Annotated in this window: 48 protein-coding genes, 2 tRNA genes and 1 riboswitch (1 of these 51 running past the window's edge); of the genes, 22 read left to right on the plus strand and 28 right to left on the minus strand. The window is 68.2% G+C overall.

Annotated features, from left to right (window positions below):
• Positions 1-583: 583 nt before the first annotated feature.
• The 3 genes from metH to O5O54_RS08925 all read left to right on the plus strand — a co-directional run bounded on the left by metH (position 584) and on the right by O5O54_RS08925 (position 8,588).
• Positions 584-4,351 carry a methionine synthase gene (gene metH, locus O5O54_RS08915; protein ID WP_279480809.1) on the plus strand — a complete coding sequence of 1,256 codons (3,768 nt, stop codon included), beginning with the start codon at positions 584-586 and terminating at the stop codon, positions 4,349-4,351.
• 396 nt (positions 4,352-4,747) lie between these two features.
• Positions 4,748-5,998 (plus strand): porin, encoded by a 1,251-nt coding sequence (locus O5O54_RS08920; protein WP_279480812.1) that lies wholly within the window; start codon positions 4,748-4,750, stop codon positions 5,996-5,998.
• Positions 5,999-6,308: 310 nt separating this feature from the next.
• Positions 6,309-8,588, plus strand: coding sequence for an NADP-dependent malic enzyme (locus O5O54_RS08925; protein ID WP_279480813.1), 2,280 nt, complete (start codon positions 6,309-6,311; stop codon positions 8,586-8,588).
• A 218-nt stretch (positions 8,589-8,806) separates the two neighbouring features.
• Here O5O54_RS08925 and yjfF read toward each other — a convergent pair whose 3' ends face one another.
• The 6 genes from yjfF to O5O54_RS08955 all read right to left on the minus strand — a co-directional run bounded on the left by yjfF (position 8,807) and on the right by O5O54_RS08955 (position 16,057).
• Entirely contained in the window at positions 8,807-9,769 is a 963-nt protein-coding gene (yjfF, locus tag O5O54_RS08930) for a galactofuranose ABC transporter, permease protein YjfF (RefSeq protein WP_279480816.1), read from the minus strand.
• 5 nt (positions 9,770-9,774) lie between these two features.
• Positions 9,775-10,809, minus strand: a complete 1,035-nt coding sequence (locus O5O54_RS08935; protein ID WP_279480817.1) for an ABC transporter permease — start codon at positions 10,807-10,809, stop codon at positions 9,775-9,777.
• Positions 10,806-12,320, minus strand: a complete 1,515-nt coding sequence (locus tag O5O54_RS08940; RefSeq protein ID WP_279480819.1) for a sugar ABC transporter ATP-binding protein — start codon at positions 12,318-12,320, stop codon at positions 10,806-10,808. The genes O5O54_RS08935 and O5O54_RS08940 overlap by 4 nt, the downstream gene beginning before the upstream one ends.
• A gap of 162 nt (positions 12,321-12,482) precedes the next feature.
• Positions 12,483-13,451 (minus strand): galactofuranose ABC transporter, galactofuranose-binding protein YtfQ, encoded by a 969-nt coding sequence (ytfQ, locus tag O5O54_RS08945; protein ID WP_279480821.1) that lies wholly within the window; start codon positions 13,449-13,451, stop codon positions 12,483-12,485.
• Positions 13,452-14,021: 570 nt separating this feature from the next.
• Positions 14,022-15,494, minus strand: a complete 1,473-nt coding sequence (locus O5O54_RS08950) for a mannitol dehydrogenase family protein (RefSeq protein ID WP_279480823.1) — start codon at positions 15,492-15,494, stop codon at positions 14,022-14,024.
• Between the two features lie 122 nt (positions 15,495-15,616).
• The gene (locus O5O54_RS08955; RefSeq protein WP_279480825.1) at positions 15,617-16,057 is read right to left on the minus strand and encodes a MarR family transcriptional regulator; all 441 of its coding nucleotides are present in this window, start codon (positions 16,055-16,057) and stop codon (positions 15,617-15,619) included.
• Positions 16,058-16,312: 255 nt separating this feature from the next.
• Between O5O54_RS08955 and O5O54_RS08960 the strand changes: the two genes are divergently transcribed.
• Positions 16,313-17,896, plus strand: coding sequence for an aldehyde dehydrogenase (NADP(+)) (locus O5O54_RS08960; protein WP_279480826.1), 1,584 nt, complete (start codon positions 16,313-16,315; stop codon positions 17,894-17,896).
• Between the two features lie 37 nt (positions 17,897-17,933).
• On the opposite strand, the gene O5O54_RS08965 is transcribed toward O5O54_RS08960, so the two are convergent.
• On the minus strand, positions 17,934-18,845 hold the full coding sequence (locus tag O5O54_RS08965; protein ID WP_279480828.1) for a LysR family transcriptional regulator: 912 nt from the start codon (positions 18,843-18,845) through the stop codon (positions 17,934-17,936).
• A gap of 258 nt (positions 18,846-19,103) precedes the next feature.
• Between O5O54_RS08965 and O5O54_RS08970 the strand changes: the two genes are divergently transcribed.
• Genes O5O54_RS08970 through O5O54_RS08995 form a run of 6 tightly spaced genes read left to right on the plus strand, consistent with a single transcriptional unit; the run spans position 19,104 to position 25,318 of the window.
• Positions 19,104-20,312 carry an ABC transporter substrate-binding protein gene (locus O5O54_RS08970; protein WP_279480829.1) on the plus strand — a complete coding sequence of 403 codons (1,209 nt, stop codon included), beginning with the start codon at positions 19,104-19,106 and terminating at the stop codon, positions 20,310-20,312.
• A 15-nt stretch (positions 20,313-20,327) separates the two neighbouring features.
• Entirely contained in the window at positions 20,328-21,149 is an 822-nt protein-coding gene (locus O5O54_RS08975; protein WP_279480831.1) for an ABC transporter ATP-binding protein, read from the plus strand.
• Positions 21,142-21,846 carry an ABC transporter ATP-binding protein gene (locus O5O54_RS08980; RefSeq protein WP_279480832.1) on the plus strand — a complete coding sequence of 235 codons (705 nt, stop codon included), beginning with the start codon at positions 21,142-21,144 and terminating at the stop codon, positions 21,844-21,846. Before O5O54_RS08975 ends, O5O54_RS08980 begins: the two co-directional genes overlap by 8 nt.
• A 4-nt stretch (positions 21,847-21,850) precedes the next feature.
• Positions 21,851-22,738, plus strand: coding sequence for a branched-chain amino acid ABC transporter permease (locus tag O5O54_RS08985; protein ID WP_279480834.1), 888 nt, complete (start codon positions 21,851-21,853; stop codon positions 22,736-22,738).
• Position 22,739: 1 nt separating this feature from the next.
• A complete protein-coding gene (locus tag O5O54_RS08990; RefSeq protein WP_279480836.1) occupies positions 22,740-23,705 on the plus strand; it encodes a branched-chain amino acid ABC transporter permease in 966 nt (321 codons plus the stop codon).
• Positions 23,706-23,710: 5 nt separating this feature from the next.
• Positions 23,711-25,318 carry a GMC family oxidoreductase gene (locus O5O54_RS08995; protein ID WP_279481353.1) on the plus strand — a complete coding sequence of 536 codons (1,608 nt, stop codon included), beginning with the start codon at positions 23,711-23,713 and terminating at the stop codon, positions 25,316-25,318.
• 6 nt (positions 25,319-25,324) lie between these two features.
• Here O5O54_RS08995 and O5O54_RS22365 read toward each other — a convergent pair whose 3' ends face one another.
• Positions 25,325-27,334 carry a diguanylate cyclase domain-containing protein gene (locus O5O54_RS22365; protein WP_347814878.1) on the minus strand — a complete coding sequence of 670 codons (2,010 nt, stop codon included), beginning with the start codon at positions 27,332-27,334 and terminating at the stop codon, positions 25,325-25,327.
• Positions 27,335-27,616: 282 nt separating this feature from the next.
• Between O5O54_RS22365 and O5O54_RS09005 the strand changes: the two genes are divergently transcribed.
• On the plus strand, positions 27,617-30,283 hold the full coding sequence (locus O5O54_RS09005; protein WP_279480839.1) for a bifunctional acetate--CoA ligase family protein/GNAT family N-acetyltransferase: 2,667 nt from the start codon (positions 27,617-27,619) through the stop codon (positions 30,281-30,283).
• A 41-nt stretch (positions 30,284-30,324) separates the two neighbouring features.
• Here O5O54_RS09005 and O5O54_RS09010 read toward each other — a convergent pair whose 3' ends face one another.
• Positions 30,325-30,510, minus strand: coding sequence for a hypothetical protein (locus O5O54_RS09010; RefSeq protein ID WP_279480841.1), 186 nt, complete (start codon positions 30,508-30,510; stop codon positions 30,325-30,327).
• A 171-nt stretch (positions 30,511-30,681) separates the two neighbouring features.
• On the opposite strand from O5O54_RS09010, the gene O5O54_RS09015 reads away from it, so the two are divergent.
• A complete protein-coding gene (locus tag O5O54_RS09015) occupies positions 30,682-31,182 on the plus strand; it encodes a DUF4126 domain-containing protein (RefSeq protein WP_279480846.1) in 501 nt (166 codons plus the stop codon).
• Between the two features lie 34 nt (positions 31,183-31,216).
• On the opposite strand, the gene O5O54_RS09020 is transcribed toward O5O54_RS09015, so the two are convergent.
• From O5O54_RS09020 to O5O54_RS09035, 4 genes are all read right to left on the minus strand, one after another.
• Positions 31,217-32,278, minus strand: coding sequence for an HlyD family secretion protein (locus O5O54_RS09020; protein WP_279480848.1), 1,062 nt, complete (start codon positions 32,276-32,278; stop codon positions 31,217-31,219).
• A complete protein-coding gene (locus O5O54_RS09025; RefSeq protein WP_407061686.1) occupies positions 32,275-33,900 on the minus strand; it encodes an MFS transporter in 1,626 nt (541 codons plus the stop codon). The genes O5O54_RS09020 and O5O54_RS09025 overlap by 4 nt, the downstream gene beginning before the upstream one ends.
• Before the next feature lie 113 nt (positions 33,901-34,013).
• Complete coding sequence (locus O5O54_RS09030) at positions 34,014-34,472, minus strand: MarR family winged helix-turn-helix transcriptional regulator (RefSeq protein ID WP_279480852.1); 459 nt, start codon at positions 34,470-34,472, stop codon at positions 34,014-34,016.
• An 82-nt stretch (positions 34,473-34,554) separates the two neighbouring features.
• Positions 34,555-35,586, minus strand: a complete 1,032-nt coding sequence (locus O5O54_RS09035) for a bifunctional 2-polyprenyl-6-hydroxyphenol methylase/3-demethylubiquinol 3-O-methyltransferase UbiG (protein ID WP_279480855.1) — start codon at positions 35,584-35,586, stop codon at positions 34,555-34,557.
• Between the two features lie 176 nt (positions 35,587-35,762).
• On the opposite strand from O5O54_RS09035, the gene O5O54_RS09040 reads away from it, so the two are divergent.
• Positions 35,763-37,118 carry a matrixin family metalloprotease gene (locus O5O54_RS09040; RefSeq protein ID WP_279480857.1) on the plus strand — a complete coding sequence of 452 codons (1,356 nt, stop codon included), beginning with the start codon at positions 35,763-35,765 and terminating at the stop codon, positions 37,116-37,118.
• A 310-nt stretch (positions 37,119-37,428) separates the two neighbouring features.
• Positions 37,429-37,719, plus strand: coding sequence for a hypothetical protein (locus O5O54_RS09045; protein ID WP_279480859.1), 291 nt, complete (start codon positions 37,429-37,431; stop codon positions 37,717-37,719).
• A gap of 90 nt (positions 37,720-37,809) precedes the next feature.
• On the opposite strand, the gene O5O54_RS09050 is transcribed toward O5O54_RS09045, so the two are convergent.
• Both O5O54_RS09050 and O5O54_RS09055 read right to left on the minus strand, forming a co-directional pair.
• On the minus strand, positions 37,810-39,762 hold the full coding sequence (locus tag O5O54_RS09050) for a methyl-accepting chemotaxis protein (protein ID WP_279480862.1): 1,953 nt from the start codon (positions 39,760-39,762) through the stop codon (positions 37,810-37,812).
• A 336-nt stretch (positions 39,763-40,098) separates the two neighbouring features.
• Positions 40,099-40,173, minus strand: a tRNA-Thr gene (locus tag O5O54_RS09055).
• 164 nt (positions 40,174-40,337) lie between these two features.
• Between O5O54_RS09055 and O5O54_RS09060 the strand changes: the two genes are divergently transcribed.
• Positions 40,338-40,413 (plus strand) — tRNA-Phe (locus O5O54_RS09060).
• An 81-nt stretch (positions 40,414-40,494) separates the two neighbouring features.
• Here O5O54_RS09060 and tenA read toward each other — a convergent pair.
• From tenA to O5O54_RS09095, 7 genes are all read right to left on the minus strand, one after another.
• Entirely contained in the window at positions 40,495-41,148 is a 654-nt protein-coding gene (gene tenA, locus O5O54_RS09065) for a thiaminase II (RefSeq protein WP_279480864.1), read from the minus strand.
• 3 nt (positions 41,149-41,151) lie between these two features.
• Positions 41,152-41,793: a TenA family protein gene (locus O5O54_RS09070; RefSeq protein ID WP_279480865.1), complete on the minus strand. Its 642-nt coding sequence runs from the start codon at positions 41,791-41,793 to the stop codon at positions 41,152-41,154.
• Positions 41,790-42,611 (minus strand): bifunctional hydroxymethylpyrimidine kinase/phosphomethylpyrimidine kinase, encoded by an 822-nt coding sequence (thiD, locus tag O5O54_RS09075; protein WP_279480867.1) that lies wholly within the window; start codon positions 42,609-42,611, stop codon positions 41,790-41,792. The genes O5O54_RS09070 and thiD overlap by 4 nt, the downstream gene beginning before the upstream one ends.
• The gene (locus O5O54_RS09080; RefSeq protein ID WP_279480870.1) at positions 42,608-43,558 is read right to left on the minus strand and encodes an ABC transporter substrate-binding protein; all 951 of its coding nucleotides are present in this window, start codon (positions 43,556-43,558) and stop codon (positions 42,608-42,610) included. The genes thiD and O5O54_RS09080 overlap by 4 nt, the downstream gene beginning before the upstream one ends.
• Complete coding sequence (locus tag O5O54_RS09085) at positions 43,558-44,349, minus strand: ABC transporter permease (protein WP_279480871.1); 792 nt, start codon at positions 44,347-44,349, stop codon at positions 43,558-43,560. Before O5O54_RS09085 ends, O5O54_RS09080 begins: the two co-directional genes overlap by 1 nt.
• 135 nt (positions 44,350-44,484) lie before the next feature.
• Positions 44,485-44,589, minus strand: a riboswitch (TPP riboswitch).
• A 100-nt stretch (positions 44,590-44,689) separates the two neighbouring features.
• A complete protein-coding gene (locus O5O54_RS09090) occupies positions 44,690-44,941 on the minus strand; it encodes a DUF2171 domain-containing protein (RefSeq protein ID WP_279480874.1) in 252 nt (83 codons plus the stop codon).
• A gap of 29 nt (positions 44,942-44,970) precedes the next feature.
• Entirely contained in the window at positions 44,971-45,147 is a 177-nt protein-coding gene (locus tag O5O54_RS09095) for a DUF2934 domain-containing protein (RefSeq protein WP_279480876.1), read from the minus strand.
• Positions 45,148-45,517: 370 nt separating this feature from the next.
• On the opposite strand from O5O54_RS09095, the gene O5O54_RS09100 reads away from it, so the two are divergent.
• On the plus strand, positions 45,518-47,428 hold the full coding sequence (locus O5O54_RS09100; RefSeq protein ID WP_279480879.1) for a potassium transporter Kup: 1,911 nt from the start codon (positions 45,518-45,520) through the stop codon (positions 47,426-47,428).
• Positions 47,429-47,569: 141 nt separating this feature from the next.
• Positions 47,570-47,821, plus strand: a complete 252-nt coding sequence (locus O5O54_RS09105) for a hypothetical protein (RefSeq protein WP_279480880.1) — start codon at positions 47,570-47,572, stop codon at positions 47,819-47,821.
• A 93-nt stretch (positions 47,822-47,914) separates the two neighbouring features.
• Here O5O54_RS09105 and O5O54_RS09110 read toward each other — a convergent pair whose 3' ends face one another.
• Complete coding sequence (locus O5O54_RS09110; protein WP_279480882.1) at positions 47,915-48,973, minus strand: glycosyltransferase family 1 protein; 1,059 nt, start codon at positions 48,971-48,973, stop codon at positions 47,915-47,917.
• A 119-nt stretch (positions 48,974-49,092) separates the two neighbouring features.
• Here O5O54_RS09110 and O5O54_RS09115 point away from each other — a divergent pair, with 119 nt between their 5' ends.
• Positions 49,093-50,271, plus strand: a complete 1,179-nt coding sequence (locus O5O54_RS09115) for an NAD-dependent epimerase/dehydratase family protein (RefSeq protein WP_279480884.1) — start codon at positions 49,093-49,095, stop codon at positions 50,269-50,271.
• 10 nt (positions 50,272-50,281) lie between these two features.
• Here the strand turns inward: O5O54_RS09115 and O5O54_RS09120 are convergent, their stop codons facing one another.
• Complete coding sequence (locus tag O5O54_RS09120; protein ID WP_279480886.1) at positions 50,282-50,611, minus strand: antibiotic biosynthesis monooxygenase; 330 nt, start codon at positions 50,609-50,611, stop codon at positions 50,282-50,284.
• Between the two features lie 289 nt (positions 50,612-50,900).
• Here O5O54_RS09120 and O5O54_RS09125 point away from each other — a divergent pair, with 289 nt between their 5' ends.
• From O5O54_RS09125 to O5O54_RS09135, 3 genes are read left to right on the plus strand one after another with little or no spacing between them, the layout of a single operon-like run.
• A complete protein-coding gene (locus O5O54_RS09125) occupies positions 50,901-51,716 on the plus strand; it encodes a lytic murein transglycosylase (protein ID WP_279480888.1) in 816 nt (271 codons plus the stop codon).
• A 9-nt stretch (positions 51,717-51,725) separates the two neighbouring features.
• The gene (locus O5O54_RS09130) at positions 51,726-51,905 is read left to right on the plus strand and encodes a hypothetical protein (RefSeq protein ID WP_279480889.1); all 180 of its coding nucleotides are present in this window, start codon (positions 51,726-51,728) and stop codon (positions 51,903-51,905) included.
• Positions 51,906-51,914: 9 nt separating this feature from the next.
• On the plus strand, positions 51,915-52,172 hold the full coding sequence (locus O5O54_RS09135) for a GNAT family N-acetyltransferase (RefSeq protein WP_279481357.1): 258 nt from the start codon (positions 51,915-51,917) through the stop codon (positions 52,170-52,172).
• Here the strand turns inward: O5O54_RS09135 and O5O54_RS09140 are convergent.
• The 4 genes from O5O54_RS09140 to O5O54_RS09155 form a co-directional block, all read right to left on the minus strand.
• A complete protein-coding gene (locus O5O54_RS09140) occupies positions 52,169-52,900 on the minus strand; it encodes a glutathione S-transferase (RefSeq protein WP_279480891.1) in 732 nt (243 codons plus the stop codon). The genes O5O54_RS09135 and O5O54_RS09140 overlap by 4 nt on opposite strands.
• Positions 52,901-53,030: 130 nt before the next feature.
• Positions 53,031-53,822: an ATP-binding cassette domain-containing protein gene (locus O5O54_RS09145; RefSeq protein WP_279480892.1), complete on the minus strand. Its 792-nt coding sequence runs from the start codon at positions 53,820-53,822 to the stop codon at positions 53,031-53,033.
• A complete protein-coding gene (locus tag O5O54_RS09150) occupies positions 53,822-54,898 on the minus strand; it encodes an ABC transporter permease (RefSeq protein ID WP_279480895.1) in 1,077 nt (358 codons plus the stop codon). The genes O5O54_RS09145 and O5O54_RS09150 overlap by 1 nt, the downstream gene beginning before the upstream one ends.
• A 163-nt stretch (positions 54,899-55,061) precedes the next feature.
• Entirely contained in the window at positions 55,062-56,087 is a 1,026-nt protein-coding gene (locus tag O5O54_RS09155) for a sugar ABC transporter substrate-binding protein (protein ID WP_407061687.1), read from the minus strand.
• 208 nt (positions 56,088-56,295) lie between these two features.
• Between O5O54_RS09155 and O5O54_RS09160 the strand changes: the two genes are divergently transcribed.
• Positions 56,296-56,327, plus strand: the start of a protein-coding gene (locus tag O5O54_RS09160) for an ROK family transcriptional regulator (protein WP_279480896.1). 1,207 nt of this gene lie beyond the right edge of the window; 32 of the gene's 1,239 nt are visible here — the first part of the coding sequence; the start codon lies at positions 56,296-56,298; its stop codon lies off the right edge, out of view.

Consider the following 56,327-nt stretch of genomic DNA (forward strand, 5'->3'; position numbering starts at 1 on the left):
CTACTGATAGAGTGACTATCAACTCATAGACAGGCTCGCTGTCGTCTCCTCCTACGCTCCTTCTTCAAGAACATACTCGATCGCAATGGTCCAGTCGGTGAATGGCATCGGCATGCCTCTTGGGTTCGCCCTATTCCGCCGCTGGTAATGATCGATAGGCTACCCCGGTCAACCGAGAACGCCCCAACGCATCGATCGATTCCATCGTCGACGTATCCATGTGAAGTGAACAGCATGGAACGACAGGACGCGAATGGGTTTGCTGAAGCGATCAGCGCGATACGCAGATGCACGCATCAATTGCGCAACACACCGCCCAGCATACGCATCATATGCGCAATACAAGATTGATAATTGCGCAACAACCACTCGTAAGCTATTGTTTTGTCATATGCGAACCTCGCGCTAATTGCGCAACGGCACACTCGATCGGCGGCGATGTGTTGGGATCGGGGCGGGCGCCGAGAGCGGCACCGCCATCGACGACCGGCGGTCGCGCGCAGAGCGCCTCGCCAGGGCCTGTCAAATCATATAAAGACATCCTTATATGTGATTTGCCGCGCTCCGGCCTTGAGGTGCCTTCATGAGCTCCACCCTCGATACGCTCTTCGCTTCCCGCTCCGCCACGTCGGCGCGCGACGACGTCTGGACGGCGCTGCGCAAGGCGGCGGCTGAGCGTATCCTGATCCTCGACGGGGCGATGGGCACGCAGATCCAGGGTCTCGGACTGCAGGAGGAGCACTTCCGGGGCGACCGGTTTGGCGACTGCTCCTGCCACCTCCAGGGCAACAACGACCTTCTCGTCCTGACGCAGCCCAAGGCCATTGAGGACATCCACTTCGCCTATCTCATGGCCGGGGCGGACATCGTCGAGACCAACACGTTCTCGGGCACCACCATCGCGCAGGCCGACTACGAGATGGAAGCGGTGGTCTACGAGCTGAACCGCGAGGGCGCGGCCGTGGCCCGCCGCGCGGCGCTGCGCGCCGAGGCCGCCGACGGGCGACGCCGGTTCGTGGCGGGCGCCATCGGCCCGACCAACCGCACGGCCTCCATCTCGCCGGACGTCAACAATCCCGGCTTCCGCGCCGTCACCTTCGACGATCTGCGCATCGCCTATGCCCAGCAGGTGCGCGGTCTTCTCGACGGCGGATCCGACATCATCCTGATCGAGACGATCTTCGACACGTTGAACGCCAAGGCGGCGATCTTCGCGGCCGAGGAGGTCTTCGCGGAAGCCGGCGTCGCGCTGCCCGTGATGATCTCTGGCACGATCACCGACCTGTCGGGGCGCACGCTGTCGGGCCAGACGCCGACCGCCTTCTGGCATTCGGTGCGCCATGCCAAGCCCTTCACCATCGGCCTCAACTGCGCGCTCGGCGCCGAGGCCATGCGCCCGCATCTCGCCGAAATCTCCGGCGTCGCCGACACCTATGTCTGCGCCTATCCCAATGCCGGCCTTCCCAACGAGTTCGGCCAGTACGACGAGACCCCCGACGCCATGGCGCGGCAGGTGAGGGGCTTTGCCGAGGAAGGGCTGATCAACGTCGTCGGCGGCTGCTGCGGCTCGACGCCCGAGCACATCCGCGCCATCGCCGACGCCGTGGCGGGGCTCAAGCCGCGTGCCGTCCCGAAGCAGGCGCCGCTGATGCGCCTGTCCGGCCTCGAGCCCTTTACGCTGACGAAGGACATTCCCTTCGTGAACGTCGGCGAGCGCACCAATGTGACGGGTTCGGCGAAGTTCCGAAAGCTGATCACCGCCGGCGACTATGCCGCGGCGCTGGACGTCGCGCGCGACCAGGTGGCCAACGGCGCCCAGGTCATCGACGTCAACATGGACGAGGGCCTGATCGACTCCAAGCGCGCGATGGTCGAGTTCCTGAACCTCGTGGCTTCGGAGCCCGACATCGCCCGCGTGCCGGTGATGATCGACAGCTCCAAGTGGGAGGTGATCGAGGCGGGCCTGCAATGCGTGCAGGGCAAGCCGATCGTCAACTCGATCTCCATGAAGGAAGGCGAGGAGGCGTTTCTCCACCACGCGCGCCTCTGCCGCCTCTACGGGGCGGCGGTGGTCGTCATGGCCTTCGACGAGGAGGGGCAGGCGGATACGTTCGAGCGCAAGGTCGAGATCTGCAGCCGGGCCTACAGGCTGCTGACCGAGAACGGCTTCCCGCCGGAGGACATCGTCTTCGACCCCAACGTCTTCGCGGTCGCCACCGGCATCGAGGAGCACGACGGCTACGGCGTGGCCTTCATCGAGGCGACGCGCACGATCCGGGAGACGCTGCCGCACGCCCATATCTCGGGCGGCGTGTCGAACCTCTCCTTCTCCTTTCGCGGCAACGAGCCGGTGCGCGAGGCGATGCACGCCGTGTTCCTGTACCACGCCATCCAGGCGGGCATGGACATGGGCATCGTCAATGCCGGCCAGCTCGCGGTCTACGATTCGATCGACCCCGAGCTTCGCGAAGCCTGCGAGGACGTGGTGCTGGACCGTCCGGGGCGGGAGGGCAAGAGCCCGACCGAGCGGCTTCTGGAGATCGCCGAGCGCTATCGCGGCACGGCCGGCAAGGAGGCCAAGGCCAAGGACCTTTCCTGGCGCGAGGGCACGGTGGAGGAACGCCTCGCCCATGCGCTCGTCAACGGCATCACCGAATTCATCGACGCCGACACGGAAGAGGCGCGTCTGAAGGCGGCCCGCCCGCTCCACGTCATCGAGGGGCCGCTGATGGCGGGCATGAACACGGTCGGCGACCTCTTCGGGGCCGGCAAGATGTTCCTGCCGCAGGTGGTGAAGTCCGCCCGCGTGATGAAGCAGGCCGTCGCCCATCTCCTTCCCTACATGGAGGAGGAGAAGCGGCTGAACGGCGGCGAGGAGCGCAAGAACGCCGGCAAGATCCTGATGGCGACCGTGAAGGGCGACGTCCACGACATCGGCAAGAACATCGTCGGCGTCGTCCTTGCCTGCAACAACTACGAGGTGATCGACCTCGGCGTGATGGTGCCGGCCGCCAAGATTCTGGAGACCGCCAAGGCCGAGAAGGTGGACGTGATCGGCCTGTCGGGCCTCATCACCCCCTCGCTCGACGAGATGGTGCATGTCGCGGCCGAGATGGAGCGCGAGGGGTTCGACGTACCACTCCTGATCGGCGGGGCGACGACCAGCCGCGTCCATACGGCGGTGAAGATCGACCCGCGCTACCGCAAGGGGCAGACGGTCTACGTGACGGACGCCAGCCGCGCCGTCGGCGTCGTCTCCAACCTCCTGTCGCCCGAGGGGCGCGAGTCCTACGCATCCGGCATCCGCGCCGAATACGAGCGGGTGGCCGAGAAGCACGCGCAGGCCGAGGCCGAGAAGCAGCGCCTGCCGCTGGAACGGGCGCGCGCCAACCGCCAGCCGGTGGACTGGTCCACCTTCCGCCCGGTGAAGCCCTCGTTCCTCGGCACGCGCGCCTTCGACACCTGGGACCTCGCCGAGCTCGCGCGATACATCGACTGGACGCCCTTCTTCCAGACCTGGGAGCTGAAGGGCCGCTATCCCGCGATTCTGGAGGACGAGGCGCAAGGAGCGGCCGCCCGTCAGCTCTTCGAGGATGCGCAGGCGATGCTCGCCCAGATCGTGGAGGAAGGCTGGTTCCGCCCGCGCGCCGTGGTCGGCTTCTGGCCGGCCAACGCGGTGGGCGACGACGTGCGCCTCTATACCGACGAGGCGCGCAACGCAGAGCTCGCGACGTTCTTCACCCTGCGCCAGCAGCTCTCCAAGCGCGGCGACCGACCCAACGTGGCGCTGGCCGATTTCGTGGCGCCGAAGGACACCGGCATCGCCGACTATCTCGGCGGCTTCGTCGTGACGGCTGGGATCGAGGAAGAGGCGATCGCCGACCGATTCGCCAAGGCGAACGACGACTATGCCGCCATCATGGTGAAGGCGCTGGCCGACCGCTTCGCCGAGGCCTTCGCCGAGCGCATGCACGAATATGTGCGCCGCGAGCTCTGGGCCTATGCGCCGGACGAGCGATTCTCGCCCGGCGAGCTGATCGGCGAGCCCTATGCCGGCATTCGTCCGGCGCCCGGCTATCCCGCGCAGCCCGACCACACGGAAAAGGTGACCCTTTTCCGGCTTCTCGACGCGGAAGCCCAAACTGGCGTGAAGCTTACCGAAAGTTATGCGATGTGGCCGGGCTCCTCCGTGTCGGGTCTCTACTTCGCGCATCCCGACAGCTACTATTTCGGGGTCGCCAAGGTCGAGCGCGATCAAGTGGAGGACTATGCGCAACGCAAGGGCATGGCCCTTGCCGAGGTGGAGCGCTGGCTCGGCCCCATCCTGAACTACGTGCCGGCCGGCACCTGACAAAGCCCCCACGGCGCCCCCTCGGGCGCCGTTTTCGCATCCGGGCCTGCCTCAAGGCCGCACGTCCGGCCCGCGCGAGGACCGGGACGGTGAGAAAGGGGAGATCTATCCCCTTGTCGTTGCTGCCGAATTTTTCCTGTCTTCCATCCTTTGGAGGATGCCGTCCTTTTCCTGCGGCAGGATTGCGGCGACATATAGGAAACAAAACTTACAATCAGTAGAGATGGTTTTACAGCAAGTCCAAATGTGGCCAAAACGGCACAACGCTGTGTCAGATAGCTAGTGGGAGAAGGGGAGCGGCCGTTTTTAAATTGTGCCCAAGCATCTTCAATGGCATTTGTCGGATGTAGCCGCCGCAAGGGCTGCCTAGCTATCAACCAGGAATTGTCCGGGACAATGAAAAACGTTTTCCACCAAGTACTGCTTGGCTCCGCTGCGGCTCTCGTCGCTGTTTCCGGCGCTCGCGCCGCTGATGCCATCGTCGCCGTCGAGCCCGAGCCGGTCGACTACGTCCGCGTTTGCGACGTCTACGGCAAGGGCTTCTACTACATCCCCGGCACCGAGACCTGCCTCTCGGTCGGCGGTTACGTCCGCTTCCAGGTGAACGTCGCCGGTGACCCGGCCGTCAACCTCGAAGGCGACGACTACCAGGTCGCCACCCGCGTCCGCGCCCGTCTGAACTTCGACGCTCGCGAAGAGACCGAGCTCGGCACCCTGCGCGCCTTCGCCCGTCTCCAGGCCACCAATACCTCGGGTGCCAACAACGGCGTTGCGATCGACCAGGCCTACATCCAGCTCGGCGGCCTGCTCATGGGCTACCGTGACACCCTCTGGTCGTCGGGCATCGGCGGCATCGAGGACGGCCTGCTGACCGACACCGACCTCGTGGTCGGCGACTTCAACACCAACCAGGTGTCCTACACCTTCGCCGCGGGCGGATTCTCGGCCACGATCGGCCTCGAAGACGACGGCACCGGCGACGTGGTTCCGGACATCCACGGCAAGCTCGTCTACTCGGGCGCCTGGGGCGGTGCGTACCTGTCGGCCGTCTACGACGAGACCTTCAACCGCGAAGACCTGCAGACGATCTTCGGCTCGAACTTCAACTTCCTGACGCTCACGGGCTTCTTCCCGACGCGTCTCGAGGACGGCAACAGCGACGCCTTCGCTCTGAAGGGCGGCGTGCTGCTGAAGGACCTGATCGCGCCTGAGTCGCGCCTGAAGATCGAGGGTCACTACGCCTTCGACCCGACGGTCTACGCCACGATCACGGGCCTGGCCACGGTCAACACCTTCGCCGCCAACAACCCGAACATCCTGAACCCGACTCCGGGCTCGGTTCCGATCGTTCTCGAGTGGGCTGCCGGTGCTGGCTACGCCCAGGCGTTCGGCAAGCTCGGCGTCGCGGTCTCCGGCCAGTACGGCGAGACCTTCGACACGCGCTTCCTGGCCCTCGCGCCGAACGGCCGTGTCGTTCCGGTCGATCTGTCGGGCGAGTACTACGCCCTGGTCGGCAACGTCGGCTACCAGATCACCAACAACTTCGCGACCCTCGCGGAAGTCTCCTACCGGAACGTCGACTTCGGCGGCCCGATCGGCGACACCGATCAGGTCTCGGGTTTCCTCCGCTTCCAGCGGAACTTCTAAATCCATCGCAAGATCGGAGGGGCGCGAGCCCCTCCGTCACATGCCTCCAGTTTCAGGGGGAGTCCCGTCGTCCCGGGGCTCCCCCGTTTTGCGTTGTGCGCCCGCACGGGTGATGGATCGCGCATCCGTTGCGACCATCGGATGCCGCCACCCTTGCCACCCAAGCCCTTCCATCGTGACCCGTCGGCGAACCGTCTACGGCGCTCCGTTTCGCTGCGCTGCCGCATGCTGATTGGTTGACGCCGGCCCCTCGCCGGGAAACAAGGGCATTCCGGCCTGACGGTGGTCGGAGGCGAGGCGAGGGGGAATCATGGCCGAGACGACGCGACGCAGCGGCATCCGCACCACCGACGCGGAGGCGCTGGCCTTCCATGCCGAGGGCCGCCCGGGCAAGCTGGAGATCGCGCCGACCAAGCCCATGGCGACGCAGCGCGACCTCAGCCTTGCCTATTCGCCGGGCGTCGCCGTGCCGGTCAAGGCCATCGCCGAAGACCCGGCCCGCGCCTTCGACTACACGACGCGCGGCAACATGGTGGCCGTGATCTCCAACGGTACGGCCATTCTCGGACTCGGCAACCTGGGGCCGCTTGCATCCAAGCCCGTGATGGAGGGCAAGGCCGTCCTCTTCAAGCGCTTCGCCGACGTCGATTCCATCGATCTCGAAGTCGACACGGAAGATCCGGACACGTTCATCAACGCCGTGCGCTACCTCGGCCCCTCCTTCGGGGGGATCAATCTCGAGGACATCAAGGCGCCGGAATGCTTCATCATCGAGCAGCGCCTGCGCGAGCTGATGGACATTCCCGTCTTCCACGACGACCAGCACGGCACGGCCATCATCGCGGCTGCCGGCATCATCAACGCCCTGCACCTGACGGGACGCGAGATGAAGGACATCCGGCTCGTCTGCAACGGCGCTGGCGCGGCGGGCATCGCCTGCGTCGAACTCGTCAAGGCGATGGGCGTGCCGCACGACAGCGTCATCCTGTGCGACACCAAGGGCGTGATCTACCAGGGCCGCACCGACGGGATGAACCAGTGGAAGTCGGCCCACGCCGCCCACACGGACGCGCGCACGCTGGAAGACGCGATGCGCGGCGCCGACGTGTTCTTCGGCGTGTCGGCCAAGGGCGCGCTGACGCCCGAGATGGTTCGCTCCATGGCTGCCAACCCGATCATCTTCGCCATGGCCAATCCCGATCCGGAGATCACGCCGGAGGAGGCCCACGCGATCCGCGACGACGCGATCGTGGCGACCGGCCGCTCGGACTATCCCAACCAGGTCAACAACGTCCTCGGCTTCCCCTACATCTTCCGCGGCGCGCTCGACGTGCGCGCGACGCAGATCAACGACGCGATGAAGATCGCCGCCGCCGAGGCGTTGGCGAGCCTGGCACGCGAGGACGTGCCGGATGCGGTCGCCTCCGCCTACAAGGGGTCGGGCCGGCCGAAGTTCGGCCGCGACTACATCATCCCAGCGCCCTTCGACCCCCGCCTGATCACGCAGGTGCCCGAAGCCGTTGCGCGCGCCGCGATCGAAAGCGGGGTCGCACGCCGCGAAATCCCGGATTGGCACGCCTACCGCAACCAGCTCGCCTCGCGCCGCGACCCGACCGCCGGCACGTTCCAGAACATCTTCGCCAGCCTCCGCCAGAACCCGCGCAAGGTCGTCTTCGCCGAAGGCGAGGAGGAGCAGGTGATCCGCGCCGCCACGGCCTATGTCACTCAGGGGCTCGGGCAGGCGGTGCTGGTCGGACGCGAGGACCGGATTCGCGAGACCGCGCGCTTCGCCGGCGTCGAGCTGAAGGACGGCATCACCATCAGCAACGCCAAGCTCTCGGACCGGACCAACGCCTATTCCGAGCATCTCTACGCGCGGCTCCAGCGCCACGGCTACCTGCAGCGCGACTGCCACCGCCTGATCAACACCGACCGCAACCATTTCGCCGCCGCCATGGTCGCGCTGGGCGACGCGGACGCGATGGTCTCCGGCCTCACGCGCAACTACTCCGTCGTGCTCGACGACGTCAGGCGCGTGATCGACCCGAAGCCCAACCGCGCCGTGATCGGCATCTCGATCGTGATCGCCAAAGGCCGCACCACCTTCGTCGCCGATACCGCCGTCCACGACATGCCGACGGCCCCGCAGCTCGCGCGCATCGCGACGGAGGCGGCACGCTTCGCCCGCAAGCTCGGCCACACGCCGCGCGTCGCCTTCCTCGCTCACTCGACCTTCGGCCATCCGCCGTCCGAGCGCTCCGAGCGCGTGCGGGAGGCCGTGGCGCTGCTGGCGCAGAACAGCGTCGACTTCGAGTTCGACGGCGAGATGGGCGCCGACGTCGCCCTCAACCCCGAGCTGATGGCCCTCTATCCGTTCTGTCGGCTCACCGGGCCGGCCAACGTCCTCGTCATGCCGGCCTTCCACTCCGCGTCGATCTCGACGCGCATGGTGCAGGAACTCGGCGAGGCGACCGTGCTCGGCCCGATCCTCGTCGGCCTCGAAAAGCCGGTCCAGATCGTCAAGCTCGGCGCGACCGACATAGACCTCGTCAACATGGCCGCCTTCGCGGCGTTCTCGGCGGAGGGGTGAGAGCAGGGGCGCTGCCCCTGCACCCCGCCAGGGACATGATGTCCCTGGACCCTCCACATTCGAAGAGTGTCCAAACAGGAAGGGGGCCGGTGGCCCCCTTCCTGTTTGGAAGGATATTTAAATGAAAAGAAGGGATCGGGAATTCCTTCCCGAGCGGGGGGCCGAAGGACGGGCGAGACCCGTGGCTCGCCCCGAAAGGCGGCAGCCCCGCCACACCTTCAGGCCGCGGCCGCGAGGCTGGTGCGCTTCGTCAGGCCGCGCTGGAGGGTGATGAAGGCGAAAAGCAGGATGCCGATGGCGATCTTGGTCCACCAGGAGGACAGCGTGCCGTCGAAGACGATGTAGGTCTGGATCAGGCCGGAGATCAGGATGCCGACGAAGGTGCCGGCGACGAAGCCGACACCGCCGGTGAGCAGCGTTCCCCCGATCACGACGGCGGCGATCGCGTCAAGCTCGACGCCGACGGTGGCGAGCGAGTAGCCGGACGACGTGTAGAGCGCGAAGACGACGCCCGCGACGCCGGCGAGAAGGCTGGAGAGGGCATAGATGCCGATCGTGACGCGCGCGACGGGCACGCCCATGAGTTCGGACGAGGTGCGGTCGCCGCCCAGCGCGTAGACATAGGTGCCGAAGCGCGTCTTGTGCGCGATGACGATGCCGATGGCGAAGACGGCGAGCATGACCATGGCGACGAAGGTGAGTCGCCCGCCGGAGGGGATGCGCCAGGCGATGCTCTTTAGGGCGTCGAAGGCGGGGTGGGCGATCGGCACGGATTCGGTGGTCAGGAGGTAGCAGCCGCCGCGTGCCAGGAACATGCCGGCCAGTGTCACGATGAAGGGCGGCGTTTCGAGATAGTGGATCATGGCGCCCATCACCGCCCCGAACAGGGCGGCGATCACGAGGATCGCCAGGATCATCGGATAGGGATGGTAACCGTCGCGGATGGTGACGGCGAGGAAGACGCCGGTGAAGGCGATCACCGAGCCGACCGAGAGATCGATCCCGCCGGACAGGATGACGAAGGTCATGCCGACGGCGACGATGCCGAGGAAGGCGTTGTCCGTCAGGAGGTTGGCGACGACGCGGGTGGACAGCATCGCCGGGAACTGGACCGCCGAGAGCGCGAAGGCGACGGCGAAGACGGCGACCGTGACGAGAAGGGGCAGGAAGCGCGCGTTCATCGACGTCAGACCTTGCGGGGATGGGGGGCGGCGGTCGCGCCGCCGTCCGCCGCGAGCGTGCGGCGGGGGCCGATCAGGGCGGTGGCGCGCGCCATGGCCGGCGACTGGAGCACCAGGATCAGCGCGATCAGGACGGCCTTCAGGATCAGGTTCATCTCCGGCGGGAAGCCGGACAGCAGGATGCCCGTGTTCATCGCCTGGATGATCAGCGCGCCGACGAGGGCGAGCGGGATGGAGAAGCGCCCGCCCATCAGCGAGGTTCCGCCGATGACGACGGCCAGGATCGCGTCGAGCTCCAGCCAGAGACCGGCATTGTTGGCGTCGGCGCCGCGGATGTCGGCGGCGGCGATCAGGCCGGCAACGGAGGCGCAGAGGCCCGAAGTCATGTAGGCGGCGATCAGGACGGCCTTGGCGTCGACGCCGGCCAGCGCCGAGGCGCGGCGGTTGATGCCGGTCGCCTCGATCAGGAGGCCGAGCGCGGTGCGCCGCACGAGGAGGATGACCAGCACCGCCATGCAGAGCGCGATCACGACCGGCATCGGCAGGAAGAGGAACGAGCCCGAGCCGATGAAGAACAGGGTCGGATCGTTGAAGGTGACGATGAAGCCGGAGGTGACGAGCTGGGCGATGCCGCGGCCGGCGACCATCAGGATCAAGGTGGCGATGATCGGCTGGATGTCGAGCACGGCGACGAGGATGCCGTTCCAGAGCCCGCACAGGAGGCCGACGCCGAGCGAGGCGAGGATCACGAACGGGATCGGCACGCCGGCGACGGTCAGCGTCGCCGCCACGGCGCCGGAGATCGCCATGGTCGCGCCGACGGACAGGTCGACGCCCTTGGTGGCGATCACGAGCGTCATGCCGATGGCGAGCAGCATGACCGGCGCGCCGCGGTTGAGAACGTCGATCAAGGGGCCGTAGAGCCGGTCGTTGCGGACCGTGAGATCGAAGAAGGACGGAAACACCAGCGCGTTGACACCGAGCACCAGGGCCAGGGCGAGAAGCTGGGGTAGCGCCGAGCGCAGGCGGGACAGGCTCATGGACGCGATCCCTGGTTCGGCGTTCCGGCGATGGTGCGCATGATGGCGGCGGGCGAGACGTCCACGCCTGTGAGGTCGCCGAGATGGCGGCGGTCGCGCAGGACGCGCACGCGCGCAGCGTAGGTGGTGATCTCGTCGAGCTCCGAAGAGATGACCAGCATGGCCATCCCATCCGCGCAGAGCTCCTCGATCAGGCGCACGATCTCTGCATGGGCGCCGACATCGATGCCGCGCGTCGGCTCGTCGAGGATCAGGAAGCTCGGCTCGGTCGCGAGCCAGCGGGCGAGGATCGCCTTCTGCTGGTTACCTCCGGACAGGAGGCGGATCGGCTTCTCGATGTCGGTGGTTCGGATGTCGAGCGCCTTGACGAAGCGGTCGGATATGCGGACCTGTTCGCGCATCGACAGGGGCTTCGCCCAGCCGCGCCGGGCCTGGAGGGCGAGGATGATGTTCTCGCGCACCGAGAGGTCGCCGACGATGCCCTCGACCTTGCGCTCTTCCGGGCAGTAGCCGAAGCCGGCGCGGATCGCAGCGCGCGGATTGACGAGGCGCACGGGCTTGCCGTCCACGAAGGCCTCGCCCGTGTCGGCCCGGTCGGCGCCGAAGACGAGGCGGGCGGTCTCGGTGCGGCCGGAGCCGAGAAGGCCGGCGACGCCCACGGCCTCACCGGGGCGAATCTCGAGGTCGAAGGGTTCGACACTGCGGCGGCGACCGTAGTTGCGGAACGATACGCGCGGTTCGCCCGCGGCCGCCCGCGTGGGTGGCGCATGATGAACCGCCTCGCCAAGTTCGCGACCCAGCATCATCGTCACGATATCCATGCGCGACGTGTCGGCAATGGCGCGCTCGCCGACGAGGCGTCCGTTGCGCAGCACGGTCGCGCGGTCGCACACAGCGAAGACCTGGTCCAGGAAATGCGTGACGAAGACGATGGCCATGCCCCGGTCGCGCAAGGCACGCATGGCGCCGAACAAAATCTCGACCTCAGCGGCGTCGAGGCTGGCGGTCGGCTCGTCGAGGATCAGCACCTTGCCCGAAACGTCCACCGCTCGGATGATGGCGACAAGCTGCTGGACGGCGACGGAGAGCTGGCCGAGCGTCGCCGACGGATCGATGTCGAGGCCGTAGGACTTCAGGAGCTCGCGCGTCCGGCGGCGCATGGCCCGGCCGTCGGTGAAGCCGAAGCGTGTCGGCTGGCGCCCGAGGAACAGGTTCTCGGCGACGGACAGGTTCGGCAGGAGGTTGACCTCCTGGTAGACGGTGCCGATTCCCAGCGCTTGCGCCTGCCGGCTGTCGGTCGGGTGGATTTCGGCGCCGTCGAGGAGAATGCGGCCGCCGTCGCGGCGGTAGACACCCGTCAGCGTCTTGATCAGGGTCGACTTGCCCGCGCCGTTCTCGCCGAGCAGCGCGTGGATCTCGCCAGCGCGGAGCGTCAGGTCGACCCCGTCGAGCGCCGTCATTCCGGCAAAGGTCTTGGTCAGGCCGCGAAGGGCCAGGAGATCGTGAGGCATAGGATCGCTCGGGTCCGATGAGCCGGGGCGGGCCGTCGCGGCCGGCGCTGCGTGCCATCGCGCGGTGACGTGGCCGCGAAGGGCCGTGCCGCCGGCCGTTAGAAGGGGCCGGCGGCGCGGGGAAGGCGAGGCGGACGGGCGAGGCCCGTCAGCCGACTGGGCTCAGTAGCCGAGGCCCTTCTTGGACTCCATCACAGCCTTCGGATCGTCGGCCTGGGTGTAGAGCTTGGACTCCGTCTGGATCCACTTCTTCGGCTCGGTACCGTCCTTCTTGTAGGCTTCCAGCGCGTCGAAGGCGGGGCCGGCCATGTTCGGCGTCAGTTCGACGGTGGCGTTGGCCTCGCCGGCCGCCATGGCGGCGAAGATGTCGGGCACGGCATCGATCGAGACGACCATCACGTCGGAGCCCGGCTTCAGGCCGGCTTCCTTGATGGCCTGGATGGCGCCGACCGCCATGTCGTCGTTGTGGGCGTAGACGGCGCAGATGTCCTTGCCGCCGTTCTCGGCCTTGATGAAGCTCTCCATGACTTCCTTACCCTTGGTGCGGGTGAAGTCGCCGGTCTGCGAGCGGGTGATCTTGATGTTGTCGTGACCGGCGATCGCCTCCTCGAAGCCCTTCTTGCGGGCGATGGCGGGCGAGGAGCCCGTGGTGCCCTGAAGTTCCACGACGTTGCAGGGCTTCGACCCGACTTCCTTGACGAGGTAGTCGCCGGCGACCTTGCCCTCGTGGACCTGGTCGGAGGTCACGGCGGTGAGGTAGAGCGAGTCGTCGGACGTCTCGATGTTTCGGTCGAGCAGGATCACCGGGATCTCGGCTTCCTTCGCCTCTTCCAGGACGTCGTCCCAGCCGGTGGCGACGACGGGGGCCAGGAGGATCGCGTCGACGCCCTGCGCCACGAAGGAGCGGATCGCCTTGATCTGGTTTTCCTGCTTCTGCTGCGCGTCGGCGAACTTCAGGTCGATGCCGCGCTTCTCGGCTTCCTGCCGGGTGACGGCCGTTTCGGCGGCGCGCCAGCCCGACTCGGATCCGACCTGCGAGAAGCCGACCACCATACCGCTCTGCGCGAAGGCCGGAGCGGCCATCATGGTCGCCAGCGCCAGGCCTGCGGCCAGCTTGCCCAACTTGCTCATGTTCTTCCTCCCTGATGCCGGGCGCTGTGCCGGCAGAACTCCTCGACCGGCCTCCCGAGCCGGGGGCGGCGCCCCGACCTCTGCGGGGAGCTGCCATTGCGATCATCGGATCCGCAATAACTCATACAAGTTCTAAAACTGGCCGCCTGTCAACACGAATTCTCACGTGTTCGCGATGGGCACACGGGAGCTGTCGTCCGCGAAATGGAATGGAAACCATGTCGAGCATTCCGTTTGCCGCGCGGAAGACGGCGCTGTGGATTTCGCACGGGCGCATCAAATCGGCGCTTCAGCGAAACCAGGCGGAAACATGACCGTTGTAGAGGTGAAGTTGCCGACTACGAGGGAGAATATCCGGTGCGCATCGAGACTATGGTGTCCGTCTTCGTGAACGTGACTGCGTTGGCCATGCTGAGCGCAGGCACGATGCTGGCCGTCGCCATCCTGTTCCCCTGACCGGCCGGCGCCGCCCGCCTGTGCGGAGGTGGGCGGCGACCGGAGACGACGAAGGGCCGGACTCCTCCCGGAGGTCCGGCCCTTCCGATTCGAGGCCTTTCGCAGGCTCGACGTTCAGCCGTTCCGGCGGGCGAGGTGGGCTTCCAGGACGGCGCGCACGCCGTCGCGCCAGAGAGCCTGAAGGTGTCGGGCGAAGGCCTCGGCATAGACTGGGTTCTCGCCGAGGTCCCCGAAGATGTCGCGCTGCTCCAGGAAGCGGCGGGGCTCGTCCTTCGCGGCGCGTGCGGCGGCCCGGAGCGTATCCCAGTTGGGGTCGTTCGGTTCGATCTCGGTGCCGTCTTCCAGCGTGCCGGCGCAGTAGCGGCACCAGAGGGCGCCGACGAGCGCAAGGCCCGAAATGTCCTCTCCCCGGGCCAGCCGCTCGCGAACGGACGGCAGGATGAACTTCGGCTGGCGGTTGGAGCCGTCCAGCGCGAGCCGCCGCAGCGTGTCGGCGATCGCCGGATTGGCGAAGCGGGATGTGACGGTGGCGAGGTAGTCCTCGCGGCTGACGCCCTCGATGCTCGGCGCGGTCGGCAGGAGTTCGTTCTCCTCCACGTCGCGGAAGAAGCGCAGGACGAGGTCGTCGCGCATGGCGTCGTGAGCGTAGGTCAGGCCGAGAAGCGCAGCGGGATAGGCGATCGTGGCATGGCCCGCGTTCAGGATGCGCAGCTTCATCAGCTCGTAGGGCGTCACGTCGTCCACGAATGTGACGCCCACGCTCTCCAGCGCCGGCCGCCCGTTGCCGAAGTTTTCCTCCACCACCCACTGGATGAAGGGCTCGCAGAAGACGGGACGCTTGTCCTCGATCCCGGTCTCGGCGCGCAGCGATTCGGCCTGGGCCGGCGTCGTGGCGGGCGTGATGCGGTCTACCATGGAGTTGGGGAAGGCGACCGCGGCCTCGATATGGTCGGCGAGTGCCGGGTCCGCCTTGCGGGCGAGGCCCGTCACGAGCTTGCGCGTCAGGACGCCGTTGTGCGGGAGGTTGTCGCAGCACAGGACGGTGAAGGGCGCCGTGCCCGCGGCCCGCCGCTCGGCGAGCGCTGCGGCGATGAGACCGAAGACCGTCCGGGCGGCGGACAGGTCGCCGGCGTCGGCAACGAGGTCGGGATGGTCGAGATTGGGCGTGTCGCCGGACAGGTAGTAGCCGCCTTCGGTGATCGTCAGCGTCACGATGCGGATCGCCGGGTCGGTGAGGACCGCCATCGTGGCCGCCCGGTCTCCGGGTTCCACGAGCCGCAGGACGGAGCCGATCACGCGCGTCCGGCGCACGCCCTCGTCCACCTCGGTCACCGTGAACAGGCCGTCCTGCGCCGCGAGGTCGGCGAAGCCCGCCTTCTCCTCCGGCCGCACGCCGAGGCCGACCACGGCCCAGTCGTGCCCGGCGCCGGTGGCGAACAGGTCGTCGAGATAGACGCACTGATGGGCGCGATGGAAGTTGCCCATGCCGAAATGCGCGATGCCGGGCGTCAGCGCCGCCCGGTCATAGGCCGGCGCATCGGCCGTCTTCGAGATTTCGGCCAGATTTCCGTTGCCGAGCGCCACCATCGTCGATCCTCCCTTGCGCGGCGCCCGCCGGGGCGCCCGCGTTCGGGCGATCTCTTAGCCCATTGCGCGGGGCCGCGCACGCCTCACAGACGCGCGCCGTGCAAATGACGACCGCCGCCGCCTCAGGTCGGATCGGCGGTGTTCAGGGCGTCGCGGATCGCAATGAGTTGCTGGCGCAGATCCGAGAGTTCGGCCGTGGTGGCGCCGCTGGCCGCTTTGGCCACCGCGGGGATCGGGCAGGCGTCGTCGCGCAGGGCGCGGCCGACCGGCGTCAGCGTCACCTCCACCACGCGCTCGTCGCGAGAGGAGCGGTTGCGGCTGACATAACCCGCCGTCTCCAGACGCTTGAGCAGCGGGGTCAGGGTGCTGGAGTCCAGGAGGAGGCGGTCGCCGATGCTGCCGACCGTCTGCGGCTCCTCCTCCCAGAGCACCATCATGACGAGATACTGCGGGTAGGTGAGGCCCAGTCGGTCGAGCCTCGGCTTGTAGAAGCGGTTGAAGGCATGCGTGGCGGAATAGATCGCGAAGCAAAGCTGCTCGTCGAGGAGAAGGTCCTTGCTCATGGACATCGCGCCGCCGTTCCAGTCAAATTCGGGTCATCTTCCCATGCCGCAACGCGCATGGCTGTGCAACCGCTAGGTTCAGGCCGAAAGGGCTCGAATGCCGGGCCGGCGCGTTGCTGACGCGAAAAAACTGCGGATTTGTCCGAGGAATTATCGCTCTCTGGCTCCCGGTGCGGTTCCATCCGTCGCCGCGACCTTGTAATCGGGGCGCGAGGCGCCGGTGCCCGCGCCGGCCGCGACACGACGGAGGATCCCATGACCATCCAAGGCGAGCAGATCATCGGCCAGGCCATTTCCAAGGGCGGGCAGGGCGCGGTCTACGGCATCGAGGCCGCGACGGGCGAGAAGCTCGAGCCGGCTTTCGGCGGGGCCAGCCAGGCGGATCTCGACCGCGCCTGCGCGCTGGCGGAAGGCGCCTTCGACGCCTATCGCGAAACCAGCCTCGAGGATCGCGCGCGCTTCCTCGAGACCATCGCGGACGAGATCCTGGCGCTGGGCGACGAGCTGGTCGAACGCTGCATGGCCGAGAGCGGCCTGCCGCGCCCGCGCATCGAGGGCGAGCGCGGCCGCACCATGGGGCAGCTCCGACTCTTCGCTGGTGTCCTGCGCGACGGCGGCTATCTCGACGCGCGAATCGACCCGGCCATGCCCGACCGCCAGCCGCTGCCCCGGCCGGACCTTCGGCTGCGCAACGTTCCGGTCGGCCCGGTCGCCGTGTTCGGAGCGTCCAACTTCCCGCTTGCCTTCTCGGTGGCCGGTGGCGACACGGCCTCGGCGCTCGCCGCCGGCTGCCCGGTCGTCGTGAAGGCGCATTCGGCCCATCCCGGCACGTCGGAGCTCGTCGGGCGCGCGGTGCATGCGGCGGTGGCCAAGTGCGGCATGCCGGAAGGCACCTTCTCGCTGCTGTTCGCGGCCGACCGCGCCATCGGCGAAGGTCTGGTGGCCGACCATCGCATCAAGGCCGTGGGCTTCACCGGCTCGCGCGGCGGCGGCACGGCGCTGATGAAGATCGCGGCGGGCCGCCCCGAGCCGATCCCGGTCTATGCCGAGATGAGCTCGATCAACCCGGTGCTGCTCTTCCCCGGTGCGCTCAAGGAGCGCGGCGCCGCGATCGGCAAGGCCTTCGTCGGCTCGCTGACGCTCGGCGCCGGCCAGTTCTGCACCAATCCGGGTCTCGTCGTCGCCATCGAGGGTGAAGGGCTCGACGCCTTCCTGAAGGCGGCCGAAGAGGCACTGGTCGCCGCGCCCGCCGCCGTGATGCTGACCCCGGGCATCTGCTCGGCCTATGCCAAGGGCGTGGCCTCGGTCGAGGGCCATGCCTCGGTGTCGGTGGTGGCCAAGGGGCAGGCCGGCGAGACGCTGCGCGGCCAGGCCGCCCTGTTCCGCGTTTCGGCCGCCGACTTCGTCGCCTCGGCCGAATTGCAGGAAGAGATGTTCGGCTCGGCCTCGATCGTGGTCGTCTGCCGGGACGCCGCTGAGATGAAGTCGGTCGTCTCGGCCCTGGAGGGCCAGCTCACGGCCGCGATCCACATCGTGGAGGCCGACCACGAGGCCGCGCGCGCCGTGCTGCCTCTCCTGGAGCGCAAGGCCGGCCGCATCCTCGTCAACGGGTTCGGCACGGGCGTGGAAGTCGCCCATGCCATGGTGCATGGCGGCCCCTATCCGTCGACGGCGGACGGGCGCTCGACCTCGGTCGGCTCCAAGGCGATCGAGCGGTTCCTGCGCCCGGTCTGCTACCAGGACCTGCCGGAGGGCCTCCTGCCGGACGCCCTCAAGGACGCCAACCCGCTCGGCCTCTGGCGCCGGATGGACGGCAAGATGACGGCCCCCAAGGCCTGAACGCATCCGGAAAGGGCCGCCCGCGAGGCGGCCTTTTTCATGGAAGGAGCGGGGCGCCGGCGAAGATGTCGACGGCGGCGCGCGCCGTGTCGCGGATGAAGTCGGACAGAAGGCGGATGCGCGGCGTGCCCACGAGGTCGTCGTGGCAGATCAGCCAGTAGTCGCGCTGGATATGCGCCTCGCGCGGCAGGACGGGCACGAGGTCGTCGTAGCGGCGGGCGATGAAATAGGGCAGGACGCCGAGACCGAAGCCCTGGCGCGTGGCGGCGAGCTGGGCGTGGATGCTGGAGCTCTGATAGGCCGCCCGCGTACCCGGCAGGATCTCGCGGAGATAGTCGAGCCCCGGCGTGAAGATCATGTCGTCGATATAGCCGATCACCGGATGAGCCGCGAGCGCGGCTGGCCTCTCGATCGGACCGGCCGCGGCGAGATAGCTGCGCGAGGCCCAGACGAAGAGCCGGTAGGGGACGATGCGCTCGCGCCGGTAGGGGCCGCTCGAGGGCGAATGGAGGGCCACCGACAGGTCGGCCTCGCGTCGCGACAGGGAGACGATCTGCTGGATCGGCACCAGCTCGATCGACAGGGCAGGGTGGCTGCGCGCCAGCGCCGGCAGCCGGTCGGCCAGGAAGAAGTTGCCGAAGCCCTCCGGCGTCGCCAGCCGCACGACGCCGCGCGGGCTGGTCGGCCCTTCGGTCGCCGCTTCGGCGAAGACGGCGGCGTCGCGCTCCATGGCGCCCGCGCGCTCCACCAGCCGCTCGCCCAGCGCCGTCAGCATGTAGCCACGGGGCGAACGCTCGAAGAGACGCACACCGAGGTCCTTTTCCAGCCGGTCGAGGCGCCGGGACACGGTAACGTGATTGGTCCGCAGGAGGCGCGCAGCGGCCGACAACTGGCCGGTTCGCGCCACGGCCAGGAAGAATTGCAGATCGTCCCAGGAAAATTCGCTCAAGACCATCTCCTGTCTGAACGGTTTTGTACAGGTCATCTGCGGAAATGAACATTCATATGGCTGTCGGGCAATGCTAGCCTTTCCCGATCGGCAGCATGGCGGGACGGGAGGTCCCGGTGCTGCGGGCGAACGGTCCGAACCCGCGCGGCATCCAAGACGCGGGACGGTGCATGGGAGGTAAGCGCAGCGGAGCTCGTCTCTCCGACCGTCCGCGCGTCTCGTCTCCCGTCGTTCGCTGCAACCTTGGGAGGACACCTGATGACCCGACTCGCCGCGCTTTCGACGCTTCTCCTCGCCGCCACCGTCCTGCCGGCCGCCGCCCAGGTGTCCGACGGCAAGGTGAAGATCGGCATCCTCAACGACCAGTCCGGCGTCTATGCCGACTTCGGCGGGCGCTGGAGCTTCGAGGCGGCCAAGATGGCCGTCGAGGACTTCGGCGGAACGGTTCTCGACGCCCCGATCGAGGTCGTCACCGCCGACCACCAGAACAAGCCGGACGTCGCCTCCAACATCGCCCGCCAGTGGTACGACACCGAGCAGGTCGATTCGATCATGGAGCTGACGACTTCCTCCGTGGCGCTGGCCGTGCAGGGCCTGTCGAAGGAGAAGAAGAAGGTCACGATCACCACGGGCGCGGCGACGGTGGAACTCACCGGCAAGCAATGCAGCCCTTACGGCTTCCACTGGGCCTACGACACACACGCGCTTGCGGTCGGCACCGGCGGCGCGCTGGTGAAGCAGGGCGGCGACACGTGGTTCTTCCTCACCGCCGACTACGCCTTCGGCTATTCGCTGGAGGAGCAGACCTCCAACTTCGTGAAGGCCAATGGCGGCCAGGTGCTAGGATCGGTGCGCCATCCGCTGTCGACCACCGACTATTCCTCGTTCCTGCTCCAGGCGCAGTCGTCCGGCGCCAAGGTGATCGGCATGGCGAACGCCGGCCTCGACACCGCCAACGCGGTGAAGCAGGCGGCCGAGTTCGGCATCGTGCAGAGCGGCCAGCGCCTCGCGGCGCTCCTCTTCACGCTGTCCGAGGTCCACGGCCTCGGGCTGGAGGCGGCGCAGGGCCTGTCGCTGACCGAGGGCTTCTATTGGGACCGCGACGACGAATCGCGTGCCTTCTCGCAGAAGTTCTTCGACCGCACCCAGCGCATGCCCAACATGATTCAAGCCGGCACCTACTCGGCCGTGACCCAGTATCTCAAGGCCATCCAGAAGGCCGGCACCGACGAGACGGAGGCCGTCTCCAAGGCGCTGCACGAGATGCCGGTCGAGGATGTCTTCGCGCGGGGCGGCAAGGTCGGCGCCAACGGGCGCATGATCTACGACATGTACCTCATGGAGGTGAAGACGCCGGCCGAGAGCACCAAGCCCTGGGACTACTACAAGGTTCTGGCCACGGTGCCGGGCGCGGAGGCCTATATCGATCCGGCCAAGAGCGGCTGCTCGCTGGTTCCGGCGCAGTAAAGGGGCGGAGCCCACATGGCGGGCGCGGCAGCGCGCATCGATCGGCCGGGTGTCAGCCCGGCCGGCCCCCTCCCGACGACGGCGAAGGGCGAGGTCGTCCTCGCCTGTCGCGGCCTGCGGCGGGACTTCGGCGGCTTCACTGCGGTCAAGGACGTCGATCTCGACGTCCGCCATGCCGAGGTCCACGCGCTGATCGGGCCGAATGGAGCGGGCAAGACCACGGTCTTCAACCTCCTGACGAAGTTCCTTCCATCCACGGCCGGCACCATTACCCTGATGGGCGAGGACATCACGAAGACCTCGCCGTCGAAGGTCGCGCGGATGGGGCTCGTGCGCTCGTTCCAGATCTCGGCGACCTTTCCGCACATGACGGTGCTGGAGAACGTGCGCGTGGCGCTCCAGCGCCCGGCGGGCCTTGCCGTGCAGTTCTGGCGCAGCCTTTCGGCGCTCGACCGGCTCGACGGGCGGGCGATGGAGCTCCTGCGGGAGGTCGGGCTGGAGGACGCGCTGCACCTCCAGGCGGCCGACCTCTCCTACGGCCGAAAGCGCGTCCTCGAACTCGCGACCACGTTGGCGCTCGATCCCAAGGTCCTGCTCCTCGACGAGCCGATGGCGGGCATGGGCCACGAGGACGTCGGCACCGTCGCCGCCATCATCAAGAAGGTCTCCGAAACGCGTGCCGTCCTGATGGTGGAGCACAACCTGAAAGTGGTCGCCGATCTCTGCGACCGGGTCACCGTGCTTCAGCGCGGCGAGATTCTGGCGGCGGGCGACTATGCCACCGTCTCCACCGACGAGCGTGTTCGCACCGCCTATATGGGGACCGACCATGGCTGAGCCGCTTCTGCGCGTTCGCGGCCTCAATGCTTGGTACGGCGAAAGCCACGCGCTGCACGGCGTCGATCTCGACATCTCGGCCGGCGAGACGGTGACGCTGGTAGGGCGCAACGGCGTCGGCAAGACGACGACGCTGCGCGCCATCATGGGCATCATCCCCAAGCGCACCGGCGAGATCCGCTTCGACGGCCGCGACATGATCCGCGTGCCGCTGCACCGCACGGCCCATCACGGCATCGGCTTCGTGCCGGAGGAGCGGGCGATCTTCGCGAGCCTGACCGTGGAGGAGAACCTCCTCCTGCCCCCGGTCGTGGCGCCGGGCGGCATGGAGATCGGCGAGATCTACCGCCTGTTCCCCAATCTGGAGGAGCGTCGCGCCTCGCCCGGCACCAAGCTCTCGGGCGGCGAGCAGCAGATGCTGGCGATCGCGCGCATCCTGCGGTCGGGCGTCAAGCTCATGCTGCTCGACGAGCCGACGGAGGGCCTCGCTCCCGTCATCGTCCAGCGCATCGGCGAGATCCTGACGACACTCAAAAGCCGCGGCATGACGGTGCTCCTGGTGGAGCAGAACTTCCGTTTCGCCGCCAAGGTCGCCGACCGCTTCTACCTGATGGATCACGGGCAGGTGCTGGACGGCTTCCCCGTGCGCGAACTGCCGGCGCGCATGAACCAGCTCACCGAAACCCTCGGAGTCTGACGCGATGACCATGGTCTTCGGCATTCCGATCCAGGCACTACTCGGCCAGCTCCTGGTCGGGCTCATCAACGGCTCGTTCTACGCGATGCTCTCGCTCGGGCTCGCGATCATCTTCGGCCTCCTGCGCATCATCAACTTCGCCCACGGCGCGCAGTACATGCTGGGCGCCTTCGTGGGCTACCTGCTCCTCACGAACCTGGGCATCGGCTTCTGGTTCTCACTGCTCCTGGCGCCGCTGATCGTCGGCGTCATCGGCGCCATCATCGAGCGGCTGGCGCTCTCGCGCCTCTACGACCTCGACCATCTCTACGGCCTCCTCTTCACCTTCGGCCTCGCGCTCGTGATCGAGGGGCTGTTCCGCTACTACTACGGCGCCTCCGGCCAGCCCTACGCGCCACCGGCACAGCTCGCCGGCGGCACCAATCTCGGCTTCATGTTCCTGCCGAACTACCGCGCCTTCATCGTGGTGGCCTCGCTCGCGGTCTGCATCGGCACCTGGGCGCTGATCGAGAAGACGCGGCTCGGCGCGACCTTGCGCGCGGCGACCGAAAACCCCGTCATGGTGCGCGCCTTCGGCATCAACGTGCCGCTGCTCCTCACCTTCACCTACGGGCTCGGCTCGGCGCTGGCGGGGCTCGCCGGCATCATGGCGGCGCCCGTCTACCAGGTGTCGCCCCTGATGGGCTCCAACATCATCATCGTGGTCTTCGCCGTGGTCGTCGTCGGCGGCATGGGCTCGATCGGGGGGGCGATCCTGACCGGCTACATGCTCGGTCTCTTCGAGGGCCTGACCAAGGTCTTCTACCCGGAAGCCTCCTCCATCGTGATCTTCGTGATCATGGCCATCGTGCTCCTCGTGCGCCCGGCCGGACTGTTCGGAAGGGCGGCGTGAGATGAGCGAGACCACCATGACCCTGCCGCGCGAGCGGTCCGCCGCCAGGCTGACGGGCTTCGTGCTCTTTGCGATCGTCCTTGCCGGGCTCGTTGTCGCGCCCTTCCTGGTCTACCCGATCTTCCTGATGAAGGTCCTGTGCTTCGCGCTGTTCGCCGCGAGCTTCAACCTGCTCCTCGGCTACACCGGGCTCCTGTCCTTCGGCCACGCCGCCTTCTTCGGCGGCGCGTCCTATGTCACCGCCCATGCGGTCAAGGTCTGGGGCCTGCCGCCCGAACTGGGGCTCCTCGCGGGCGTCGCGGCCGGCGCGCTACTCGGTCTCGTGATCGGGTTCCTGGCCATCCGCCGGCAGGGCATCTACTTCTCGATGATCACGCTGGCGCTTTCGCAGATGTTCTTCTTCTTCTGCCTTCAGGCGCCCTTCACCGGCGGCGAGGACGGGTTGCAGGGCGTGCCGCGCGGGCTGGGCCTCGGGATCTTCGACCTCAACCAGCCGCTCGCGATCTACTTCTACGTGCTGGCCGTGGTGTTGATCGGGCTCTTCGCCATCTGGCGCATCGTCCATTCGCCCTTCGGCATGATCCTGAAGTCGATCCGCGAGAACGAGACGCGCGCGACCTCGCTCGGCCTGTCCGTCGGCTCCTACAAGCTGGCCGCCTTCGTCATGTCGGCGGGGCTGGCGGGGCTCGCCGGCGGGCTCAAGGCGCTGGTGTTCCAGTTCGCAACGCTGACCGACGTGTCCTGGCAGATGTCGGGCGAAGTCATTCTGATGACGCTGCTCGGCGGCATCGGCACCATGGCGGGGCCGTTGGTCGGCGCGGCGCTGGTCGTCTCGCTCCAGAACTATCTCGCGACCTCGGCCTTTCCCGTGACGGTGATCACGGGCCTGACCTTCATGGTCTGCGTTCTCCTGTTCCGGCGTGGCATCGTGGGCGAGATCGCCCATCGCCTCCGGCGGCGAGGGTGAGCGGAGTGGACGGCGAGTACGACTACATCGTGGTCGGCGGCGGCACCGCCGGCTGCGTCCTTGCCAACCGCCTGTCGGCCGATCCGGCAAGCCGCGTTCTGCTTCTCGAGGCGGGCGGACGGGACAACTACGCCTGGATCCACATCCCCGTCGGCTACCTCTACTGCATCGGCAATCCGCGTACCGACTGGTGCTTCCTCACCGACCCCGAGGAAGGGCTGAACGGGCGGGCACTCGCCTATCCCCGGGGCAAGGTCCTGGGCGGCTGCTCCTCCATCAACGGCATGATCTACATGCGCGGCCAGGCTCGCGACTACGACGGCTGGCGGCAGATGGGCTGCGAGGGCTGGGGTTGGGACGACGTCCTGCCCGTCTTCCGCCGCTCGGAGGACTGGTTCGCCGGCGCCGACGAGATGCACGGGGCGGGCGGCGAATGGCGCGTGGAGACCGCGCGGCTCCACTGGGACATCCTCGACGCCTTCCGCGCCGCCGCGGAACAGGCTGGCATCCCCCGCATCGAGGACTTCAACCGCGGCGACAACGAGGGCTCGTCCTATTTCAAGGTCAACCAGCGGCGGGGCGTGCGCTGGAACGCGGTGAAGGCCTTCCTGAAACCCGCCATGGGACGGCCGAACCTTCGCGTGGAGACGCATGCGCAGGTCCGCCGGCTGGTGGTGGAGGAAGGTCGCGTCGCGGGCGTCGAATACGCGCAAGGCAAGGACGTGCGCCTTGCACGCTGCCGGGGCGAGGTCGTGCTCAGCGCCGGCGCCATCGGCTCGCCGCACATCCTGGAGCTTTCCGGCATCGGGCGGGGGGAGGTTCTGGGCGATGCCGGCATTCCCGTCGTCCACGAGCTGCGCGACGTCGGCGAGAATCTGCAGGACCATCTCCAGCTCCGCTGCGCCTACAAGGTGTCGGGCATCCCGACGCTGAACGAGAAGGCGTCCACCCTTTGGGGCAAGGCGTCGATTGCGCTGGAATACGCGCTGCGCCGGTCGGGGCCGATGTCCATGGCGCCGAGCCAGCTCGGCATCTTCACCAAGTCCGACCCCGCCTTCGAGACGGCGAACCTCCAGTACCACGTCCAGCCGTTGAGCCTGGAGAAGTTCGGCGAGGCGGTGCATCCGTTTCCGGCCTTCACCGCGAGCGTGTGCAACCTGCGTCCCGAGAGTCGCGGCAGCGTCCATGCCCGCGCGCCCGACCACCGGCTCCAGCCGTCGATCCGGCCGAACTACCTCTCGACCGAAGGCGATCGGCAGGTGGCGTCGGACGCGATCCGACTGACCCGGCGCATCGCCGGCCAGCCCGCGCTCGCCGCCTATCGGCCGGAGGAGTTCAAGCCTGGGCCGGCCTACCAGTCCGAGGAGGAACTGCGCGAGGCGGCGGGTGCGGTCGGCACCACGATCTTCCATCCCGTCGGCACGTGCCGCATGGGCGCGGATCCCCATTCGGTGGTGGATCCGGGGCTGCGCGTGCGCGGCCTCGCCGGCCTGCGCGTCGCCGACGCTTCGGTCATGCCGGCGATCGTCTCCGGCAACACGAACTCGCCGACCGTGATGATCGCCGAGAAGGCGGCGGAGATGATGCTTCGGGACCGCCGCGCGGGGGCCTGACGGCGTTTACGCCGCGCGCGAGCGGACCTGATTGCGCCCGCCTGCCTTGGCCGCGTAGAGCGCCTCGTCGGCCCGCTGGACGATCTCCTGCGGGCTTGCGGCGCTCGCCTTGAGATCGGAGAAGGATGCGACCCCGATGCTGACGGTGAGGAAGCCCTCGTCGGCGCTCTCATGGACGATGCCGAGCGCCGCGACGGCTCTGCGCAGGCTTTCAGCCCTTCGCAGCGCTTCCAGAGGGCCGGCGCCGGGCAGGATCAGCGCCAGTTCCTCGCCACCATAGCGGGCACCGAGTTCATCATCCTGACGGACGCAGGATGCCAGCGCTTCCGACACCGCCTTGAGGCAGCGATCCCCCGCCGGATGGCCGTAGCGGTCGTTGAAGGCTTTGAAGTGGTCGACGTCGAGGAGGAGCAGGCTGAAGTCGCTTCCGTCGCTGGCCTGTGCGAACGTTTCCTCCAGCCGGCGGTTGAAGGTTCGGCGGTTGGCGAGACGCGTCAGCTCGTCCACGGAGGCCAGTTCTTCCAACTGACGGTTGGCTTCCGCGAGCGCTTCCTCCGTTCGCTGGCGCTGGTCGACGTCGCGCATCGACACAACGCAGCCGCCCACCTCGTCCATGGGCCGGCCCGACAGCTCCACCCATATCACCGCGCCGTCCTTGCGCTGAACGCGGTAGCGCACGCCGCCCACCTCTCCGCCGTCCCGCAGCGTATCGAGCAGCGAGCGGACGATGGGGTGATCCTCTGGGATCGCGATTTCCAACGGGCTTCGGCCCATGAGTTCTGCGGGATCGTAGCCGAGAATCCGTCGGCTCGCACCCGTGACCAATGTGCGGTGTCCCGATGCGTCGATGCAGGAGATCATGTCCACCGTGTTGTCGGCCACGAGCTGGAAGCGTCGGCGTCCGGCCGCCATGGCTTCCTCGGCCGCCTTGGCCTGGGCGAGGGTCCTGGCGGCCGTGTCGACGAGTTCGCCGAGCCGCCGGAACTCCGGCGCCTGCCACCGCTCGATGCCGGTTCGAACCGAAAAATCGCCGGCGCCGATCCGCTTGGCCGAATGCGACAGGAGGGCGAGGGGGCGCAACTGCATCCAATAGGCGATCAGAGCCGTGCCGCCGAGTGCGAGAGCCAGGGCGCCCAAGCCCGCAGTGAGCGTCCAGCGCAGCCGATATTGCGCGGTGGCGAAGACTTCTTCGGGAGAGACCCCCACGATCATCCAGAGGTCGGCGGTGCCCGCGTTCTGGATCGGTTCGAAGCCGTAGATCGTCTCGTTGCCGTCGATGTCAGGAGCGGCCGCCGTCTTTCCTTCGCGCGAGGCGCGGATGAGCGAGAACAGGCCGAAATCCGGGGTCACAGCACCGAAGTCGGTGGCGTGCGGCCAGCTGACGAGGAACCGGTCGGAGCGCGGCTGCACCATCGCCCAGGCGTGGCCTGTGGCGCGGGACAGGATCTTCATATCGCGCTCGATCATCGGCAGGTTCAGCGAGGCGAAGACGACTCCGCCCGCCGCCTGGCCTGCGGTCGGCGGCAGTCGCATGGCAACCGACATGGTCGGCTTGCCGGTGATGGGGCTGATCATGAAGTCGCCGACGAAGAAGCGGTTTCCCCGTGCGTTGATGGCCTGCTCGAAAACTTTGCCGTCGGAGAAGATCGAACCCGTCACACCCCTGCTGTGGCAGACGATCGTGCGCGAGGCCGAGATGACGCCGATGCTGAGAAACTGCGGTCGCTCGGCCCTCAGGCCGGCCAGAAGACGATTGCAGGCCGGCTGCTCCAGGTTGAGAACCTGCGGCATGTGACGAAGCGTCGCCAGAAACTCGCGAGCATCGTCGAACACACGCGAGACGCGGGCTGCTCCCAAACGGGTCTCGTTGGCGATGCTGCGATGGGCTTCGAGTTCGGCATCGCGGAACGAAACCACAAGGCCCGTCGCAACAAGACCGATCAGCGGCAGCATGGCTGCCGCGATCAGCAACAAGAAGCGCGCGCGCACTCCCATGTTGCGTAGGGCGTTCATCATGGGCTCTCGGACGTCCCGGTTTTTCGACGCTTTCTCTATCGGGATCTGTTGTAGGACGCGGGCGCTTAACAAATCGGATGGCGGGTTGGTCCAATCCGCTGCAATGCTGCGCTTCGAACGAAAGCCGAGGTTTGGCAGGGGGCATCGGTTCTCTGGACGCGAGCCGGGACAGAGCGTTAAGACACGACGGGAACCCGGCCGGGGTAAGCGGCCTTCGCCCTGACATCGCGCGCTGCCGGTTTGCCCGATGGCGACGCTCGCAACGGATTCCGGAAAGAGCCGATGTCGATCCGCAACCTGGATGCCCTGTTCGAGCCGCGCTCCATCGCCCTGATCGGTGCAAGCAACCGACAAGGCTCGGTTGGAGCGGTGCTGGCGCGCAACCTGTTCGGGTCCGGCTTCGACGGCCCGGTCATGCCGGTCAACCCCCGAGAGACCTCGATCCGCTCCGTCGTCTGCTACCCTTCGCTCGATGCCCTGCCCATGGTGCCGGATCTCGCGTTGATCGCGACGCCTGCGGCCGGCGTGCCGGCACTGGTCGCCGATCTCGGCCGGCGCGGCTGCCGGGCGGCGGTGGTCATCTCGTCGGGCTTCGACGCGGCCGGGCGGCAGGCGCTGCTGGAGGCGGCGCGCCCGCATCTCCTGCGCGTGGTCGGGCCGAACTGCCTCGGAGTCCTGTCGCCGCCCGTCTCGCTCAATGCCAGCTTCGCGCACCTCACCCCGCGAAAGGGCGACCTCGCCTTCGTCAGCCAGTCGGCCGCGATGGCGACCACCGTGCTCGACTGGGCCGACGTGCGCGAAATCGGCTTCTCGCACGTGGTGGCGACGGGCGACATGAGCGACGTCGACATCGGCGACCTTCTCGATCATCTCGCGCTCGACGCGCGGGCGCGCGCCATCCTCCTCTACATCGAGACCGTGACCGACGCGCGCAAGTTCATGACCGCCGCCCGCATCGCCGCGCGCACCAAGCCGGTCGTGGTCATCAAGGCCGGTCGGCAGGCCGGCTTCCACGAGGGGCTACGGCCTGAGATCGCGGGCGCGCGCGGCGCCGACGACGTCTACGACGCCGCGTTCCGCCGCGCCGGGATGCTGCGGGTCGACACGCTGCGCGAACTGTTCGAGGCGGTGGCGACGCTCGCCACGGGTCTTCGTCCGAGCGGCGACCGGCTGGCGGTCGTCACCAACAGCGACGCGGCGGGAACCCTCGCCCTCGACGCGCTCGTCGCCTTCGGCGGGCGCCCGGCGCGGCTCGGCACCGGAACGTGGGAGCGCCTGCGGCCGATCCTGCCGGGCGCGCCGGCGCCGGGCGGGCCGGTCAAGCTCGCGCCGGACGCGTCGGCCGAAGCTTATTCCGAGGCGATCGGGGCGATCCTGGAGGCCGGCGACCAGGACGCGGTGCTGGTCATGAACTGCCCGCAGGCCATTGCCGACGGCACGCAGGCCGCCCACGCCACGGTGGAGCAGGCGAGGCGGGCTCGGCGCACGCCCATCCTGACCTGCTGGCTCGGCGAGCGCGCCGCCCGCACCGCGCGTCGCGTCTTCGCGGGCGCCAACGTGCCGACCTACCAGACGCCGGACGAGACGGTGCGCGCCTTCATGCAGCTCGTCACCTATCGGCGGAACCAGGAACTCCTGATGCAGACCCCGGCCGTGGTCGCGCCCTTCGGCGTCGATCGCGCCGCCGTGGACCGGCTGGTCGGCGATGCGCTGCGCGAAGGGCGGACGGTCCTGAGTGAGCCGGAGTCCAAGGCGCTTCTCGCCGCCTACGGCATCGCCTCCGTGCGCACGGAGATCGCGGCAGGCCCCGCCGAGGCCGCCGCTCTCGCCGCGCGCATCGGCTTTCCCGTGGCGCTGAAAATCCTGTCGCCCGATATCGCCCTGAAGAGCGACGTCGGCGGGGTGCGCCTCCAGCTCGACGACGCGGACATGGTGCGCGAGGCGGCCGAGCACATGATGCGCACGGTGGCCGAGCGCCAGCCGGGCGCGCGCATCTCGGGCTTCACCGTCCAGGCCATGGTGCGCCGTGCCCATGCGAGCGAGCTGCGGCTCGGCATCTCGCACGATCCGGTGTTCGGGCCGGTGGTGCTGTTCGGCCAGGGCGGCACGGCGGCCGATATCCTGGACGACCGCGCGATCGGCCTGCCGCCGCTCAACGCCGTCCTCGCCCGCGACATGATCGGCCGCACGGAGGTCTGGCGCCTGCTCCAGGGCTATCGCGACCGTCCGCCGGCAGACCTTGAGGCCATCACGGCGACGCTCGTCACCCTGTCGCGCATGGCTGCGGAGATCGACGCGATCGCCGAACTCGACATCAACCCACTGCTGGCCGACAGCGAAGGCGTCCTGGCGCTCGATGCGCGTGTGGTACTGCGCTCGGGGGCGCCGGGCGGCAAGGCGCGCCTGGCCATCCTGCCCTACCCGGAAGAACTCGAGACCGAGATCGCTTCGCGAAAGGGCCGTTTCCGCCTGCGACCCATCAGGCCCGAGGACGAGCCGGCCCTGGTGCGCATGGTGGAGGCCAGCGATCCGGAGGACGTGCGCCTGCGCTTTTTCGCGCCCTTGCGCCGGATCGGCCATGCCTTCGCCGCCCGGCTCACCCAGATCGACTATGCCCGTGAGATGGCCTTCGTGGCCGAGCCGGCCGAAGCGGCCGGGCAGGGCAGCATCCTCGGCGTCGTGCGCCTGATCGCCGATCCCGACGGCGAGCGGGCCGAGTTCGGCATCATGGTCCGGTCGGACCAGAAGGGGCGAGGGCTCGGCCGGCTGCTGATGGAGGCCATCCTGGACTATGCCCGGCGGCAGGGCGTCGGCACGGTCCATGGAGAGGTGCTCGCAGAGAACACGGCCATGCTGGCGATGGCGCGGCGGCTCGGCTTCCGCCAGAAGGTGCACGCGGAGGACCAGGGACTTCGCGTCCTGGAATTCGACGTCGCGCAGGCGCGCTGACGAAGAAGGGGCGCCCGAAGCGCCCCCTTTTTTGCGTCGCTTTACTGTCCGTCGCGCAGGCCGCGGCGCACGAAGCCGGCCGAGACCTCGGTCTGGAGGCGGTGCTCCATCTCGTGCTGGCGGCGGGCGAGGTTGCGGATGGCGGCGAGAAGGTCGCCGCCCGCCTGGGCCACGGCCTCGTCCACGGCGGCGTCGAGTTCGTCGTGTCGCGCGGCGGCATGCATCATGGGGACTGCTCCGATTCTGGTGGGCGGAGCTTGGTGGCCCGGACGAGGCGTTGGAAGCTGGCGCGGAACGCTTTCCACCGATTCGGTGCGCTTGTCCCCGTTTCCGGCGCGATGGATACGATGGGCGTCTACCGGAGTTGACGGCACAGACTCCAAGTCCGGGAAACCGCCATGCTCGCATCTCTCCTCATCGGTCTCGTCGCCGGCCAGCGCGCCATGACACCGCTCGGCATGCTCGCCGCCGCCGCCCACCGGGGCGCCCTGCCGAAGGGAACGCCGGGCCGGCGCTGGCTCGCCCGGCCGTGGACGCAAGCGGGATTCCTCGTCCTCGCAGCCGCCGAGATGGCCGGCGACAAGATGCCCTCGGCGCCCGACAGGACCATCGCGCCGGGACTTTTGGGGCGCATGCTGACCGCCGCCTTCGCCGGCGGCGTGCTGGCACCGCGGGGCCGGCGGAAAGCCGGCGCCGCCTTGGCGGCCGCTGTCGCCCTCGGCTCGTCCTTTGCCGGCCTCGCGCTGCGCCGGCGCCTGATGGCAGGGCTTGGCCGTGGGCCGAGCGGGCTTGCGGAGGACGCCGCCGTGACGGCGTTGGGTCTTCTGGCCGTCGATCTGGCCGGGCGCACAGGGTTCGAACACGCGGCAACCCGCCGCTTCGGCCGCGCCGACCGCTGACCAAGGAGCCACGTCGGCGCTGCCGGCTCGCGCGTCAGTTGCCGCCGGCCGGCGCCACGGCGTCGGCCGCCGTATCCAGCCGCACCACCACTGACATGCCGGGCACGAGATCGGCGGCGGCCGGCTGGCCGGGGTCGATCGCGATGCGCACGGGCAGGCGCTGCGCGACCTTGGTGAAGTTGCCGGTCGCGTTGTCCGGCCGCAGCACCGCGAACTCCGAGCCTGTCGCAGGCGCGAAACGCTCCACCCGCCCGGACAGGCGCGTGCCTTGGAGCGCGTCGACCGTGAAGTGCACGGGCTGGCCGACCGTCATGCCGGGAAGCTGGGTCTCCTTGAAGTTGGCGACCACCCAGACCGCCGAGGGCACGAGGCTTGTGAGCTGCGTGCCGGCCTGGACGAACTGGCCGAGCTTGACGCCGATCTCGCCGAGGCGCCCGGCCTTGGGTGCCAGGATCCGGGTGTTGGCGAGGTCGATCTCGGCAAGGCGTACCGCCGCTTCGGCCCCTTCCACCGCCGCTTCCAGCGACTGGCGCGCGACGATCACCGTCTGGAGATCCTGGCGCGAGACTTCAAGCGACGCCTTGGCCTGGTCGAGCGCGGCCGCCGCCTGGTCGCGGGTGCGCGTGGCGACATCGAGGTCGCTGCCCGGGACATAACCCTGGCTGGCGAGCGGCGCGATGCGAGCGAAGTTCGCCTCCGCCGTGTCGAAGGCCGACTGGGCGCTCGCCACGGCCGCCTCGCTGGCGGCGACCTTGGCCTCGCCGGACCGCCGCCCTTGCTGCGAGTTGGCGAGCTGGGCCTTCTGCCCGGCGAGCGTCGCCCGCGCCTGCGCCAGACGCTGCGCGAAGATGCGGTCGTCGATGCGCGCGATCAGCTGTCCCTCGGCGACGCTCTCGTAGTCCTGCACCGGCACCTCGACCACGGTACCAGCAAGCTGTGGCGCGATCACGGTCACCTGGCCGCGCACATAGGCGTCCTCCGTGATCTCGACGCTGGTGGCGAAGGGCGGAAGGCGGAAGGCGTAGAGAACCAGCGCGACGCCTGCGATGCCGACGGCAAGGGCGAAGAGGGTGGACAGGGAGCGGAACAGCTTCATCGGACGAACTTCGGAACGGAGAGGATCAGGCGGCGGGGGGCGACATCGGGGGCGGCGCGCCAGGCACGCCAGTGGATCACGGCGAGATGCACGAGGAGTGCGACGAGCCCGACTGAGGCGAGTGCGGCGGTGGCGAGGAACGCGTCGTTGTAGGCCAGGATGTTGGCTTGGCGCGTCGCCTGGGTGCCGAGAATCGCAAGCCCCTCGGCCTGGCGCAGCGCGGCGTCCGGCAAAACCCGCGCATAGGCCGCGCCGGTCTGCGCGATGCGGGCGGCCACTATCGGGTCGGTCAGCACGATGTTCTCGGCGAGCTGGCTCGAATGGAACTTCTCGCGGATCGTGACGAAGGTCCTGAACAAGGAGGAGCCGAGCGCGCCGCCGAGCGACTGCGTCGTCAGGAACACGATCAGGAAGGACAGGATGTAGTTCATCCCCCGCTTCATGGCGGAGGCGAAGCCGACGGCCAGCGCCGGCGGCAGGAACAGGACCCCCGCCGCCGAGATCAGCCCCTGGCTGAGATACATCTGCTCTGGACCCGTCAGCGCCGTCGCGCGCGAGTCCATGAGCGAGCCGGCGATCAGGCAGGAGAGCGCCGCGATGTGGATGTAGGGCGCCCGGCCGGGGCGCACGATCAGGGTGCAGAGGAGGCCGGCGGCCACCGCCGAGCCGATCATGACGAGGTAGAGGACCGTCATCTGCTCGTTCTTGAGGCCGAGCACCTGGAAGAAGCCCGTCGCCCCGCTCGCCTGTTCCGACAGGAGGAGGCGGAAGAGCAGGAGCGTGCCGGCGAAGTGCAGGATCTCCTTGGAAGTGATCCAGCGGATGTCGATCAACGGATTGGCGCGGTTGAGCTCCACCACCACGGCGACCGTCAGGCTGGCGATGCCGAGCGCCAGGAGGCCCCCGATCCAGGGCGCCTCGAACCACCAGTAGAAGGGGCCGACCGTCGCCACGACGGCCAGCGAGCCGAGACCGACGGCGATGAACAGGTAGTTCACGACGTCCATCGTCTCGATCACGGGCGTCTTGGGCGGTGAGTTGAGCGGCAGGAGGCGGATGAAGGCGAAGCTCACGAGGGCGAGCGCGGTTTCCAGGAGGAACAGCCCGTTCCAGCCGCCGAGGTCGAGAAGCGGCGGGGAGACGACGCGCGCGAGCGGCGCGGCCACCGCGAGGTTGGTCATGGCGAGACTCACGCCCACCGTCATCTTCCGCTCCGGCGGAAAGGACTCCAGCATGTAGAGAAAGGCGAGCGAGGACATGGGCGAGGCGGCGATGCCCGCGAAGAAGCGCACCACGATCGCCGACTGGATGTCGTCCACCACGAGATGCAGGGAGGCGACCGCGACGAAGGCGACGATCGCCCATGTCGCAAAAGCGCGCAGCCCGAACTGGGCGCGCATCTTGGTCAGAAGCAGCGTCAGGCTGACATTGGGCGCGAGATAGGCGGCCGACAGCCAGACGGTCTCGTTCAGCGAGGCGCCGAGCGGCCCCTGGATCTGGTAGAGATTGGCGGTGACGAGGTTGAGCCCCAACCCTTGCGTCATCGCGATCAGGGTCGAGGCCAGGATATAGAGCGCGGCGACCGAGGCGGGCTTGGGCACGAAGGGCGCGGGCGGCGGCATCGGCTGCGCGCGGCGGCGCGCGGGCGCGGCGGCGGGCGAGCCGTCCGGCATCACGTCGGCCGGGGCGGGGCCGCCGACCTGCGCCGTGGCGCGGGAAGCCGGGCTCTCCTCACTCATGCGCCGTCCCCTTCCATCGGCCGGTCGAGCACGTCGGCGATCGCCCGCAGCAGATCGAGCGCGACGGCCACTTCGGCCTCGTCGCGACCTTCCAGGATCGTGTCGCGCAGCTTGGCCGAGATCGCGGCCACGGTTTCGGCCTGCTCCGCGCCGTGCTCGGTCAGTTCCACATGCTTGGCCCGCCGGTCGCCCGCCACCGCCCGGCGGGCGATCAGGCCGAGCGCCTCCATCCCGTCGAGCAGACGCACCACCGTCGGCCCTTCAAGTCCGAGATCGGCGGCAAGTTCCGTCTGGCGCAGCGGCTGGCGCTCCGACAGGACCGCCAGCACGCGGGCGCGAGGGTAGGTGAGGCCGTGGCGCACGACCTCGGCATTGAAGCGCGTGCGCAGCTTGCGTGCGGTTTTCACCAGGGTTTCGGCGAAGGCGGCCTTGAGACGGGGATCGACCGGAGACATCGGGCCTACATAGATAGCGCACTATCCATATGCAAGGCGTAGCTTTTGCTTCGAGCGGACTTGAAAGGCAAACTGCCTACGATCAGTTGCCGATCAGACCGCGAACCGCTCGCAGCGGACTTGTGACCTTCCACGAGGTGGACGAGCGGAGCGCGTCGATTTCCTCCCGCGCGGCCCGGAGTTCCGCGTCGATCCGCTCGGTCTGCGCCTGCGCGTCCGCCAGCAGGGCGGCCAGGTGGTCGCGCTCGCGCTCGATCGCCGGATGCGCCCTCTCGGCCGCCAACTGCTCGGCGAGCGGCGCCACGTGCTCGTAGGCGTGCTCTTCCAGGGCGGCGGCCAGAAGCTCCGTGCGCGAGCGCGCCGAGCCGCGGCCCGAGCGCGAGAGGACCGCCAGCATCTCGTCGGAGGACTGGAGAGTGTCGAGCCGCAGGCCGATAGCCCCGATCGCATGAAGATCGTGCAGGATCAGCTCGAAGGAGGAGGGCACGAAGCGCCAGACATGGACATCGGTATAGCGCCCGGTTTCCTCGCTCTGCCGCGCGACGAACCCTGCCTGCTCGACCGAATGGACGAGCTGCCGGTCGCCGGTGGAGCCTTTGGGCCAGCCCGGCGCGCCGTCCTGTTTGGCGCCGTAGGCGACGGCGTCGAAGATGGAGCCGAAGCTCGGCCGGGTGCGGCCGAGGCGGTGCGCGTCCAGCACCTCGCCCGTGCTGGTGAGGCGCTGAAACACGTCGAAGCAGCAGCGCTTGTCCGGCACGGCGAGAACCAGGACGCCGTCCGGCTTCAGGAGGCTCTCGCAATCCCTTAGGAAGCCGATCATGTCGGGCGTGTGCTCGATCACGTGGCTGGCGAGGATGAAGTCGTAACGCCCTTCCTCGCCGATGACTTGGCGCATCGGGCGCCCGTCCGACACGTAGTCCACCGGCTCGATCCGGGAGGCGTCCACCGTCGGGTTGGCGGCATATTTGCGCTGCAGCTCGGCCTGATCGGCATAGTCGATCGTTTCGACGCGGAAGCCTTCCGATTTCGGCAGCAGCGGATTGTAGCTCGGCCCGACCTCGAGGCCGAAACCGGAAGCGTCGAACAGCGCCAGAATGCCGTCTCGTCGGGACATGCCGTCTCCCCTCAGCCGTCGACGACCCCATCCTGACAGCGCGCGCCCCGGTTGCAAGGGCGACGAACTCGCGTATCCCCAGCGACCACCGTCCGCACGAGCGCCACAAACACCTGTTTGGAGAGATATCGTTCATAGGACAGCCTTAAGCTGTCAGCGAGGCTGTGGAGACGACGATGGCGGACAACCCGTATACCGGAACCAAGTGGGGGCCTTCGGCCACGTTCGGCACCGCCGGCGGCACCGTGACCTGGAGCTTCAACGTCTCTGGCGCCGCACTGGTCGGGTTCGACGGTTACATCTTCGACCAGAGCTACCAGGACGCGATCCGCAAGGCCTTCGCCTTCTGGGAAAGCGTCGCCAACATCCAGTTCCGCGAAGTCGCGACGCCCTCGGCGCAGATCCAGCTCGGCTGGGACGCCATGGACGGGCGCGGCGGCACGCTGGCCGTGGCGCGCTGGCAGTATCAGGGGGCAACCACGCTCGACAGCGACATCGCCTTCGACACGGCGGAAAGCTGGAGCGCGATCCCCGGCCAGAGCACCTCGATCTATCTCGTCGCGGTGCATGAGATCGGGCACGCGATCGGCCTCAGCCATACCGACGATCCCACGTCGATCATGTATCCCTATCTCGGCCCGCAGGCGCAGGCCAACGCGGCAGACATCGCGGCCATCCGGGGTCTCTACGGCGCGGCCGGCGCCAGCGTTCCGACCGCCGACGTACTCACCGGCACGAGCGGCAACGACACCCTGGTCTGGTCGCAGACCGTCGCCCGCATCGCCGGCGGCGGCGGAGCGGACACGATCACCGCCGCCATCTCGGGCGGTTCGATCGTCACCATCTTCGGCGGGCGCGAGGCGACCGACCCGAACGACGGCAACGATTCGATCACGGTGTCCGGCCAGGGCGCCGCCTTCGTCTACGGCAACGGCGGCGACGATCTCATCGTCTACAGCGCGACGGGAGCAGGCACCGTCTACGGCGGCGCCGGAGACGACGTCGTCCGCGTCGACAACGGCGCGGCCAACCGGATCTTCGGCGGGTCCGGCTCCGACACGATCACCATCACCGGCAATGGCAACAACACGGTCTTCGGCGCGCAGGCCGTCAGCGACCCGGTCGATGCGGCCGACACGATCCTGATCACCGGCAACGGCAGCAATCTCGTCTATGCCAATGGCGGCAACGACCGGGTGACGATCGTCGGCACCGGCAGCAACACGGTCTATGGCGGCGTCGGCAACGACACGCTGGTGGGCGGCAGCGGCTCCGACTGGCTGGTCGGCGGCCCCGGTGACAACGTCTATACCGGCGGCGCGGGCGCCGACCGCTTCGTGCGGGCTGCGGGCGCGCGCGATATCGTCACCGACTTCAACCTCGCACAGGGCGACCGGCTCGACCTCGGCGGGCAGACCTATCGTGTCGCGACGGCCGGAGACGGCTCGGCGGCGCTGGTCTTCGACGACGGCGGCGTGATCATCCTCCAAGGAGTGACGCCGAACGCCTTCAACGCAGCTTTCTTGGCCTGACGACACGTCGTTCGGGGGAGGGCGGACCGAGCCACCTTCTTGTTTCAGGAATTAGGCAGCCACCCTCGGGTGGCTGTTTTCGTTCGAGTTGCCGAAAGGCGCTCTGCAAAGGCGCGAACAGTTTCAACAAAGCGGATATGCAACCGCGACGGGCTAGGGTGGGCGTCGGGTTTCCCCGTGGTCCTGTCTATCGAAGACAGGTCCGTATCCGCTTGCGGAGATGTTTTTGTTCCTATTTCGTTCCCGACATGGGAATCGGGTCGGCCGAATAGGAGCGCATGGATGTCTGAGATACCTGGCAAGTCGTGCCGTGTCGCGGCCGGCTGACGTCGTGGTCCAGCCGATCCGCAGCTTTGACGAGGGCTGCCGCCGCCGTCTCGGGATCGCGATCGAATGTCGATCCTGCGGGAAGCGCGTTACCTATCGATGCCAGGACTTCGTCGGCTACATCGATCCGACTGCGGACATCGAGGTTCTGCGCTGGCGCTGCGCGTGGTGCCGAACGCCTGCCGAAAGCGCCCGCTACGTCATGATCGAGAAGATGGACCGGCAGGATCTCGCGCAATGGAGGGCGCCGCCATGGATGGCGCCCCGCACCTGAAAAAGGAAGGCCGCGCGCGGCCTCCCTGTGCTTGACGGCTTTTCAGGTGTGGTCGTGCAGCCCGAGCGAGTCTGAAAACGCGCTCGGGTTTCAGAACTCCTCCCAGCTGTCCTCGGCCTGGGCGGCCTTGGGCGCCGCGCCGCCGCGACCGGTGGACCGCATCTGCGATACGGGGCGCGCGGGGGCGTGCGCCGCGGCGGCCGGGCGCGCCGGCGCCGTCCGGGCCTTTGCGGGCGAGCGACCGGCGCCCGCCGCCGACCCGCCGGTGGCAAAGCCCGAGACGAGCCCCGCCAGCGCCTCCGTCTCGCCCGAGAGCCCTTGTGCGGCGGCCGTCGTTTCCTCGACCATGGCCGCGTTCTGCTGCGTGACCTTGTCCATCTGATCGGCGGCCGTCGACACTTCCTTCAACGACACCGCCTGTTCGCGCGCCGCGTCCGCCATCTCGGCGATCGCCTGCGCCACTCCGCCGACCTGGGTCACGATCGCCTCGAGGCTCCGGCCGGACGCCGTCACCAGCTCCACCCCCGACGACACCTGGTCGCCGGACGCCTGGATCAACGCCTTGATCTCCTTGGCAGCCTCCGCCGAGCGCTGGGCAAGCCCGCGCACCTCCTGCGCCACCACCGCAAAGCCCCGGCCGGCTTCCCCGGCCCGCGCGGCCTCGACGCCCGCGTTCAGCGCGAGCAGATTGGTCTGGAAGGCGATCTCGTCGATGACGCCGATGATGTTGCCGATGCGCTGGGAGGAGGCCTCGATCTCGCTCATGGCCGAGACGGCACGCGCCACGACCTCGCCGCCGCGCTCGGCCTCGCGGCAGGCGGTGGCGGCGGACTGGCGGGCGGCGTCGGCGCGCGCGGCCGTGTCGCCGACGCCGCGCGTCACCTCGCCGAGCGCCGCGACGGTCTCTTCGAGGCTTGCCGCCTGCTGCTCGGTGCGCTGGGAGAGGTCGCCGGCGGCCACCGTGATCTCGGAGAGGCCCGATCGCATGGCGCCGACGGCCGAGACGACCTGTCCGATCGTGTCCTCGAGCTGGGCGACGGACTGGTTGAACTGGGCGCGGATGGGCTCGAACTCGGGCGCGACGGCGCGGTCCATGCGGGCCGTCAGGTCGCCGGCGGCGAGCCGGGCGAAGCCGGCCTCGACGGCATGGACGAAGGCGCGCAGGTCCTCCGCCTTCGCGCTGTCGATCGCCGACTGGCGGTCGCGCTGCTCGCTCTGCGCGCGGCGCGCGGCGTCGGCTTCGGCCGCGAGGCGCGCTTGTTCGATGGCGGCTCGCTTGAACACCTCGACGGCACCGGCCATGGCGCCGACTTCGTCGCCCCGGCCGAGAGCGGGAATCTCGAGGTTCCTATCGCCGCGCGCGAGCCGTTCCATGGCGTTGCGCAGGCCGGCGATTGGGCCGGCGATGCCGCGAGACAGCGCGATCCAGGCCGCGATCGCCATGAGGGTCAGCGCCGCGATGCCGATGCCGAGCGTCGCGATGCTGCTGGCGTAGGCCCTCTGCTGATTGCTGCCATTGAGGTCGGACTGCGCCTGTTGGAGCGCGATCAATCCGTCGACCGCCGCCTCGACCGGATCGATCAGCGCCGATGCGGCGTCCGACGTGGGAAGCGACCGGGCCGCATCGAGCGTCGCCGGATCGGCCGCGAGCCGAACCGCCGCATCGACGACGCCGGACCGCCACTTCGCGATGCCGCCGACGGCTTGGTCGGCGAGTGCCGCAGCCTCCGGGCTGGCACCCGCGATCTCGCGGATCTTCGCAAGTCTCGCGTCGAAGGACGCGCTGTGGGTCTCGATCTTCTTGATGTAGACCGGATCGAGCGAGAGGAGGTAGCCCCGCAGCGAGTTCTCGGTCCGCGTGATCGCGGCCCGCGCGGCGATCGCCTCGCGCCAGGCCGTATCGACCGCCCTGTTGTCGATCCGAACCGTCTCCATATGGCTCAGCGTACCGTAGACCACGCCGCCCATGGTTGCGACGCCGAGCACCAGGACAGCAAACGAGAGACCGATCTTTCTCGAGATCCTGATATCCGAGACGCGCATGGTTGTATCCTCCTCCGAACACGTCGGCTGCCGTCGGCAGGCCGGACGTTCGCAGATTGTCCGATCGAGGATTCAACAATCGGTTATGCTGCCGAACCTCGACGCGTGCTAAGACTGTAGCCGGGCATGCGGTCCGCCAGTCGGCGGTGACGCATCGCGCCGAACGCGTCGAGCAGCGGTACCGGGAGCATCCGGTCGAGGTCGCAATGGCGGAGGAGAAACGGGTGTCTGCCGCCAGTTCGACGAATCCCTGATGCAAGGATCGCTACCGGTTCGTCTTTCTCGGGAAAACTGTCGGGCTCCAGAAGGCGGGATTCGCCAAGCCCTTGAGGCGACTGGTGCTGCGAGAGAGGATTGAACTCTCGACCTCTCCATTACCAATGGAGTGCTCTACCACTGAGCTACCGCAGCTTGCCGACGGCGGTCCTATTGCCATAGGCCGGCGGGGAGCGCAAGGCGTCTTGTGCGACGGTTTTTTTGCGCGCTGCCGCAGCCGGGGGTGGACAGGGAAACGGCGCCTGACTATAAGGCGCGAACCGAACGGAACGACCCTTCTGGGCCGCATCCCGAACGGCGCCCAAGTAGCTCAGTTGGTAGAGCATGCGACTGAAAATCGCAGTGTCGGTGGTTCGATTCCGCCCTTGGGCACCATTCCCTTCGGTTTCTCTCTGACAATTCGGTTCCGTCGCTTCCGCCTGGCGGATCGGCTTAGGCGGCGTTGCTCGAATCGGTTTAACCCGCGTCGAGCCCCATCTGCCAGAAGTCCGCTTCCAGCCGGCAGGCGGTGGCGAAGGTCCGGGCGAGCGCGTCGAATCGCTTGGGGGCGAGATGTGTTTCGGCCAGATGGTCGAGATGCGCGCGGGCGCGGGCGGCGACGGACTGATAGGCCTCGCCGGCATAGTCGGCGATCCATTCGCGATAGGGATGGGCGTCGCCCAACGCCGGCGCCAGGGCGCGGGCGATCTCGGCATAGCCGATCACGCAGGGCGCGAGCGCGACATGCAGGTCGAGCAGATCGCCCGCCTGGCCACAGTCCAGCACGAAACGCGTATAGGCGACCGTCGCGGGATGTTCGTCCGCGCCTTCCAGGTCGCAGGGCGACAAGCCCCAGCGGCCGCACAGGCGCACATGCAGATCCATCTCCACGTCGAGGATCGCGCCCAGCGCGCCCTGCGCCGCGCGCATGTCCCGAAGCGTCTGGCTCTTGTAGACGGCGAGCGCGTTGGCGCGGGCGAACTGGATCAGGAAAAGGTAGTCCTGCTCGAGATAGCGGCGGAAGGCCGCCTCGGGCAGCGTGCCGGCGCCCATCGCGCGCACGAAGGGGTGGTCGACATAGGCGCTCCATTCGGTCGTCGCGGCGTGGCGGAGGCGATGGAAGAGATCCATGCGTCAGTCCTCGTAGGCAGCGTCGAAGAAGGCGCGCTCCAGGCGCACCGCGCGCCAGAAGAGGTCGGTGACGCGTGCCTCCTCGGCGCGGCCGGTCCGGTCGAGTTCGGCGCGCAGGAACGCGACGAAGGCCCGGAACTCCGGATTGTCGTGCAGCGTGATCCATTCCGCATGGACGAAATGGGACGGGTAGGGCTGCGGGCAGCGCATGGCCCATTCGAGATAGAGCCATTCGGCGACGGTGAGGACGGCCAGCGCGCAGGGGTAGGAGCGCGTCTCCGCCGCCTCGCGCATCAGCGCCTGGAAGCCGCGCGTCGGCGCCTTGTCGGGTTCCGCCATCCTGCGTTCCACCGCGACGCCGAGCGCCTCGAAGGCCCGCAGGAAGTAGGTGTTCTCCTCACCCGCGATCGTGCCGGCGAACCGCGCGAGGCGCAGGCGTGCCTCGAACGTATCGGCCGAGGCGATGGCCGCGCCGAGAAGCGCGAGGAAGCTGTCGACGAAGCGATGGTCCTGGACGAGGTAGGTCGCCATGACGTTCGGCGCGACGGTTCCGGCGGCCAGCTCCGCCACGAAGCGGTGCTCGACGCTGGCGGTCCAGTCCGGCTCGCTCGCCGCGCGCAACCGGTCGGTGAAGCGCTCGCTCATGCCCTGTCTCCCTTCGGGCCCGCAGGCCACCATGCGTGGAAGTGGTGGACGGGGCCGCGTCCGTGGCCGACCGTCAAGGACGAGGCCTCGCGCAGCGCCGCGGTGAGATAGGCCTTCGCCGCTCCGACCGCTTCGCCGAGCGCCAGGCCCCTTGCCAGATGGGCTGCGATGGCCGCCGCCAGGGTGCACCCGGTACCGTGATCGTTGCGCGTCGCGAGGCGCGGCGCTGTCAGGCGCTGCGTCCCGTCCGGTCCGACCAGAAGGTCGACGCTGTGTTCCCCGGTTCCGTGGCCGCCTTTCACCAGGACCGCGCGCGCGCCCATGGCGAGGATCGCGCGGCCCTGGCGCTCCATTTCGCCCTCGTCACCCGCCTGATCGCGCCCGGTGAGGAGTGCCGCCTCGTGGAGGTTGGGCGTCGCCACGAGGGCGAGCGGTAGAAGCTCGGCGGAAAGGGCCGCGATCGCCTCCTCGCGCAGGAGCCGGTCGCCGGAGGTCGCGACCATGACGGGATCCACCACGGCGAGGTGGCCGTGGGCGCGCAGGCGCTCGGCGATGGCGCGGATCGTTTCGGTGCGCGAGACCATGCCGACCTTGATCGCGCCGACCGGGAGGTCGGACAGGACGGCGTCGATCTGGGCGGCGACGATGCCGGGCGAGAGGTCCTCGATCGCGAAGACGCCGCGCGTGTTCTGCGCGGTAACGGCGGTGAGCACGCTGGCGCCGTAGACGCCGAGCGCCGAGAAGGTCTTGAGGTCGGCCTGGATGCCGGCGCCGCCGCCCGAATCGGAGCCGGCGATGGTGAGCGCGATCGCCGTCACGGCTTCAACTCCACGGCATAGGTCGCCAATTCGGGCGCCTGTTCCAGCACTCCGTGGTCCTTCATGAAGGCGGCGAAGCGCTCGTAGCGCCCGGCGTCGAGCGCGGCGGGGCGCTTGGCGAAGCGCGGCAGCGTGTCGGCGAAGGCTTGGGCGTTCAGCTCGTCGTCGAGGTCGGGATAGGCCTTGAGGAAGACCGCCAGCGCCTCGTCGGGATGGTTGGTGGAGAAGATCGCGGCCTCCTCCACGGCAGCGAGGAAGCGGGGGAGCCTCGGATCGTCCGCCTTGTCGGCGCCGGTGACGAAGATCAGCTCGTCATAGGCCGGCACGCCGTTCTCCTCGGGAAAGAAGGCGCGGCCCTCGTGACCTTCGAGGCGCATCTGCGTCAGCTCGAAGTTGCGATAGGCGCCGATCGTGGCATCCACATTGCCCGACAGGAGCGAGGCGCTGAGGGCGAAGTTGACGTTGACGAGTTCGACATCCGACAGGCCCAGCCCCGCCGTGCCGAGCATGGCCGACAGCACCGCCTCCTCGATGCCGGCGACGGAATAGCCGATCTTGCGGCCCTTGAGGTCGGCCAGCGTCTTCACCGGGCCGTCCGCGCGAACCATGACGGTGGTGAGCGGCGTTTCCACCAAAGTCCCAAAGCGCACGAGCGGCAGGCCGGCCTTCACGTCGAGCATGAGGTTGGGCTGGTAGTGGACGGCGACGTCGGCCTGTCCCGCGGCCACGAGGCGCGGCGGCGCGGACGGGTCGGCCGGCGGGATCAACTCGACGTCGAGCCCGCGTGCGGCGAAGAAGCCTTTCTCGCGTGCCACGACGAGAGGCACGTGATCGGGGTTCACGAACCATTCCAGAAGGACGCTCAGGCGTTCGGCGGCCGGCGCGGGCAGGGGGGCGAGCGCGGCGAGGGCAAAGCTCGCGGCGGCCAGGAGGGAACGGAACGGCATCAGGCTTGCGTCCTTCGCGGTGTCGGTCGTTTGAAAAGGGGCGGGGGCATGTCCTCCGCCGCCCAGGGGGCGAGGCGGGGAGCGAACTGGTCGACCAGCGCGCGCAGCACGAGGGTCAGGGCCGCGAGAATGACGAGCGCGGCGAACAGGAGGTCGGTATGCATCCGCGCACTGGCCTGGATCATCAGGAAGCCGAGCCCGCCGGACGCGCCGACCCATTCGCCGATCACCGCGCCGAGGGGCGCGAGCGGCGCGGCGACGCGAAGGCCCGTGACGAGCGCCGGCAGCGCGAGCGGCACGCGCACGTGCCAGAGCGCTTGGAAAGGGCTCGCCTCCGTCATGGCCGTAGCGTCGAGGAGGTCGGGATCGGTGCGGCGGAGGCCGTCGGCGAAGGCCGATGCGATGGGAAAGAAGATGATCAGCGCCGCCATCACCACCTTGGAGGCGAGGCCGAAGCCGAACCAGAGGACGAGGAGCGGGGCGAGCGCGAAAACCGGCATGGCCTGGAGGATCAGGACCTGCGGCCAGAAGAACGCGCCGAAGCGGGGCCAGGCGACGGTCGCGAGGCCGGCGGCGATGCCGGCAGCAGTGCCGAGCGCGAGGCCGAGCGCGATCTCGACGAGCGTCACCCAGCCTTCGCGGGCAAGCCGGCCGGATTGGGCGACGAGCGCGCGAGCGACGTCGAGGGGCGGTGGCAGCATGTAGCGCGGCGGCTCGAGCAGAAGCACGATCGCCTGCCAGGCGAGGATCCCTGCGAGAAGCCCGAGCGCAGCGGCCCGAAGCGCGCGCATCGGCGCTCAGGACCGGATCGGGCGAAGCCGTAGGGCCGGTCGGTCAGGTCGGAGGCGGATGAACAGGCGCATGCGATCTCCCCGGCCGGAGCGGCCACAAGAGACCCGGATGTCGAGCGGAGACAACGAAGGCGAGACGACGCCCATTCCCGTTCCTACGCCGGTATGACCCGGATCAGGTTCAAGGGTTCGGCCGTCCGGCCATCTCAGCACCCGTGTGGTGCACCCCTCGGAATGGAGAAAGGATTGCCCAAGGCCGGCGCGGAGTCAACGGCGGGGCGATGCGTCTTCGGATGGCGGGCGGCCGAGCAGGCCTTCCCGCCATCGATGCGGGCGTGGTTCAGACGGGCGAGCCGTCGCCTTCCTCTTCCAAGGTGACGGCGACGTCGGCATTGGCCGAGAGGCGCAGGCGATCGCCCTCCACCCCGGCGACGAGGCCGATCGGGACGTAGTGGTGGTGGCCCTTGTGCAAGCCTTCGCCGCTGTCGCGGCGCGTCAGCTTGATCCGGTGCTCCTCCACCCGGTCGACCGTACCGACATGGACGCCGTCGGCGCCGATGACGTCCATATGTTCCTTGATGTCCTGGCGCATGTTTGTCCCTTCAGCCGGTATGCTTGCGGTTATCGTGCGACGAAGCGGTTCTCGTGAACCGTTTCGTCCTTGCGCTCGTCCGGCCCGCCTTCCACCTCGCGTGCGGCCTCGGCCCAGAAATCGTGTTCCCGGCCCGTGGGGCGACCGGCCTTCTCCCAGAGGAAATAGGCCAGGTTTCGTATCTCCTGATCCCTATCCGACGTCATAGCGGTCTCCTCGCACGCTGATCGGTCCTGTCCCTGCGGGGCTCGGCGATGGAAGCTCGTCGGCCGGCCAAAGATCGACCTCTTGGCTGGGATACATATGCCTCGTGCGTCTGCCGGAAAGACACATGCACGATTGGATGCGACCGGAAACGGCATGCCTGCGTCGAAAGGGCGTCGCCTTCCGCCGAGCCTTCCGCTCGGTCGCGGTTCCATGCTATGGCCGCTGCCGCATGTCCCCGGCGCCATGGGCGCGAGACGGGGCGCGCATCATGACGTGCCCCCCGTTCGCGGGTGCCCGACCAGCCAGAGGCGAAGGCGCCGGCCGCTTGATCCACCCGTTCCGTTCCATCCCGGAGGCCTCGTTCGAGGAATGACCAGCGGTCAGGCGGCACCTGCGGCCGATACGCAGATCCAGACGCGCGAGAACCCGCACGCCAAGAGCCTCGGTCCCTTGGTGCTCGGCAGCATCGGCGTCGTCTATGGCGATATCGGGACGAGCCCTCTCTACGCGATGAAGGAATCGCTGCTGCATGTCGGCGGGGTGCCGTCCGCCAGCGAGATCATCGGCATCGTGTCGCTTCTGGTCTGGTCTCTGATCTTCGTCGTCACGGTGAAATACGTGATGCTGGTGCTGCGGGCCGACAACCAGGGCGAGGGCGGTGCGCTGTCGCTGATGGCGCTCGCGCAGAAGGCGCTCGCCAAGCCCAACAAGATGATCCTAGGCCTCGGCATCGTGGGCGCGGCGCTGTTCTACGGCGACGCGATCTTGACGCCGGCGGTCTCGGTCCTGTCGGCGGTGGAGGGTCTGAAGGTCGCCGCGCCCGGCCTCGATCCCTATATCGTGCCGATCGCGCTCGCCGTGATCATCGGCCTCTACGCGGTGCAGTCCTTCGGCACCTCGCAGGTGGCCCGCTTCTTCGGCCCGATCATGTCGATCTGGTTCATCGCCCTGGCGCTGATCGGCGTCTCGCATATCGGCGACGCCCCTCAGATTCTGCACGCGCTGAACCCGATCAACGGGTTCTGGTTCATGACCAGCCACGGCATCATCGGCTTCACGGTGCTCGGCTCGGTGTTCCTGGCGGTCACGGGCGCCGAGGCGCTCTATGCCGACATGGGTCATTTCGGCAAGCGGCCCATTCAGTTCGCCTGGCTCGGCTTCGTCGGCCCGGCGCTGCTTCTGAACTATCTCGGGCAGGGCGCCTATGCGCTGCACGACCCGAGCGTCCTGCCGAACCTCTTCTTCCTGTCGGCTCCCGAATGGGCGCGCTTCCCGCTCGTGATCCTGGCCACCCTGGCGACCATCATCGCCGGCCAGGCGGTGATCACCGGTGCCTTCTCGCTCACCCAGCAGGCGATCCAGCTCGGCCTGCTGCCGCGCCTGCAGATCGAGTACACGTCCGAGACCGAGCAGGGGCAGATCTATCTGCCGACCGTCAACTGGCTGATGCTGGTGGGCGTGGTGATGCTGGTCCTGTTCTTCCAGGATTCGTCCTCCCTCGCCGCGGCCTACGGCATCGCCGTCACCGGCACGATGGTGGTCACGAGCCTCCTGTCCGTCGTGGTCTTCGCCTATGGCTGGAAGTGGGGTCTCGGTCTGGCCATGGCGGTGGTGCTGCCGTTCCTCCTGATCGACATGGCCTACCTCGCCGCCAATCTCCTGAAGCTGGCCGACGGCGGCTATCTGCCGCTGGTCATCGGCGGCTGCATTGTGGTGCTGATGGCGATCTGGGTGCGCGGCGTTCGCCTTCTCAACACCAAGGCCGCGCAGCAGAACCTCTCGCTCGAGACCTTCATCAAGGCGATGGAGACCTCCTCCGTCTCGCGTGTGGCGGGCACGGCCATGTACCTGACGTCGACGCCGGAGACCGTGCCATCGGCGCTGCTGCACAATCTCAAGCACAACCGCGTGCTGCACGAGCGCAACGTCATCGTCACCATCCGCACGGTGAACACGCCCTATGTGCCTCTGGCCGAACGTGTCGACTACCGCGAACTGGCGCCCGGCTTCGCGCGGATCGAGCTGCACTACGGCTTCCTGGAGGAGCCCAACCTCGTCCAGGCGCTGATCCAGCTCCGCGAAAAGGGCGTGAAGTTCGACGTGATGTCGACGACCTTCTTCGTCGGCCGACGGCGCATCCGCTCGGCGGCGCGCTCGGAGATGCCGCGCTGGCAGAGCCAGCTCTTCATCAAGATGGCGCGGCATTCCTACGACATGATCGACTACTACAAGATCCCCGCCAATCGCGTGGTTGAGCTTGGGACCTATGTGACGCTGTAGGCCGCAAGCCTCTCGCAAGGTTGCGCGAACGCCCTAGTTATCCTCCTGTCGCGGCCGCCCTGGCCGCCATGCCGGGTTTTTCGATCGTGCGGCGCGCCCCGCGCGAGCGGATCAAGGTCCCGGCCGGGAAGGACATGCCCCATGGATATGCCAGTCAGGACCGAGACGGTTCGCAAGAACGAACTCGGCGACATTGCAAACCGTGCCGAGAAGGGCTCGGCGATGCGTCTGATCAATGCGGAAACCAAGGCCACCAACGACAAGACCGCGCGCCTGAGGGCGCTGCGCCTCGCGCGCGAGGCCGAGGAAGCCGCCGCCGCTGCGGCCGAGGCCGCGGCCGCGCCGGTGAAGGCGCCCAAGCGCGTGCGCAAGACGACGTCCAAGGCGGCCTGATTCCCGCCATTTCTGCCCCGACGAGCCGACAGGCCTGCCGGGGCATTTCTTTGCCGTCTCTCCTGGCGACGCCCACACCGGTCTGCGGGTGCTTCAGGCAGTAGCCAGTCGACCGGCCGTTTCCCACGAGCCGTGCGCAATGGCGACGAGGTTCGCCTCGAACTCCCGCGAACAGGTTTCCCAGGAAAACCCTTCCGCGAACCGCCTGCAGCCGTCCCGGTCGATCGACAGGGCCGCGAGGGCTGCGGCGCGCAGGTCTTCCGACAGGACCGCGTGCGGCGTGCCGCCGACGATGTCCCGCGGGCCGGGCACGGGTAGAGCGGCCACAGGCGTGCCGCAGGCCAGCGCCTCGAGGACCACCAGCCCGAAGGTCTCGAAGCGGGAGGGGAACACGAAAACGTCGGCCGCCGACAGGTGTCGGGCGAGGTCCGCGCCATGCCGATAGCCGAGGAAATGCGCGTCGGGATGGGCGGCCTTCAGCTTGCCCATCGCAGGCCCGTCGCCCACGACGACCTTGGAGCCCGGCAGGTCGAGCCCGAGAAAGGCCGGCAGGTTCTTCTCGTCGGACACGCGGCCGAGATACAGGAACAAGGGGCGCGGCAGGCCGAGGAAGTCCGGGTCGAAGCCGGCCTCGCCGCGGCAGGGGTGGAACAGCTCGGTATCCACCGCCCGGCCCCAGCGGCAGATGTTGCGGAAGCCGCGCTCGGCCAGCTCGTGCTCCAGCGTCTGCGTCTGCACCATCATCGCGGCGCCGCCATTGTGGAACCAGCGCTGCGCGGCATAGGCGGCGGCCGAGCCGAAGCCGAACTTGCGGTCGAAATAGTCGCCGAACCGCGTGTGGAACGACGTGGTGAAGGGCAGGCCCCGCGCGCGGCAGTAGCGTCGCATCGACAGGCCGATCGTGCCTTCCACCGGAATGTGGATCGAGTCCGGCCGGAAAACCTCGATGCGCTCGGCGATCGTGCGTCCGGGGGCGACGGCGAGCCGAACCTCCGGGTAGCCGGGAGCGGGGATCGTGTGCGGAAAGTCCGCCGGGCCGAGAAGCTCGACCTCGTGGCCGAAGCGTCGCAGCCAGCCCGCCGTGGTCTCCAGCACCCGGACGACACCGTTGACCTGGGGCGCGGCCGCGTCGGACGCGATCAGGATGCGCATGTTTCGTGTTTCCCTTTTCTCGCCAAACGGAAGGTCCGTTTCCGAATGCAATTCACGGTGATAGAGCTTGGCGCGACCGAGTGCGCCGGGGCGCGCCGCGAGCCGAAAGTGATGTCCGCATGAAGGTGATTGTTCTGGGTGGCGACGGGTTCTGCGGCTGGGCGACGTCCCTCCACCTGTCGGCCGAAGGGCACCATGTGACCATCGTCGACAATCTGGTGCGTCGTCGCACGGACGAAGAGCTCGGCGTCTCCAGCCTGACGCCCATCCGCTCCATCGAGGAGCGGCTGCAGGCGTGGCGCGAGACGCGCAACACGCCGATCGACTTCGTGGAACTCGACGTCGCCAAGGACTACGACCGGCTGGAGGCCCTGTTCCGCGAGGTCTCGCCCGACGCGATCGTGCACTTCGCCGAGCAGCGCGCCGCGCCCTACTCGATGAAGTCGCCCTGGCACAAGCGCTACACGGTCGACAACAACGTCAACGCGACCTCGTCGGTCCTCTGCGCGATGGTCGAGGCCTGCCCGGACGCCCATCTCGTTCATCTCGGCACGATGGGGGTCTACGGCTACGGCAAGACCAAGGGGATGACGATCCCGGAGGGCTACATCGACGCCACGCTGCGCTCGGCCGGCGCAGAGGCGAATGTCGAGATCCTGTATCCGGTGGATCCCGGCTCGATCTACCATATGACGAAGACCCTCGATCAGCTCCTCTTCCTGTACTACGCCAAGAATGACGGTTTGAAGATCACCGATCTTCACCAGGGAATCGTCTGGGGCACCTCGACCCCGGAGACCGACCTCGACGAGCGGCTGGTCAACCGTTTCGACTACGACGGCGACTACGGCACGGTGCTCAACCGCTTCCTGGCGCAAGCCGCCATCGGCCATCCGCTGACCGTCCACGGCACCGGCGGCCAGACCCGCGCCTTCATCCACATCCGCGACACCGTGCGCTGCATCGCCCTCGCGATTCAGGCGCCACCGGGGCGCGGCGAGCGTGTGCGCATCATGAACCAGATGACCGAGACGCACCGAGTGAAGGATCTCGCCCAGATGGTCTCGCGGATGACCGGCGTGCCGGTCGAGCATCTCGACAATCCCCGCAAGGAGATGGCCGAGAACGATCTCGTCGTCGCCAACGATTCGCTGATCCGGCTCGGCCTGAAACCGACCCGCCTGTCGGACGGGTTGATGGAGGAGGTCGTCCAGATCGCCGAGCGCCACAAGGACCGCTGCGACACGAGCCGGATCGTCTGCTCCTCGCTCTGGGTCCGGCCGATCGCGGCCGAATAGGGCGGGGCCTCTAACTCCGCCGCCCCTCCGCGTCCACGGTCTGGATCACCTCGAAGCCCTCGAATTCGGGATGGCCGAGATAGAGCGGGCGCGTGCCGCCGGCTGTGCGATGCGAGGCGCGAAAGGCCTCCGAGCGGGTCCAGCCCTCGAAGGCCTCGCGGCTCGTCCAGACCGTATGGGAGGCGTAGAGCTGATGGTCCTCGCGCTCCGGCCCCTTCAGCATATGGAATTCCTGGAAGCCGGGCACGGTGTGGAGATGCGTCTCGCGGTTCGCCCAGAGCGCTTCGAACTCTTGCGTTGCGTCGGGCAGGACCTTGAAGCGGTTCATGGCAATGAACATCGGCGGGCTTTCTGAAGGCTTCGGGACGAGTCGTGGGGGAAGAATAGGCCGCTCCACCGCCCGTCGCCAGCGCAACCGCCTCGCGAAAGCGTGAGCGCGAACGGTCGGTCAAACCGTCCGATCCTCGCGGCGCCGCCACTTCGCAAACGCTTTCTTGTTGTTTAAGGCCGAAGAATCGAATCACCGCGGGGTCCGGACGGGCTCCGCACGACCATGCACGACCAAAGGCCGGTTCCGCCCTTCGAGGGGGGTGACGGAGCGGCGGATCAGACAATCAGGGGACCATCGCATGAGCAGACTTCCGCTTCTTCGCGCGGCTCTCGCCGCCGCCGCGCTGACCTTCGCCGCGCCGGCGCTGGCCCAGAGCTGCGGCAATTCCTCCGCGGGCTTCGGCCCCTGGCTGGAAAGCTTCAAGGCGCAGGCCGTCGCCAGCGGCATCTCGCGCGGCACGATCCAGGAAGCGCTCGGCAACGTCAGCTACGATCCCAAGGTCATCAGCCTCGACCGCAACCAGAAGAGCTTCAAGCTGTCGCTCGACGCCTTCATGGAGCGCCGCGCGCCCGCCTCCTTCGTCAAGAAGGGCAAGGGCATCATCGCCCAGAACCGCGACCTGCTGAACCGCATCGAGCAGCGCTACGGCGTCCAGAAGGAGGTTCTGGTCGCGATCTGGGGCATGGAAACGGGCTTCGGCGCCAATTCCGGCAACATGAACATCTTCCGCTCGCTCGCCACCCTCTCCTACGACTGCCGCCGCTCGGACTTCTTCACCGAGGAGCTGATGGCGGCGCTCGAGATCGTCGATCGCGGCGACAAGCGCGCCTCCGACATGAAGGGCGCCTGGGCCGGCGAGATCGGCCAGACGCAGTTCCTGGCGAAGAACTACCTGCGCTACGCTGTGGACTTCGACGGCGACGGCCGCCGCGACCTGATCCGCTCCAAGGCGGACGTGCTCGCCTCCACCGCCAACTTCCTGAAGCAGCACGGCTGGGTTGCCGGTGCCGGCTACAATCCGGGCGAGCCGAACTTCGCGCGCCTCGTCGACTGGAACCGCGCCACCGTCTACCAGCAGGGCCTCGCCCTCTTCGCGACCAAGCTGGCGAACTGACCAAGGGCCATGCCCTCGGGCTGGACGATCCGAAGGGCGGGGGCGCACCACGTCACCGCCCTTTTCCATGTGCGAACGCAAGTCCGCGAGAACGCGATGTCGATGGAGGGGCTGGCGGCCACCGGCGTCACGCCCGAGGCGGTGAGCGCCATGCTGGCGGCCTCGCCTTGCGCTTTCGTGGCGGAATAGGCGGGCCGGATCGTCGGCTTTTCGATGATCGATGCGGAGGAGGGGAGCCTGTTTGCCGCCTTTGTCCTTCCGGGCTTCGAAGGCCGAGGGATCGGCCGCGCCTTGATCGCGCGCGCGGAAGCCGCCCTGTTCGAACGCTTCGACGCGATCTGGCTGGAAACCGACCCGGACAGCCGTGCCGCCCGGCTCTACCACCGCCTCGGATGGCGCGCGGTTGAGACGGCCGGCTCGGACATCCGCATGCAGAAGCGGCGGCCGGCCTCCTAATCCCCGTCGAGTTCGGGGTAACGGCGAAAGATGCCGTCCTCGTTGAACGGGATGCGGCGCGGGCTGGCGAGATAGCGGGCGATCGGCGGGTCCCCTGCCACGCGGTCGCGGAGCGCCAGGACGCGACGGTAGTCCGTCTCGATCGCCGCCATGCGGCGCGGAAAGGCATAGCGTAGACCCTCGACGATCTGGAACAGGCCGAGATCGGCATAGGTCAGGCGGTCGCCCGCGAGGAAGCCGCTCCCGTTCGCCATGAGCAGGCGCTCGTACCAGCCGAGGAACTTCGGCATCCGCTCGCGCCGGAACTCGGTCGCGCGCCGCAGCGCCTCGGGCTTCTGGTCCTCGTAGTAAAGGCCGGTGCCGACGGGGTGGTGGGTGTCGTGCGCTTCAGCCACGAGGTCGGCGGTGGTCAGCGCGATCGTGCGGGCGAAAAGTCGATCCGCCTCGCCGGTCGGTGCAAGGCCGAGCCGCTCGCCGAGCCAGGCGGAGACCTCCGCCGCTTGAGCCACCAACTTACCGTTCTCGACCAGGAAGGGCGGCGCGAAGGGGATGCGACCGCCGATGCCGGTTTCGAGGATCGCCATCATGGCGGGAACGCCGCCGCCCTCCGTTTCATCGAGGCGCGCCATGTCGCGATAGGGCGCTTCGGCGGCTTCCAGCACTAGGCGCGGGAACTCGCCGCGACCCTGAAGGCCGGGCCAGTAGTAGAGGTCGAAGCGTTCGGTCATCCTGCGGTCTCCCGTTCTCGGATCCATCCAAGCTCGGTCGTCGCGCACCGAGGTCAACCGCCGGAAGCCCGAAACGAACAAAGCCGGCTCGATGTACGAGCCGGCTCCGCGAGGCGCGAGGGGAGGGCGGTCAGGCCGCCAGGATTTCCGGCTCAGGCGCCTTGGCGCCCGTCATCAGGGCCACGGCGTCGGACATCGAGATCGACTTCGGATCCACCACGCAGAGGCGCTTGGACAGGCGGTGGATGTGGATGCGGTCGGCGATCTCGAAGACGTGCGGCATGTTGTGCGAGATCAGGACGATCGGCAGGCCGCGCGCGCGCACCTCGAGGATGAGGTCGAGCACCTTGCGCGATTCCTTCACGCCGAGGGCGGCCGTTGGTTCGTCGAGGATCAGGACCTTGGAGCCGAAGGCGGCGGCGCGCGCCACCGCCACGCCCTGGCGCTGGCCGCCCGAGAGCGTTTCCACCGCCTGGTCGATGTTCTGGATGGTCATCAGCCCGAGTTCGGACAGCTTCTCGCGGGCGATCTTGCGCATGCGCGGCTTGTCGAGCATGCGCAGGTACGATCCGAGCGGACCCGGACGGCGCAATTCGCGCCCGAGGAACATGTTGTCGGCGATGGAGAGCGCCGGCGACAGGGCGAGCTGCTGGTAGACCGTCTCGATGCCTGCGTCGCGCGCCGCCTGCGGGTTGGGGAAGGTGACCGGCTTGCCGTCGAGGCGCACCTCGCCCGCATCGGGCGCGACCGCTCCCGACAGAGCCTTGATCAACGTCGACTTGCCGGCGCCGTTGTCGCCGATCACGGCGAGGATCTCGCCGGGATAGAGGTCGAAGTCGGCGTTGTCGATCGCCACCACGCGGCCGTATCGCTTGTTCAGGCCGCGCGCCTGGAGGACGGGTTGGGTGCCGAGCTGAACCATTATGCCGAGACCTTTCGGATCCACTGGTCGGCCGCGACGGCCAGGATGATGAGGGCGCCCACGGTGAGGCGCGTCCATTGCGGGTCGGTGCCGTAGATGCGAAGGCCCATGGCGAAGACGCCGACGATCAGCGCGCCGACGAGCGTGCCCAGCACCGAGCCGCGCCCGCCGAAGAGCGAGGTGCCGCCGATCACCACGGCGGTGATCGCCTGGATGTTGGCCTCGTAGCCCGAGGTCGGCGAGACCGAGCCGATGCGCCCGATCAGAGCCCAGCCGGCGAAGGCGCAGATGAGACCCGACACCGCGTAGACCGAGATCAGCACCTTGTTGGAGCGGATGCCCGACAGGCGCGCCGCGTCCTCGTCGTCGCCGATCGCGTAGACGTGCCGTCCCCAGGCCGTGTAGTTCAGGATGTAGTAGAACAGCGCGACCAGGAAGAGCACGCTGACCACCGCGTAGGTGAAGACCGCGCCGCCGATCTGGAACGTGTTGCCGAGGAATTGGAGCAGGGGCGCTTCGGCCGTCACGTCCTGCGCCCGGATCGTCGCGTTCTGGGTGTAGATGAAGTTGATCGCCTCGTAGACGAACCACATGCCGAGCGTGACGATGAAGGGCGGCAGGCGCACCTTGGCGACGAGCACGCCGTTGATCGCGCCGCAGAGCGTGCCGACGGCGAAGCCGATCAGGATGGCGATGGGGGCGGGCACGCCCATGCCGACCGCCAGGTTGCCCATGATCACCGAGGAAAGGACCATGATCGCGCCGACCGACAGGTCGATGCCGGCGGTGAGGATGATGAGTGTCTGCGCGACGCCGACGATGCCCACGATCGCGACCTGCTGGAGGATCAGCGTCATCGTGAAGGCGTTGAAGAAGCGCTCGCCGATCAGGAGGCCGAAGACCATGATGCCGAACAGGAGCACGATGATCGGCACCATGGTCGGGTTGCCGTGCAGGAAGTGCTGCAGATGCTGAAGGGGCGTCCGACCGTGGCCGGAGAAGTCCGCGACCCGCGTATCGCTCTTGGCGAGGCCGGATTCGAAGTCGCTGCCCTTGCTGGACGTTGTTTCGCTCATGGAACGAGGCCTTCCGGGGCTCGAAGCCGGTTCTGGCGCCGGCGGTGCGCCTGATGGATCCGCCCGGCGACGCAGGCGTCTCGGCAGGGCTGGGACGAGGGAGGTTCAGACAGGGCGGAACGGAAGACGGGAAGCCCGAGGGCTTCCCGTCTCCGAAAGGCTATCAGCCCCAGCAGGCCTTGGCGGCTGCCGTCGTGTCCATCGACTTCACGCCGTCGACGGGCTGGTCGGTGACGAGGTCGACGCCCGTGTTGGTGATCTCGAGGCCGGCCGAAGCTTCGGGCTTGGTGCCGCTCTCGGCGTAGGTCTTGACCGCCTCGACGCCCATGGCCGCCATCTTGAGCGGGTACTGCATCGACGTCGCGCCGATCACGCCGTCCTTGACGTTGGCGACGCCCGGGCAGCCGCCGTCGACCGAGACGATCGTCACCTTGTCGGCAAGGCCGAGGCCCTTCAGCGCCTCGTAGGCGCCGGCGGCGGCCGGCTCGTTGATCGTGTAGACGAGATTGATGGTCGGGTCCTTTTGGAGAAGGTTCTCCATGGCCTGGCGGCCGCCTTCCTCGTTGCCGTTGGTCACGTCGTGGCCGACGATGCGCTTGTCGTCCTCGTCGCCCACCACGTCCTTGTTCTTCACGTCGATGCCGAAGCCCTGCATGAAGCCCTGGTCGCGCAGGACGGCGACGGAGGGCTGCTGCGGCGTGAGGTCGAGGAAGGCGATGCGGGCGTTCTCGGCCTCGGCACCCATCTTCGCCTTGGCCCACTGGCCGATCAGCACGCCCGCCTCGAAATTGTCGGTGGCGAAGGTCGCATCGGCGGCGGAGAGCGGCTCCAGCGGCGTGTCGAGCGCGATAACGATGAGGCCGGCATCGCGCGCCTTCTGGGTAGAAGAAGCGATCGCCTTGGTGTCGGACGCGGCGATCAGGATGCCCTTGGCGCCGGCCGCGATGCAGCTCTCGATCGCCTGGACCTGGCTGTCGTGGTCGCCGTCGACGCGGCCCGCGTAGGACTGGAGGTTGATGCCCAGCTCCTTGGCCTTGGCCTCGGCGCCTTCCTTCATCTTCACGAAGAACGGGTTGGTGTCCGTCTTGGTGATCAGGCAGACGGTCATGGGCGACTGAGCGGAAGCGCCGGCCGTCATGGCGGCAAGACCGAGGGCGCCGAGCGCGGCGGATGCGAGGAAGCGACGAATTGCCAAGGACCATCTCCCGAAACTGAATGCGACGCCCATCTTGGCGCCCGCTGGGCGGCTCTCCTCGGCCGCTCCGAACGAGGGCATCCAACAACCTCGGGATAAGCCTGTCAATCGATAATTCACAAGGATTTATTTATTGACAGGTTTTTCATGTTGGTGAAGGTTTACCTATCGCCGCCCCGCCGGGCGGCCAGGGGACCTATTCATGGACGAGGCGATCCTGCCGGGCTCCGAGGC

Source organism: Aureimonas sp. SK2 (assembly GCF_029813115.1).
GTDB lineage: Bacteria > Pseudomonadota > Alphaproteobacteria > Rhizobiales > Rhizobiaceae > Aureimonas.

Excerpts from the sequence above, each read along its gene's own strand:
- metH (WP_279480809.1), top strand. The coding sequence starts at position 584 with ATGAGCTCCACCCTCGATACGCTCTTCGCTTCCCGCTCCGCCACGTCG.
- O5O54_RS08920 (WP_279480812.1), top strand. The coding sequence starts at position 4,748 with ATGAAAAACGTTTTCCACCAAGTACTGCTTGGCTCCGCTGCGGCTCTC.
- O5O54_RS08925 (WP_279480813.1), top strand. The coding sequence starts at position 6,309 with ATGGCCGAGACGACGCGACGCAGCGGCATCCGCACCACCGACGCGGAG.
- yjfF (WP_279480816.1), bottom strand. The coding sequence starts at position 9,769 with ATGAACGCGCGCTTCCTGCCCCTTCTCGTCACGGTCGCCGTCTTCGCC.
- O5O54_RS08935 (WP_279480817.1), bottom strand. The coding sequence starts at position 10,809 with ATGAGCCTGTCCCGCCTGCGCTCGGCGCTACCCCAGCTTCTCGCCCTG.
- O5O54_RS08940 (WP_279480819.1), bottom strand. The coding sequence starts at position 12,320 with ATGCCTCACGATCTCCTGGCCCTTCGCGGCCTGACCAAGACCTTTGCC.
- ytfQ (WP_279480821.1), bottom strand. The coding sequence starts at position 13,451 with ATGAGCAAGTTGGGCAAGCTGGCCGCAGGCCTGGCGCTGGCGACCATG.
- O5O54_RS08950 (WP_279480823.1), bottom strand. The coding sequence starts at position 15,494 with ATGGTGGCGCTCGGCAACGGAAATCTGGCCGAAATCTCGAAGACGGCC.
- O5O54_RS08955 (WP_279480825.1), bottom strand. The coding sequence starts at position 16,057 with ATGAGCAAGGACCTTCTCCTCGACGAGCAGCTTTGCTTCGCGATCTAT.
- O5O54_RS08960 (WP_279480826.1), top strand. The coding sequence starts at position 16,313 with ATGACCATCCAAGGCGAGCAGATCATCGGCCAGGCCATTTCCAAGGGC.
- O5O54_RS08970 (WP_279480829.1), top strand. The coding sequence starts at position 19,104 with ATGACCCGACTCGCCGCGCTTTCGACGCTTCTCCTCGCCGCCACCGTC.
- O5O54_RS08975 (WP_279480831.1), top strand. The coding sequence starts at position 20,328 with ATGGCGGGCGCGGCAGCGCGCATCGATCGGCCGGGTGTCAGCCCGGCC.
- O5O54_RS08980 (WP_279480832.1), top strand. The coding sequence starts at position 21,142 with ATGGCTGAGCCGCTTCTGCGCGTTCGCGGCCTCAATGCTTGGTACGGC.
- O5O54_RS08985 (WP_279480834.1), top strand. The coding sequence starts at position 21,851 with ATGACCATGGTCTTCGGCATTCCGATCCAGGCACTACTCGGCCAGCTC.
- O5O54_RS08990 (WP_279480836.1), top strand. The coding sequence starts at position 22,740 with ATGAGCGAGACCACCATGACCCTGCCGCGCGAGCGGTCCGCCGCCAGG.
- O5O54_RS22365 (WP_347814878.1), bottom strand. The coding sequence starts at position 27,334 with ATGATGAACGCCCTACGCAACATGGGAGTGCGCGCGCGCTTCTTGTTG.
- O5O54_RS09005 (WP_279480839.1), top strand. The coding sequence starts at position 27,617 with ATGTCGATCCGCAACCTGGATGCCCTGTTCGAGCCGCGCTCCATCGCC.
- O5O54_RS09010 (WP_279480841.1), bottom strand. The coding sequence starts at position 30,510 with ATGATGCATGCCGCCGCGCGACACGACGAACTCGACGCCGCCGTGGAC.
- O5O54_RS09015 (WP_279480846.1), top strand. The coding sequence starts at position 30,682 with ATGCTCGCATCTCTCCTCATCGGTCTCGTCGCCGGCCAGCGCGCCATG.
- O5O54_RS09020 (WP_279480848.1), bottom strand. The coding sequence starts at position 32,278 with ATGAAGCTGTTCCGCTCCCTGTCCACCCTCTTCGCCCTTGCCGTCGGC.
- O5O54_RS09025 (WP_407061686.1), bottom strand. The coding sequence starts at position 33,900 with ATGCCGCCGCCCGCGCCCTTCGTGCCCAAGCCCGCCTCGGTCGCCGCG.
- O5O54_RS09030 (WP_279480852.1), bottom strand. The coding sequence starts at position 34,472 with ATGTCTCCGGTCGATCCCCGTCTCAAGGCCGCCTTCGCCGAAACCCTG.
- O5O54_RS09035 (WP_279480855.1), bottom strand. The coding sequence starts at position 35,586 with ATGTCCCGACGAGACGGCATTCTGGCGCTGTTCGACGCTTCCGGTTTC.
- O5O54_RS09040 (WP_279480857.1), top strand. The coding sequence starts at position 35,763 with ATGGCGGACAACCCGTATACCGGAACCAAGTGGGGGCCTTCGGCCACG.
- O5O54_RS09050 (WP_279480862.1), bottom strand. The coding sequence starts at position 39,762 with ATGCGCGTCTCGGATATCAGGATCTCGAGAAAGATCGGTCTCTCGTTT.
- tenA (WP_279480864.1), bottom strand. The coding sequence starts at position 41,148 with ATGGATCTCTTCCATCGCCTCCGCCACGCCGCGACGACCGAATGGAGC.
- O5O54_RS09070 (WP_279480865.1), bottom strand. The coding sequence starts at position 41,793 with ATGAGCGAGCGCTTCACCGACCGGTTGCGCGCGGCGAGCGAGCCGGAC.
- O5O54_RS09080 (WP_279480870.1), bottom strand. The coding sequence starts at position 43,558 with ATGCCGTTCCGTTCCCTCCTGGCCGCCGCGAGCTTTGCCCTCGCCGCG.
- O5O54_RS09085 (WP_279480871.1), bottom strand. The coding sequence starts at position 44,349 with ATGCGCGCGCTTCGGGCCGCTGCGCTCGGGCTTCTCGCAGGGATCCTC.
- O5O54_RS09090 (WP_279480874.1), bottom strand. The coding sequence starts at position 44,941 with ATGCGCCAGGACATCAAGGAACATATGGACGTCATCGGCGCCGACGGC.
- O5O54_RS09095 (WP_279480876.1), bottom strand. The coding sequence starts at position 45,147 with ATGACGTCGGATAGGGATCAGGAGATACGAAACCTGGCCTATTTCCTC.
- O5O54_RS09100 (WP_279480879.1), top strand. The coding sequence starts at position 45,518 with ATGACCAGCGGTCAGGCGGCACCTGCGGCCGATACGCAGATCCAGACG.
- O5O54_RS09105 (WP_279480880.1), top strand. The coding sequence starts at position 47,570 with ATGGATATGCCAGTCAGGACCGAGACGGTTCGCAAGAACGAACTCGGC.
- O5O54_RS09110 (WP_279480882.1), bottom strand. The coding sequence starts at position 48,973 with ATGCGCATCCTGATCGCGTCCGACGCGGCCGCGCCCCAGGTCAACGGT.
- O5O54_RS09115 (WP_279480884.1), top strand. The coding sequence starts at position 49,093 with ATGAAGGTGATTGTTCTGGGTGGCGACGGGTTCTGCGGCTGGGCGACG.
- O5O54_RS09120 (WP_279480886.1), bottom strand. The coding sequence starts at position 50,611 with ATGTTCATTGCCATGAACCGCTTCAAGGTCCTGCCCGACGCAACGCAA.
- O5O54_RS09125 (WP_279480888.1), top strand. The coding sequence starts at position 50,901 with ATGAGCAGACTTCCGCTTCTTCGCGCGGCTCTCGCCGCCGCCGCGCTG.
- O5O54_RS09130 (WP_279480889.1), top strand. The coding sequence starts at position 51,726 with ATGCCCTCGGGCTGGACGATCCGAAGGGCGGGGGCGCACCACGTCACC.
- O5O54_RS09140 (WP_279480891.1), bottom strand. The coding sequence starts at position 52,900 with ATGACCGAACGCTTCGACCTCTACTACTGGCCCGGCCTTCAGGGTCGC.
- O5O54_RS09145 (WP_279480892.1), bottom strand. The coding sequence starts at position 53,822 with ATGGTTCAGCTCGGCACCCAACCCGTCCTCCAGGCGCGCGGCCTGAAC.
- O5O54_RS09150 (WP_279480895.1), bottom strand. The coding sequence starts at position 54,898 with ATGAGCGAAACAACGTCCAGCAAGGGCAGCGACTTCGAATCCGGCCTC.